Raw genomic sequence first — 41041 nt, 5'->3', positions numbered from 1 at the left:
GGCATCGCACGAGTGATCCGTGCGATGCCGGCCAGGCCGGTCTGTCAGGGCGCGACCCGCGAAAGGCGGGACGTCCTCAGGCTGCGAAGGGCAGCTTCAGCGCCTCGGCGAGGTTGCCGCCCATCACTCGGGCGATGTCCTCCTTGGGCAGGCCCTCGAGCTCGTTCACGTAGGAGACCGGGTCGGACATCCCCTCGGCGTGCGGGTAGTCGGATCCGAAGACGACCCGGTCGACGCCCAGGAGATCGATGAGGCCGCGCGGGTTCTCCTCGTGGAACGGGTGGATCCAGACGTTGCGCTTGAGCACCTTCAGCGGGTCCTCGTCGTACAGCTTCGGGCTGTGCGCGTACGAGGTGCCGACGGCCTCGACGAAGGGACGCACCCATCCGGAGCCGTTCTCGACGGGCAGGATCCGCAGGCTCGGGAACCGCGTGAGGAGTCCGTGCCCGATCAGCGAGGCGACGGTGTCGAAGATGCCCCGGCCCTGGAGGTGCATGATGTCGAGGAAGGCGGACGGCGAGGCGAACGGGAGGTGCTCACCGTCCTGCCGGCCCTCCCACATGTTGTAGTAGCGGGTCAGGCCGTCGTCCGAGGAATGCAGGCCGACGGTGATGTCCGCCTCGACGACCTTCTGCCAGAACGGGTCGAACTCGGGCAGCGCGAACGACCGGAAACCCTCGTAGCCGGGCACGGGAGCCGGCCGGATGAGGATGATCTTCGCCCCGCGCTCGAGAATCCACTCGAGTTCCTTGATGGCCTCGCTCACGATCGGCAGCGTGATGACCGGCGTGGCGAAGATGCGGTCCTCGTAGTTGAAGCTCCAGTGCTCGTGCATCCACTGGTTCAGCGCGTGGACGACCACGTGCGTGGCCTTCGGGTCCATGCGGAGCCGGTCCTCGAGCAGGCTCGCCAGCGTCGGCCACATGAGTGCCCGGTCGATGTTCAGCTCGTCCATCAGGGCGAGGCGGGGCTCCGGGGAGAAGAAGGCCTCCGGGGAGCGGATCGGCTTGCCCATCAGCTCCCGGGTCGACTTCCCGTCCGGGTTGCCGTTCTTGAAGTAGTCCTCCCAGGCGCCCGGCCGCGCGACGACACTGAAGGTCGGGTTCGGGATGTACTCGGAGATCACACCCCTGACCGCGATCTTGTCACGCCCGTTGACCTGCACATACTTGATCAGGCCGGCGTATTCCTCGGGGAGGAACTTCGTGAATGCGTCGGGTGTCTCGTACATGTGGTTGTCGGCGTCGAAGACGGGAAAGTCGACTTTGGTCGCGGGCACGTATTCCTCCGTACTGGCTGGCCGAACCACTCCAGCCGAATGCCACGAGACAGCCGCGCGACTCCCCGACACAGCACAGGGCCGGGACGCACGACCACCCCTTTTGTCATCACTGACCTGGGAGAAAATTACCACTTATTGATATCGACGTCAATATTGCCTCGGCAGGGTCTCCCGGTCAGACCCGATGGTCCGGGCGCGAGGAGATCCGGGACCGGGAGCAGGAGTCGGAGAAGATCAGGAGCCACCCGGGGCCTGACCCCGGGCGCTCCGGAGATGCGTGGCGGGTGAGCGAGTCGTGGATGACACCCAACCGCCACACTTCCGAACCGCCCGAACCCACAACCCGAACCGGACCCGAAGCCCACAGACCAGGCCTGGAGCCCCGGACGGACAAGAAGTCCTAGCGCCGGGAAGCGGTGGGACGCGCTGTCGCGGTCAGGAGTCGCCCGGGTTCGGTGGGCTCGGTGGGTTCGGTGGGCTCGGTGGGCTCGGTGGGTTCGGTGGGCTCGGTGGGCTCGGCTGGTCGGCGCCCTGGAGCAGATGGGCCGGGAAGCCGCCGCGACTGACCGGACTCCAGCCGTCGACGCGCAGCCGCAGCAGCACCTTGCCCTGCCGGACCATCGCCTGGCGGTACTCGTCCCAGTCGGGATGCTCGCCGCTGACGCTGCGGTAGTAGTCGACGAGCTCCTCGACGGCCGCCGGCTGGTCGACGACGGTGATCGTGCCGTCCACCTGCGCCCACTCCCCGTTGAACTCGTCCGACAGCACGAGGAGGGAGGCGCGCTCGTCACGGCGGGCGTTGCGGACCTTGGCCCGCTCCGGATAGGTCGCGATCACGACGTCGCCGGAGCCGGACACGCCCATCGTCACCGGTGACGCCTGCGGTCTGCCGTCCCGGCGGGTGGTCATGAGGATGCCGCGGTGCCGGGGACGGATGAAGTCCAACAGGGCGGCACGGTCGACGACGACGTCTCGCGCGGCGGTCGGACTCACCCGGCCATCGTAAGACCCGGGGGCGGTCCGGGCCGCTGGAGAAGCGCTCGGCCTCATCGCTGCCGCGCGTTCGGAGCGCGGTGCCTGCTCGCTTTTTCCAGGCGCCTCCGGGCGGTGTGACCAGGCGTCCAAGCCGTACGGCCACGAGGCCCAAGCGGCACGGCGGCGGCGTCCAAGTGGCACGGCGGCGGGGCGCAAGCTGGCGGCGGCGAACGACAAGTGGGGTCCAAGCGGCAGACCGCACGCTCATCTCGTCCCGTTCGACACCGCTCGACCAGACGGAGCCGTCATGTCCTTCACGCCCGACTCCTCGTCCCTGCAGCTGCCGCTGGCCGACCTCGCCGGCAAGATCATCGGCGATGTCCTGCTGCCCGGCACCGCCGCCTACGCCGCGGCCGCCACCCCGTGGAACGTCGCCGTCGCCGTCTCCCCGGTGGCCGTGGTCGCGGTCGCCGACGCGACCGACGTCGTCACCGCCGTCCGCTTCGCCGACGCCCACGACCTGGACGTCATCGTCCAGTCCACCGGCCACGGCGCCCTCGCCCACACCCGGCCGAGCCTGCTCGTCCACACCGGTCGCCTCGACGAGGTCACCATCGACCCGGCCGCCCGCCGGGCCCGGGTCGGCGCCGGGGTGCGCTGGCAGCGGGTGCTCGACGCCGCCGCCGAGCACGGACTCGGCGCGCTCGCCGGATCCTCGCCGCACGTCGGCGTCGTCGGGTACCTGACCGGCGGCGGCCTGTCGCCGGTCGCGCGGACCTTCGGCTTCGGAAGCGATCTCGTCACCGCCTTCGACGTCGTCACCGGGGACGGCGAGCTGCGCCGGGCCACCGCCACGGAGAACGCGGCGCTGTTCTGGGCGCTGCGCGGCGGGAAGGGCGCGCTCGGCGTGGTCACCGCCGTCGAGTTCGAACTGCTGGACGTCGACCGGATCTACGGCGGCTGCCTCTACTTCGACGGCGCGGACGCCGACCGGGTCCTGTCGGCGTGGAAGACGTGGTCGGCGGGGCTGCCGGAGCAGGCGTCGACGTCCATCGCGATCATGCGGCTGCCGGCGATGCCGGCGGTGCCCCCGCCGCTGGCGGGCCGGTGCACCGTCGCGGTCCGCTACGCCTGGGTCGGGGACCCGGCCGACGGCGAGCGGGCGATCGACCCGATCCGCGGCCTCGCGCCAGCGATCTTCGGCGGGCTCTGCGTCATGCCGTTCAACGCGCTCGGGATGATCCACGCCGACCCGGTCGACCCGATGCCCGTCCACGAGCGGTCGGTGCTGCTGCGGGAGCTGCCGGACGCCGCGGTGCGCACCCTGCTCGCGCTGATCGGGCCGGCCGCCGACTGCCCGCAGGTGTTCGTCGAGCTGCGGCTGCTCGGCGGCGCGCTGGCCCGCGAGCCCCGGGAGTCGAGCGCCGTCTGCCACCGGGAAGCGGCTTACTCCCTGCTGACCATCGGCATCGCCGCCCCGCCGATCGTCGAGGCCACAGCCGGGCACGCCGCCGCGGTGATGGACGCGGTGCAGCCGTGGTCCGGTGGAATCTCCGCGCCGAACTTCGGCTCGACCACGGACCCGGTGCTCGTCGCGCTCAAGTACGACATGGCCGCGCTGGCCCGCCTCGCCACGCTCACCGCCAGCTACGACCCGCGCGCGCGGATGGCCGCCTCACACCCGGTGCGGGCCGCCGCCGGTCTGGTGCAGTCGCGGGCGCGGTCCTGATCCCGCATCCCGCGAGCCAGTGCCGCGAAGACGGCATCATGAGGGGCGTGCCGTACTACCGCCTGTTCGGGCCGATCGAGGTCGTCCGGGACGGCCGGCCGGTCCAGCTCGGCGGCCCCAAGCAGCGGGCGGTACTGGCCGCCCTGCTGCTGGACGCCGGCCGGGTGGTCTCCGTCGACCGCCTGGCCGGCGCCGTGTGGGGCGACGAGCATCCGCCGAGCATGCTCTCCAGTCTGCACGCGCACATCTCCAACCTGCGGCGGCTGCTGCGCGACGACGAGCGGGCCACCTCACCGATCGTCCGCCGCACCCCGGGCTATCTGGCGGACGTCCCCCCGGACGACCTGGACCTGCGGCTGTTCGAGCGGGAGTGCGACCGGGCCCAGGCCGCTGCCGACACCGGGGACTGGCCGGACGCGGTGGCGGCCGCCGACCGGGCGGCGGCGCTGCGCCGGGGCCCGCTGCTCGCCGAGTTCGGCGACGAGTCGTGGGTGCGCGGCGTGGCGAACGCGGTCGACGAGCGGTGGGCGCAGTGCGAGCGGAGCGCGGTCGTCGGCCTGCTCGGCTCCGGGCGGATCACCGCCGCGGTGCTGCGCTCCCGCCAGCTGGTGCACGACGCCCCGCTAGCGGAACACGCCTGCCACCTGCACATGATCGCGCTCTACCGGGCGGGGCGCGCGGCCGAGGCCCTCGACGCCTTCCGCGACCACGCCCGGAGGCTGGCCGACGAGCTCGGCCTGGAGGCCAGCCCGGCGCTGCGCGACCTGCAGGGCGCCATCCTGCGCCAGGACCCGGCGCTGGATTCCTGGCCGGCCTCCCCCCGCACCGCCGACCGAGCCACTCCCACCGACCCGGCCAACGCCTCCACTCGCCCAACCAACGCTTCCATCGGCCCAGCCACCAGCGCCGCCGCGGCCCACGCCGGCAACCCGATCGCCGCCAACCCGATCGCCGCCGACGCGGCCCGCACCGCCGCCCCGACCACCATGGCCGGCAGCGGGACGTCCGAAGGCGAGGGAACGCCGGGAGTCCGGTACGGGGAGCTCGTCGGCCGGGTGCGCGAGATCGCCGTGCTCGACTCGGTGCTGTCCGAGGCGATGGCCGGGCCCGTCCGCTGGGTGGTTCTCACCGGCCCCGCGGGCATCGGTAAGAGCCGGCTCGCCGAGGAGGCCGCCGCCGGCTGGCACCGGGCCGGCGGGGCGGTCTCACGGACGGGGTGCCCCGACGACGACGCCGTACCGCCCTGGTGGCCGGTGCGCCAACTGCTGCGTGACCTCGGCGCCGACCCCGACGACCTGCTGACCCCGCCGAGTGGCGCCGACGCGGACGCGGCCCGGTTCGTCGTCTACGGCCGGGTGCTCGACGCACTCTCCGAGGCCGCGCGGACCCGTCCGCTGCTGGTGGTGGCCGAGGACGTCCACTGGGCGGACACCGCGAGCCTGCGGCTACTCACCCACCTCGCCGACGCCGGGGCGTGCCCCGGGCTGGCCCTCGTCGTGACCGCCAGGGACGTCACCGGCCGCCCCGAGCTCGACCGGCTGCTCGCCGCCGCGGCCCGCCGGCACGGATCACGGCGGTTGGCCGTCCCACCGCTGACCGAGGGTGAGGTGTCGGAGCTGGTCAACCGGATCAGCGGCCAGGCCATCGACGACGCCGAGGCCGCTGAGCTGGCCGACCGGACCAGCGGGAACCCGTTCTTCGTCTGCGAGTACGCCCGCCTGCCCGCCGAGGACCGCGCCGGCGGAAAGGTACCCGTCGCCGTGCGCTCGGTGCTCGGGCAGCGGCTCGCCATCCTCGATCCGGCGGTGCTCCAGGTGCTGCGCGCCGCCGCCGTCATCGGCGACGTCCTGGACATCGACCTGCTCGGCAAGGTGACCCGGCTCGACCGCGACGAGCTCGCCGACCTGCTGGACGAGGCCTCGGACGAACATGTGATCGTCCAGGCCGCCGGCACCGGGCGGTACATGTTCGCGCACGCGCTGCTGCGCGACGAGGTCGTCGCCGGGATCTCCAGCCTGCGCCGCCAGCGGCTGCACCTGCGGGTGGCCGAGGCCCTCGGCCCGGTGGACGGTTGCCCAGTCAACGGAGGCTCCGGCGGGGGCGAGGCGCTCTCCCGCCGGGCCGCGCATCTCGCCGCCGCCTGGCCGCTGGCCGAGTCCGCCGACGTGTTCGACGCCTGCCGCGCCGCCGCCCTCGACGCGGAGCGCCGCTGGCAGTCGGAAGCCGCCGCGCGCTGGTGGGGCCAGGCGCTGGACGTCCTCGACCGGAGCGCCGGTGATCTCGACATCGACCGGGACGAGGTGCTCATCGCGCGGGTCAGCGCGCTCGCCCGCGCCGGGCGCGGCCAGACGGTGCTCGACGTCGTCGACGCCGGCTTGCTCGACGCGGTGCGCCGCGGGCGGCTCGACTCGGCCGGCCGGCTGGCCGCCACGCTGCTGCGGACCAGCGGATCCTGGCCCTGGGCCGTCTACGGCGACGACCCGGCGCCGCTGCTCGCACGCCTCGCCGGCCTGGAGACCCTCGTCGCCGCCGACCCCGCCGCGCACGTCCGGGTGCTGGCGGCGCTCGCCGTCGGCAGCGCCTACGACCCGGACGGCTCCGTCCCCGACCTGCTCAGCCGCCGGGCGATCGAGCTGGCCGAACGCATCGGTGACGACGAGGCGTTGGCCGACGCGCTGCTCGCCCGGGCCGTGGCGTTCTCCGGGATCGCCGAACGGGCCGCCGAGTCCGTCGAGCTGCTCAACCGGCTGGCCACCGTCCCGCACGCCAGCGCGCAGATCGACGAGGTGATCGCGCACGGGCTGCTCTACCTGGCGAAGACGGAGCTGGGCGACCCGGGGTCCGCCGAGCACGTCCGGCTCGGCGCGCTCGGCAGCGACCTGCTGCGGCTGCCGGCCAGCCGGGTGCAGTTCCGCTGGGCGCAGGGCTCACTGGCGCTGTGGCGGGACGACGACCTCTCCACGGCGGAGGAGATCTACCACCACGCCTTCGCCCTGCACCGGGAGACCGAGCTCTACGAGAGTGGCGCGTACCACCTCGCGCTGCTCGCCCTGTGGTGGGAGCAGGGTCGGCTGGACAATCCCGTCGAGCCCGACGAGCCGGTGCCGGTCAGCCCGTTCGTCCCGTGGGCGCCGACGCTGATCGCGGTCGCCCGCGGCGAGCCTGATGCCGACAAGCTGCTGATCGCGGAGATCGCGCAGGTCGAGCCGGTCACCTGGACCACCCACTCGCGGCTGACGATGCTCGCCCACGCGGTCGCCGACCTCGGCCTGCGCTCACAGGTCGCCACGTTGACCGCACGGCTGACGCCGGTCGCGCACTGCGTCGCGAACGTCGGCCAGTGCGGCTACGTCGGCACGGTCGCGCTGGCCCTCGCCCGGCTGGCCGCACTGGACGGCGACCTCCCAGGCGCGCGCGAGCACCTGCGGACCGCCGTGGAGGTCTCCACCCGCGCGCAGGGCGTCGGCGCTCTGCTGCGCTGCCGCCTGTTCGCCGCGGAGCTCGCCGCGCTCGCCGGCGACCCCGTGGACCTCGACGACCTGCGCGATGTCGCCGACCGCGCCGCACGCCGCGGCATGATCGGCGTAGCCCGCGACGCCCGCGCACTCCTCACCCGTCACATCGACCCGACCTGACCGCGGCCGGGAGGCCGGCTCGTCCGGGAGTGGAGCCCTCGTAAGGACAGGATGTTCACCAGCGCCCATGTCCGCATCGCCTGGGAGGCGTTGCGCGACCGGGGCTGGTCCGAGGCGGCCCGACCGGCACCGTAGGTTAACCTGCCCCGTTATCCCTGACCTTGCCGACGGGAATACCACGACCCGCGTTCGCGGGGGGTCGATTTCCGTCAGGCGGTGGCAGGTCCGGTCATGTCGACGCGGAGGCGGGTCAGCGTCGAGGAGGCGATCCGCCAGGAGCCGTCAATCTTCGCGTAGGTCTCGTGGTAGTGACCGAAACCGGTCATCGCGTGGCCGTTCGCGAACCAGATCCGGTCCTCCATGGCCCAGATGCCGGTGGCTTCCGACGGCGAGGTCAGTGTGATCTCCGGGGTGTGGCCGTGGTGGACGGTGACCGCGTCGGAAAGATGCGAGCTGACGAAACCGACGAACGCGTCGCCACCGACGATCACCCCGCCGCCCGACCCGGTGGTGTCGACCACCAGGTCGTCGGTGAAGAGCCCGCGCATGCCGTCCCAGTCCTTCGTGTCGAGCAGCCGGAAGTAACGGGCCTTCAACTGCTTGATGGCCTCGACGTCCTTGCTCACCTCGAAGCTCACCGCGAAGTCGTCCACGGGCGTTCCTCCACTTCCCGGCGTTTCCCCGACCTGCCAGTCGTCCACGAGGCGGGCCCGTCAGGCCCGGTGCAGCAGGCCGTACAGGCGGTTCACCTCAAGCCGCATGACCATGCGGCTTGCCTCGAGCATCTGGTGGTCGAACGCCGGCCGCTCCGCCGCCCCGTTGAAGACCGAGTGCACGGCGTACAGCTCGTCCGTCGCCTCGTCGCCCGGCGCGCTCGGGACGGCCAGCGTGACCTCGCCCTCCGCGACGGCGAAGTTGAAGAAGTCGCCGCCGGGCACGTGCAGCACGGCTCTGGGGTCGCGGAGCAGGTTGCGGCCCTTGGCCCGGACGCCCGTCGTCGAGACACGGACCAGCCGGCGCTCGGCGTCGGCAACGTAGTAGACATTCGAGAGGTGGGGCAGCCCGGTCTCGCCGATCGTGGCAAGAATGCCCTCGTTGCGGCTGGTGACGGCCTCCCAGAGCGCGTCCTGGCTGGGCGGTCTCACCACGACCGCCCCGACCGGCGTGACCGTTCCACCAATGATCCCCCAGACGATCGCCGCGGCGTCCGCTCACCGTGGCGGCACGCCGCCCCTCGGCCACGGACGGGCATCGCAAGCACGGCTTCACGGCGCTGCTTCTCCCTGGTCGAGTATCGACCAGGGAGCGGACCAGGCGCATCTGTCTGGAGGCCGGCGGCGATCACCCGCCGGCGTGGCCTCGTGGCGAGGTGCCCCTCCACCCGCCGCGATACCTACTTCTTGTACGCGGCGACGAATTCCGAGTCGGCATTGATCTTGCCGACCTCAGCGGCACCGCCCGGCTCGCCGAGCGGCTCGTCCCGGCCGGGCAGGACCTCGGAGAAGAACAGTTCCTCGCTCTTGATGAAATCCTGCTCCTCGTCCGGGACCATCTCGTCGATCATCGCCGCCCCGACCGGGCAGGCGACCGCACACGCCCCGCACTCGGTGCATTCGTCGGGGTTTATGTACATCTTGCGGTTTCCCTCGTAGATGCAGTCGGCCGGGCATCCGCCACCCAGGCACGCGCCGTCCTTGACATCGATGCACGCGGAGGTGATCACGAATGGCATGATGATATCCTCTCCAATCAGCCGAACAGGACGGCGGCCGCCGACCGCGGTGCACCCGCGCCCGACAGCCCGCTTTTCTCGGCCGCGCGCCGACCGGAGTAGGCCGAATTCCGGCGAACCCGCATAGATTATTGGCGGGCGCATGTCACAGCGACGCTTCACCCGGTAAACGACAGGTAACGAAGAAAACTTTCCGTTTACCGAAAAAGAAATTGAGCAAATGCGCCACGCCGAAACATCGCGGGATCTTCCCGAGGATAACGCTTTCATAAGCGGTATCCCGCGACGCCCGCACGGGGCAGCCCACACGCAGGGCAGCCATGTGGAGGGCAGCCACGCGCGGGACAGCCGCGCGGCACCGCCGCCACCGGCACGGGCCAGACCATCGGCCCGGGAGCGAGCCGGGCACTCCCCGCACCAGCGCCTCACGGCCCGCCCGTGTGCCGGCGCGTCCGCGTGCCGGCCCGCCCGCGTTGTCACCCGGCGGCCCCGCCTCCAGCTTATCGAAAACGATAACGGTTATGATGCCGCTCTGATGCGGCACCGCCGCCACGACCTCGGAGACAGTCACCATGAAGATCGCCTTTGTCGGTAAGGGCGGGAGCGGAAAGACCACGCTCTCGGCCCTGCTGTGCCGCCACCTCGCCGCGCGAGGTCATCCCGTCCTGGCCATCGACGCCGACATCAACCAGCACCTCGGTGCGGCGCTCGGCGGAGCGGGCGGCGAGGAGGCCACGGCGCCGCCGATGGGCGAACACCTCGACGTGATCAAGGACTACCTGCGCGGCAGCAACCCGCGCATCCCGTCGGCCGGGATGATGGTCAAGACGACACCGCCCGGCCCCGGGTCGCGGCTGCTGCGGACGGGTGACGACAACCCGCTGTGGAAGCGTTTCGGCGTGGACGTCGACGGTGTCCGGCTACTCGCGACCGGCGCGTTCACCGAGGACGACCTCGGCGTCGCGTGCTTCCACTCGAAGCTCGGCGCGGTCGAGCTGCTGCTGAACCACCTGGTGGACGGCGCCGGCGAGTACGTCGTCGTCGACATGACGGCGGGGGCCGACGCGTTCGCGTCCGGGCTGTTCACCCGCTTCGACCACACTTTCCTGGTCTGCGAGCCGACCCGGAAGGCGGTCGCCGTCCACGACCAGTACCGGGAGTACGCGGCGGACTACGAGATCACCGTGTCGGCCGTGGGCAACAAGATCTCCGATGACTCGGATGTCGCGTTCCTGCGCGAGCACCTCGGCGCGGACCTGCGCGCCTGCTTCCGCCACTGCCCGCCCGTCCGCGCCCTGGAGCAGGGCCGGCCGTTCCACCTCGACGACCTCGACCCGGAGACCAGGTCATCCCTGGCCACGCTGCAGGGCCTGGTCGACCGGACCGTGCGCGACCCGGAACGGTTCGTGGCGCAGATGCACGAGATCCACCGCCGCAACGCCCGCGCCTGGGCGAACAGGTCCGCCGGCACCGACCTCACCACGCAGATCGACCCCGCCTACCGCCCCCCGTACCCGCCGGTGCCCGAGCCGCGCACGGCCTCGACCCGAATCCCAGGCCGGTTCCCCACTCGCTAGCCCCACCCCACCCGGAGTTGCGTGGCGGGTTGATGACTCCTTCCCGGGCCCCGCCCCCCGGGGTGGTGGCTCCGGGTGGCGGCTCCGGGTGGTGGCGTGCGCTCCGGTCAGTCCGGGGGGCCGGTTCCGTTCCCGACCGTTGCCTCGGCTTCGGTGGGGGAGGGCGTCCAGCGCTCGTGGTGGACGACGGCGTCCAGGGGGCGACGGTGGGCCCAGCCGTGGCGCTCAAGGTCGGGGGTGGACTCCAGGTGGGTCACCGGTCCGAGGCAGAGCCAGGCCACCGGGCGCAGGCCCGCCGGCAGGCCGAGCAGCTCGCGGACGAAAGCCTCCTGGTAGAAGGACACCCATCCGACGCCGAGCCCTTCCGCCGTCGCCGCCAACCAGAGGTTCTCGATCGCCAGGCACACCGAGTACAGGCCGGCGTCGGCGATGGCGTGCCGGCCGAGGACGGCCGGGGCGCCGCGGGACGCGTCGTAGGTGACGGCCAGCGAGAGCGTCGACTCCAGCACGCCGTCGATCTTGATCTCCGCGAACCGCTCGGCCCGCTCGCCGCTGAGCGTGGCGGCGAACACCTGCCGCTCGTGCTGGACGTGGGCGTGCAGCGCCGCCTTCGTCGCGGCGTTCGCCACGACGATGAAGTCCCACGGCTGGCTGAGGCCGACGCTGGGCGCCGCGTGCGCCGCGGCCAGCACACGGCGCAGCACGCCGGGCCCGAGCGGCTCCCCGGTGAACTGCCCGCGGACGTCCCGACGCTGCCGGATGGTCCGGTAGAGCGCCTCGGCGACGGGATTCACTCCGGCGGATCGGGGTCGGGGATCCTCCGGGAGCGGCTGGTCAGTCAGCGACGAGTTCCACGATCGCGGCGTTGGCGGTGCCGCCGCCCTCGCACATGGTCTGCAGCCCGTACCGGATGCCGTTGTCGCGCATGTGGTGGGCGAGGCGGGTCATCAGGATCGCGCCCGAGGCACCCAGGGGATGCCCGACCGCGATGGCGCCGCCCAGCGGGTTGAGGACCTTCGGGTCGGCGCCGGTGTCCGCCAGCCAGGCCAGCGGGACGGAGGCGAACGCCTCGTTGACCTCGAACGCGCCGATGTCACCGATGGAGAGCCCGGCCCGGGCGAGGACCTTCTCCGTCGCCGGGATCGGCCCGCTCAGGACGAGCAACGGGTCGGAGCCGACGACCGCGCCGCTGTGGTAGCGCACGATCGGTCGCAGGCCCAGCTCGCGCGCCTTCTCGGGCGTGGTCACGAGCAGCGCGGCGGCGCCGTCGGAGATCTGGGAGGAGCTTCCGGCGTGCAGCAGGCCGTCCTCGCCGGTGACGGGCTTGAGCCCGGCGAGCTTCTCCGGCGTCGTGCCGCGCCGCAGGCCCTCGTCGACGGTGAACGGGCCGGACTCGGTCGGCACGGCGACGATCTGCTGCTCGAAGGCGCCGGCGTCGATCGCCGCCGCCGCGCGCTCGTGGCTCAGCGAGGAGAACTCGTCCAGCTGCTGGCGGGAGAAGCCCCAGCGGCGCGCGATCCGCTCGGCGCCGACGATCTGGTTGAAGTCGGTGCCGTCGTAGCGTGCCTTGGCGCTCGGCCCGTAGGGCTCGCCCATCTGCCGGGTGGCACCCATCGGGATGCGGCTCATCGACTCGACACCGCCGGCCACGACGAGGTCCTGCTGGCCGGACATGACGGCGAACGCGGCGTGGTCGAGCGCCTGCTGGCTCGATCCGCACGCCCGGTTCACGGTGACCCCGGGGACGCTCTCGGGCCAGCCAGCGGCGAGGACGGTGTACCGGCCGACGTTGCTCGACTGGTCACCGAGCTGGGTCACGCACCCCCACTGGACGTCGTCGACGAGCGCGGGATCGATCCCGGTCCGGTTGACGAGCTCGTTGAGCACCAGGGCGCCCAGCTCCACCGGGTGCACGCCCGCCAGGGAGCCGTTGCGCTTCCCGATCGGCGTGCGCACCGCCTCCACGATCACTGCTTCTCGCACGGCAGTCCCTCTTCTCTCGTCCCTGTGCCCAACCGTGCCACAGTTCGTGCCTTGACGTCCCTGCCGCCCGACTCGTTCCGGGGCCCACCGTGACGAGTGGCACACGAGCACGCGCCGGGGCTGCGCCGTGCGCGTCGGCGGCACCGTCGTAGACGTCGACGACACCGCGCGGGCCGTTCTCCTGTTCGTCCCGACCCGCGCGTCGATCGGGCTCGGTGATCCCGACCACCGTTCGGGCACCCTCGTTGGTGTCGAGATTCGCCGGGTGCCGCACGTTGATTCGGGACCGCCACGAAGACGCGGCGGCTGGCTACGCACAGACGTCGTCGCGCTCCAGGCAGGCCAAGTAGCACGCACGCGAACAACTCCGGCCGAATAATTGACGCTCCGGCGTGCGTGAGCAGTGTGGCCGATGGGCGACCGTCCGCCACCTTCGAGCCTTCGTAGCAGAGAAAACCCGAGAGCCCGACACTCACGTCACTGTAATGACGTGGTTGCGCTCACGGCACGGTGAACCGTTACGTGAGAGGCACGCAATCATGGCCCGTAAAGCACCACGAGCCAGGGCCCACAGCGGAGGTATGTACGATGACGGCCGATTGACGGCAAGCACTTCGTGTTCCTCGAGGGTGGGATACATCAATGGGGGCGGATTCACCAGCGAGGCCGCGGCCGAGCGGAGCAGAGACGAGAACTCTCCGCTTCCGGCTCGTCACCGCGACTGGACCGGTGTGCTCGCTCGCCGGTGTGATCGCCGCACTCGCGTCGTTCCGTCCCTGGACCCACGCGACCCTCGCCGACCGGGGCGCCGATCTCCTCGTCGTGAACCAGACGGGTTGGGAGCTCGCGCCGGCGGGGCAGCTTGTCTTCGCGGTCGGGGTGGTCGTTACTCTGCTCGTCCTGATCCCACCGGCCGAGGAGAACATCTGGCTGCGCCGACTGATCCCGGTCGCAGGCCTGGTGATGGTCATCATTCCGCTCACCGCGCTGCAGACCGCTGAACCGGTGGCCCGCAAGCTCGAACGGCTCCGAATCGGAACCTTCCAGACCGAGAATCCGGCGGCGACCCACGGAACCGCGTTCGGTCTCTGGGTCATTCTGGCGGCCGGAGCCGTCATCCTGGTCGCGGGATGCGTACGGCTGGTGTTAGAGCGAAGCACACGACCCGGCGGCGACGTATCCCGGCCCACAGACGCCGCTTCCCCTCCGGCGGGCCGCGCACCCGACCACGAGCTCAGCCCCGAGCGTGAAGGCGACCCCGACCGCAGCCTCGACCGCGACACATCCTGACCTGACCGCGGAGTCCCGCGCCGAATTCCACAGGTTCACCCAGGATCCGTTCGGCACCATCTCCGCGACGACCGTTTGGGACAGCAGTGGCATACGACTACGCGACCTTCTCGACGCTCGCCGGGCCGTTGACGCGCCCGGCCGAAGGTGCGGTGCACCATGTCGAGTACCGGCGTCTCATGGCGGGTCGTGTGCTCTGGCAGGTCATGCCGCTGCTCATCGCGACGCTGGGCCTGTCGTCATTGTTCTTCGTCTGGCTTCTCCAGCCGGCCCACTATCCGAACACGAAATACCTCCCGACGTCCGTGGCGATCGGGAACCACATCATGTTCTGGCTGATCGTGGTCACCGAGGGTATTCGGCTGCTGAGCTCCATCATCCTGTGCTGGTCCTCGATGATCATGCGCGACCCGGTGCCGGTGCTGCCGCCCCCGGGGCTTCGAGTGGCGTTCACCACGACGATCGTGCCGTCCAAGGAACCGGTCGACATCGTCCGGGACACCCTGATCGCCGCCCGCAACATCCAGTACAGCGAGCAGATCGACGTCTGGCTGCTCGACGAGGGCAACGACCCGGCGGTGAAGGCGATGTGCCGGGAGACCGGTGTGCACCACTTCTCCCGCAAGGGCGTGGACAAGTGGAACACGCCGAAAGGACGGTTCCGGGCCAAGACCAAGCACGGCAACCACAACTCGTGGCTTGACGCGCACGGCCACAAGTACGACGTCGTGCTCTCCGTCGACCCGGATCACATCCCGCTGCCGAACTTCGCCGACCGGATGCTCGGGTACTTCCGCGACCCGAATGTGGCCTTCGTGGTCGGCCCGCAGGTCTACGGGAACTTCCGGCACTACCTGACCCGGGGCGCCGAGGCCCAGAACTACATGTTCCACTCGGTGATCCAGCGGGCCGCGAACCGTTTCGCAGCCGGCATGTTCGTCGGCACCAACCACGCCTACCGGGTGGCCACCTGGGAGCAGATCGGCGGATTCCAGGACTCCATCACCGAGGACCTGGCGACGTCCTTCGCCGTGCACGGCGCCCACAACAAGGTCACCGGCCACCGCTGGACGTCCGTCTACACCCCGGACGTGGTCGCCGTCGGCGAGGGCCCGGCGAACTGGACGGACTTCTTCAGCCAGCAGTTGCGGTGGGCCCGGGGCGCCAACGAGGTGATGGTCACCGAGGCGCCGCGGCGGCTCAAGGCGCTGAGCTGGGGCCCGCGCCTGCACTACCTGACGCTGATGGTGCACTACCCCACCGTCGCGATCACCTGGATCATCGGCAACCTGCTCACCGTGTTGTACATGGCGCTCGGCTCGACCGGCGTCGTCGTGCACGTCTCGGCCTGGCTGGCGCTCTACGTCGACGTGTTCGTGGCCCGGATGCTGCTCTACTTCTGGCTGCGGCGGTTCAACATCAGCCCGCACGAGGAGAAGGGCAGCGCGGGCATGAGCGGGATCTTCGTGTCCGTGCTGTGCACGCCGTTCTACTCGACGGCGCTCGTCGGCGCGCTGACCCGCCGCAAGCTCGGCTTCGTCGTCACCCCCAAGGGGAACGCGGCCAGCCCGGACCGCCTGGTGACCTTCCGCAAGCACCTGTTCTGGGCGGCGGTTTCCGGCGGGTCCGTGGCCGGCGCCGCCGTCTTCGGTCATCTGTACCCGGCGAACATGGTCTGGGCCTCACTGTCGATCATCACCTGCCTGATTCCCATCGGGCTGTGGCTGATCGAGCCGATCCTGGCCCCGCGGCGGGCGGTGGCTCCCAATCCGCTGCCGGCCGCCCACATCCCGCCGCAGCGCACCGGCGACCGCGGGCCCGTCGACCCGGCCACGATCGAGACGTCCACCCTCGACCCGAGCGCGGCGGACACGACCGTCATGGGGGCGATCGGCGGCGGCGGTGCCGGTGGGAGAGGGCCCGGCGGAACGGGATCCGGTGGGAAGGGCTTCGGGACCAGGCCGGCCGACGTCGACCCGGCGACCGTCGGCACGCCGCTCCCGGAGGCGCCCGGCACCGAGCGGACGGTTCCCCCCGTCCCCCCGCCGGCGCCGCCACTCACCCAGCCACACCCGATCCGGCCGGCGCGCCCGAACCAGCCCCGGCCCGCCCAGCCACGCCGGGCGCAGCCGGGACGTCCCGCCGCGCCCGGACGGCGGCGGCCCAGGCCGGCGCACTTCCCCGAGCACGCGGGCACCGGTCGGGCGGAGTGGGAACGCGACGATCCGACGCTGACCGGCCTCGAGTCCGTCGGTGCCCGCGACGCCGCGGGGGACCGCGGGGATGCCGAGCAGCCACCGGCCCCGGGCCGGTTCAGCGACGACACCGTGCGCACGGCGAAGCCGAGGATCGCGGCCATCGTCGCCGCCGACGACGCGAACAGCCCCGGTGCCGGTGCCGGCACGGGCGCTCCTGAGGACACGGTCCGAACCTCCCGGCCGGTCGTCGGCGCCGTTCTGGCCGCCGCCGGGCTGCGGCGCGACTCGGCGAACCCCGACGATGTCGATCAGGACACGATCGTGACTCTCCGTTCCCGGCAGGGGTCGCCGGAGGAGGTCCTCGCCGCCCGGCGGGCCGCGCTCGCCCGGGAGGGCCGCTCCCCCGCCGGCGTTCCGCACTACACCGAGGACGTCACGATGACCCTGCATCCCCGCCGCCGGCGGGTGTCACTCGACGGCCTGTTGGAAGAGATCGGCTGATGGCCATGACGAGAATCTGATGGGACGATGAAAATAATCAGCGGGCCGCGTCGATGGCGAGTGGTCCAGGTCTGCTGCCTAGCCATTGTCATCGTGGCCGGGAACGGCCCGTTCCTCAGCGCCTGGGCGACCGACAAGTACGACACCTGGCGCTCGCACCAGCCGGACTACATGCGTCAGTACGGCCGCTGGGACATCGTCGCCGACCCCGGTTCACGCTCCATCCACGCGGCGATGCTGCGCACCGGGAAGATTCTGCTGCTGGCCGGTTCGGGAAACAATCAGGCCAACTTCGACGCGAAGCGCTTCGAGACCATCCTGTGGGACCCGGTCGCCAACACCTTCAAGCAGATCTACACCCCGTGGGACGTCTTCTGCGCCGGCCAGGCGTTTCTCCCGAGCGGTGACCTGCTCATCGCCGGCGGTACGAAGAAGTACGAGGTCCTCGCCCAGGACTCGCCGGACGGCAAGAAGCAGGAGTACCAGGGGCTCAAGGACAGCTACACGTTCAATCCGCAGACGGAGCGGTACGAGAAGACCGGCGACCTGAACTTCGCCAGGTGGTACCCGACGCTGGTCACTCTGGCCAGTGGCCAGGTGGTCGCGGTCTCCGGCCTGAACGACAAGGGCGACATCGACCCGGGCAACACGGAGTGGTTCGACCAGGCGAACCGCACATGGATCCACAACGAGGGGCTGGTCAAGGAGTTCCCGACGTACCCGTCGCTGCTGCTCGCCGGGGACGGGCGGTTGTTCTTCTCCGGCGCGAACGCCGGTTACGGGCCGGCCTCACTGGAAGCCCGCCAGCCCGGATTCTGGAGCCTCACCGACGGTACGTTCCAGGCGGTTCCGGGTCTGCCCCAGCCGGAGATCAACGAGACCGCGGGAACGGTGCTGCTGCCGCCGGCCCAGGAACAGCGGGTGATGTTCGTCGCCGGCGGCGGCGTGGGTGACACCCAGGTGGCCACCGCCCGCACCGCCATCGTCGACCTGGACGACCCGAACCCGCACTACGTGCAGGGGCCGAACACCACCGTCGCGAAGCGGTACCCGGGTGTCGTCGTCCTGCCGGACGACACCGTGCTCGTCTCCGGCGGCTCCACCGCCTACCGGCAGAAGGACACCCAGACGGCGGAGCTCTACCACCCGGACACGAACACCTTCACCCCGGCCGCCGATCCGCTCGTCGGCCGGGACTACCACTCGAGCTATCTACTGATGCCCGACGGCCGGGTGGCGGTTTTCGGTTCGAATCCGCTGAGCGACGACAACTTCTTCGAGACCCGGATCGAGATCTACAGTCCGCCGTACATGTATCAGGGTGAGCGGCCGGTCATCAAAACCGCGCCGACCTCGGTGACCCGTGGCACCACAATCGATCTGGGTGTCTCGCAGGATGTTTCCAAGGTCCGCCTGATCCGGCCGGGCGCCTACACGCACGTGACCGACACCGAGCAGCGCTCGGTGGCCCTCCCCGTGGTCAGCCAGGCGAACGGCAAGGTAACGGTGAGTGTTCCCGACAACGCCAACCTGCTCCCGCCGGACTGGTACATGCTCTTCGTCGACAACGGCAAGAACATTCCGTCCGTCGCCACCTGGGTGCAGGTCCAGTGAGCCCACACCCCCACCATTCGGGCCAGCCGGACGGTCAGTACTAGCCTGGGACGGGTTCAATCGGCGCAGCACAGGCGTCTGGCCCGGCCGGCTGGATCACGGAAGCCTGGATCGCGGGAGCAAGGGGGATGCCGGGTGACCGTCCGGGCGGAAGACGGCAACGGACCGAAGCCGCGATGGCGCGAGCTTCGGGACCGGCCGGGTCGGCCAGGCCGCGCCCGCCTGCGGCGCCGGGCCTGTGCCGCCGGGGCGACGGCGGCCGCGGTGCTCGCCCTCGCCGCCTGCGGCGGGGGCTCGAACCCCACCCCGGTAACACCCTCTGTGGCCGTAGCCACACCGGACGTCCCCACCGGTCCACTGACAGCGGTCGGACCGAACTGTCCGGCCGGCGACCCGGCCGGCGCCCAGCGGCCGGCCGAGTCCGCCTCCTCCCCCGATCCGGCTCCGGCGGCACCCTTCCTCCTCGACCGCAACAGCCAGGCGGCCGAGGAGGCGAACCGCGACCCGGCCCGTGCCCAGACCATCGCGCCGCTGGTCAACACCCCCACCGCGTTCCCGGTCGGCGACTGGCTGCGGGACGTGTCCGGCGAGGTCCGCACGCGCGTCTCCGCCAGCCGCGACACCGGCACGACCGCGATCTTCATGATCTACGCGATCCCGCACCGCGACGCGGGTGCCGGACACTCCGCCGGCGGCCTGCCCAACGCCGACGCCTACCGGACGTTCACCCGCCAGGTCGCCGGCGCGATCAGTGACGCCCGCGCGGTCGTCGTCCTCGAGCCGGACTCGCTCGGCCAGATGGACAGCCTGCCCGCCGACCAGCAGGCCGAGCGCTACGCGCTGCTCAACGACGCGGTCGGCGTCTACGGCGCGCTGCCCAACACCAGCGTCTACCTGGACGGCGCGAACTGCGGCTGGACGGCCGCCCCGGTGATCGCCGACCGGCTCCTACGGGCCGGGATCAAGGGCGCCCGTGGCTTCGCGGTCAACGTCTCGAACTACTACCGGACCGAGGACGAGACCGCCCGCGGCGAGGTCGTCTCGGCCCTGACCGGCGGCACCCACTTCGTGGTGGACACCTCCCGCAACGGCCAGGGCCCCGCCGACGGCATCCAGGACCCGTGGTGCAACCCGCCGGGACGCGGCCTGGGGATCGCCCCGACGATCGAGACAGGCTCACCGCATGCCGACGCGTTCCTCTGGATCAAGACCCCGGGTGCCAGCGACGGCGAATGCGGACGCGGCGACCCCGAGGCCGGCGCCTGGTGGCAGCAGCAGGCGGAGGAGTTGGTCCGCCTTGCGGCCTGAGCGGCCTGAGCGGTCTGCGCCGCCCGAGGGGTCTGAACCGCCAGGCCCGCCAGGCCCGCCGCGCCCGGAGCCTCGACGGGACCGGCAGGACCGACAGCGCGGGCGGCGCGGGCGGACGTCCACCGGCCTGGCGTGCGCCGCGACGGCGGCCGTGCTGCTGTTCACCGGGGCGGCCTGCGGCTCCGGGGGCGACGGCTCGTCCGGCCCGGCCGTGGTCGATCTCAGCGAGGCCAGCGGGGCGGCCGGGGTGCGCGGTGTGTCTCTCGGTACCCCCGTCGCGAAGCCCACCACGACGCTGGTCGACACCGCCGGGGCGCCGTTCGACCTGCGGACGGACCAGGCGACCGCCGGCCGGGTCACGCTGGTGTTCTTCGGGTTCACGAACTGCCCCGACATCTGCCCGACCACCATGGCCGACCTCGACGCGGCACTGGAGAGCCTCTCCGCGGCCGACCGCGACCGGATCCGGGTCGTGTTCGTCTCGACCGACCCGGACCGCGACACCGGGCCGGTCATCCGCCGCTGGCTGGACCAGTTCGACGCGTCCTTCATCGGCCTGACCGGCACCTGGCCGCACATCAAGGAGTTCGCCGACGCACTGGACGTCGCGATCGAGCCGGCGGTGCGCGAGGCCGACGGCACCGTGAACGTGACGCACAGCGCGCAGGTGACCGCGTTCAGCCCGGACGGCACCGCCCGGGTCGCCTACCTGACGGGCACCTCGGTCGCCGACTACGCCCACGACCTGCCGTTGCTGGTCCGCGGCAAGACCTGACCCGCGCCTGCCGGCGCGGCCGCCCGTCGGGCGCGACAGGACGGCGTCCTGTCCGGTGCGGCCGGCCGCCCGGGCCGGCCGCCCGCCGTGACGGCCAGGCGACTGTGCGGCCCGAAGTCCCGACCCGCGTACTAGCGTCGCCCCGTGACTGATCACGGTGAAGGCGGCCAGAACGCCTATGTGCTGACCCTCGATTCGAGTGAGCTGGCTCGCTACCAGTTCATGGCGGCGGTGGCGAAACAGGACGAGTCCGCCGAATGGACCGCGGCCGGGATCGTCCCCGGCGCGCGGGTCGCGGACGTCGGCTGCGGACCGGCCGCGCTCGCCCTCGCCCTGGCCTCCGTGGTCGGACCGACCGGGAAGGTCGACGCCGTGGACCGGGACCCCGACGCGCGGGCGCTGGCCGGGCAGGTCGTCGCGGCCGGGAAGGCCGACAACATCTCGATCACCGAGGGGTCCGCGGATGCCAGCGGACTCCCGGCGGCCAGCTACGACACGGTGATGATGCGCCATGTGCTCGCCCACAACGGCGGTCGCGAGCAGGCGATCGTCGACCACCTCGCGACGCTGGTGAAGCCGGGCGGCTGGGTGTATCTCCTCGACATCGACGCGTCGGCGCTCCGGATCGTCGGCGGCCCGCCGGCAGTCACCGACATCCTCGCGCTCAACGAGCGATACCACTGTTTCCACGCGGCCCTCGGCAATGACCTGTCCGTCGGGCTGCGGCTCGGCTCCCTACTGCGCACGGCCGGGCTCGTCGACGTCCATCACCGGGGCTGGTACAACGTCAACGAGCCGCCACCGGGGATACGGCCACCGTCCTGGGCCGCCGTACCGGCGATGACGGCCGCCGGGCACGCCCACAGCGACGATGTCGGACGCTGGGAGAAGGCGTTCGCCGAAGTGGACGCCGCCACCGACCGCCCGACCTATTTCGTCCCGGTGTTCTCGGCCCGCGCCCGCCGACCGGTCGCCGGGTAGCCCGCCTCCTCCGCGAGCCAGCGGCTCGGCGGCACCCCGGCCAGTGCGCGGAACTCGCGTGCCAGGTGTGCCTGATCGAAGAATCCGCAACCGGCCGCCAGGTCCGCCAAGGTGAGCTCCCCCGTGTCCCCGGCCACGGCGCACCGGGCGAGCAGACGGCGGGCGTGGTCGAACCGGATGACCCGGGACGCCGCCTTCGGCGTCAGGCCGATCTCGGTCCTGAACCGGCTCCGCAGGTGACGTGCGCTCCATCCGACCTCGGCCGCCAGGTCCACCACCGAGACGGAGCCTCGGGCACGCTCCAACATCGCCCATGCCTCGGCGATCTCCGGCGCGACCGCCGACGTCCGGCACTCGGCCCGCCGGCACAGGATGTCGTCCAGCACCGCGAACAGTTCCACCCAGCCGGAGGCGGCCCGCATCCGCTCCCCCGCCTCCGCACACACGTCGCCGAGGACCGCATCCGCCGGAAGGTCCTGGTCGGCGAGTTCACCCGCGGGCAGGCCGAGGAGCGCCCTCGCCCCGAGCGGCCGCAGCGCGACCTGCACTCCCGACTGGGCGCCGTCGTGTGAGATCAACGCCGGCGAGGTGTGCAGTCCGCCGAGCAGCGTGTCGTAGCCGCCCGGCGCCTGATGCGGATCAGGGTGGCCGACAACGATCAGCGGCTCGTCCAGGGTGAAGATCAGAGTGAGGTACGGCGAGGGCAGGCCGCGGTGCAGGGCAGGTGCGACCCCACGCTGGCGGTAGCCGCTGTACCAGGCGATGTACGGGCGCAACGCGGGCACCGGCGCCGCGCGGACGTACTCGTCCACCACGGCGAACGTGTCGGCTGGCGTGGTCATCGCTCCAGTGTGCGGCCCGATGCCCGCCATCCGGCGGCGACCAGGAACAGGCCCGCCACCAGCGCGATCACACCGGTGACGACGCCGCGGAAGACGACGGCGTGCAGCCCGTTCGACGCCTGCGCCAGGCCGACGACAGCGCCGACTCCCGCCGCCAGGGCCACCACCGCCGGAAGAACCGCCGCCTCCGCCGAGTACCGCCGTGGCCGCCGCGGTCCCCGTGGCAGCGCCCGCAGGTGGACGACGACCGCCGCCGCGACAACGACCAGCCCGGCCGCGCCCATGCCGTACTGAAGCCACTTGTAGCCGGGCAGGGCTCCGTGGTCGGCGCTCAGCCAGGCCACATGACGGACACCCCACCGGTCTTCGTGCGTGAAGGCGTCCCACCCGGTGTGCGTCAGGCCTCCGACGACCGCGGCCACCGGGGCCAGCAGCCACTGACGTCCCGTGGGCCGTGCCCGGGGAGGCAGCCGCAGCCTGACCGGATCCGGAGCCAGATCGAGCAGGGCATCGCGAGCCAGGCAGAACCAGAGGACCAACGCGACCAGCGACAGCAGCGGAACGAAGGTCACGACACCGAGCAGACTGTGGCTGAGGTGGTACATCGCCGACCACCCGAGGAACACGGGCACATCAGGAACCATCGACCCGGCCACCATCGCACTCATCGGCAGCCCGAGCCGCCGCAACGGCAGCACCGCGACGGGATGACTCAACGTGAAAGGCACAGTCTCCTCCCACGGTCCCGCGCGGGTCAGGTCACTCCCCGCCGTCCGGCCCATACACCCCTGACACAACTCGTTTCAGGGCGAACCGTGACCAGTGCACCACAAGCACCGGTTGCCCTTCGGAGGTGGCTCACCGGGGAGTTCCGAAACGTCCAAGCCGGGGGCCCTGGGTTCGGCGGATCGTTGGACGGGCCGGACCCGTCCCGGGTCCGCTGACCATCGGCCGCGGAGAGTCGGCCGTGGAGAGGACGCGAACCAGTCATGAGCGATGACAAGGCACCGCCGCCCCAGGTCTGGCCGACGCTGCGAGCCCGCGACGCGCGGGCGCTGATCGCCTTCCTCACCGAGGCGTTCGGCTTCGAGGAGGTCGTCTCGTACGGCCCCGCCGACCACGGCGAAGCCGGTGACCGGGTGGACCACGCCGAGCTCGCGTGGCCGGAGGGCGGTGGTGTCATGCTCGGCTCGACCCGTGACAACCCCGACGATCCGTGGGCCTTCCAGCCGGGCGGCTTCGGCGCCTACGTGGTGACAGCCGAGCCGGACGCCCTGTGCTCCCGCGCCCGGGCCGCGGGAGCGGAGATCACCGTGGAACTGCACGACACCGACTACGGATCACGGGACTTCGCCGCCCGTGACCCCGAGGGAAACAGCTGGTCGTTCGGGACCTACCGGGGCGCGCCCCGCCCGACCTGACGGAGGCCGCTCGGGCCCGGGACACTCCGCCGACCTGGCATCGATCCACCCGCCTGGGTCGGTCCGTCGAGCGGACCGACCCGTCGAACCAGATGATCATGACGAGATTCGGTCCGACGGATCGGGATCAATCGGTCCATGGATTACCTCGATGAAACATTGGGTGCGAGAAGTGTCCGAGTTCGACATAATCGCGGCAAGTGCCCTCCACACATCGTGCCAACACCAGCACGGTGCGCGGTCTCCGGTACCGGCTCTGGTGGGGTTCGCCCGGACAGCTCCCGACCGGCGCGCTCATCGACGAGCGGGTTCCGGACGTCCCGCCCCCCGCCGACCGGTCCTGAAGCGGCTGATCGCGGGCGGTCCGCGGAGAGTACCCCCCTGGGCGACGGCGGCCAGGGGTGACTGCGACAGCCCGGAGGCGGGGATGGACGAGCCCACGCGCGCTGCGGTGAAATGGCCGGCGCACCGGAGTGCCCCCCAGGTCGAGCTGCGCACCGACGTCCCACATTCCGCCCGGATGTACGACTACTTCCTCGGCGGCAAGGACAACTTCCCCGCCGACCGCGAAGCGGCCGAAGACCTGATGGCCGTCTACCCGGCCACCAGGACGACGGCGTTACAGGGCCGGTCGTTCATGACGAGGGCGATCCGCCACCTGGCCCGCGACGCCGGGATACGCCAGTTCCTCGACATCGGGACGGGCATCCCGACCAGCCCCAACCTGCACGAGACGGCACAGGCGGCCGCCCCCGCGGCTCGGGTCCTGTACGTCGACAACGACCCGATCGTGCTGTCGCATGCTCGCGCCCTGCTGACGAGCACCCCGCGGGGCCGGACGGCCTACCTGGACGCGGACCTGCTCGATCCCAGCAGGATCATCCGTTCCGCCGAGCTGCGCGACACCTTCGACCTCGACCAGCCCGTCGCGTTGTCCCTGTTCTCGATCCTGCACTTCGTGCCGGACGACCGGGACCCGGCGGGCATCGTCCAGGAGCTGCTCGGGGCCCTCGCTCCGGGTAGCTACCTGGCTATCGCCCACGCGACCGGGGATTTCGTGGCCCCGGAGGTCGCCGAGCTCGGCACCACGATCTACCAGGACCGCGGGATCCCCTTCCAGCCCCGGTCCCGCGCCGAGATCACCGCGTTGCTCGGCGGCCTCGAGCTGGTGGCGCCCGGGTTGGTCCCGGCCCACCGCTGGCAGCCGGAGGACGGGTCGGCGGAGCTCGCGGACGCCGAGGTCAGCAGCTACGGGGCGATCGCACGCAAACCCGTGAATCGCCCAGACGGCAACAATCACCGGGGCACGGGTCAGCCCCAGAGGTCGCAGTGGTGCGCCACGGCGTAGCCGGGCCGCGCGAGCAGCACGCCCGGCTCGAGGGCCAGCCGGTCCGGAACGGTCGAGTTCCATTCCCCCGGCCAGAGCGGCCAGCCCGGCAGCACCCGCTCCCCGGATCCCACACCTACGGCTCCGGCGGGAGGCGTGTTCGGATCATCGGTGGCGGCGAACCGTGTCCAGTAGTCGACCATCGCCGCGGACAGCGCGCGCTCGCTGGCGGTCGCCCCCACGTACGGCGTGTCCGAGGCGGCGGAGCGGAACAGGTACGGCAGTTCCCCGGCGTGGGTGGCTCCCGTGGCCACGCCGTCGGTCACCGGGCCGAGACCCGGGACGTCGAACTCGTACAGGAACGCCCGCCCAGGCACGACAGCCCCCGACCCGGGCTGGCCGCGGGGCTGGCTGAACAGGTCAGCGGAGTGCGCGGTCGGGCAGGCGAAGACCCGGTCGGTGATCACCTGCGCGAGCCGCTCGCGGGCGGGGACGGCCCCCGGCGGGTAGACCGCGAGGACAGCGTCCGCCCGGTCGGGGATCTCCGCCCGGACGATCTGCGCGAACCGTTCGGCGGTGAGCTCCCCACCGGAGTCATAGCTGGAGGTGAAGGCCCGCCCCTCGTCGCGCACCGTCCCGAGGAGGACCGGTACCCCCGCCGCCGAGCCGGCGGCGACGGCATCCACCGGGAAGCGGGGCAGCGTCCGGCTGCCGACCACCGGCGCCCAGATCGGAGCGGTCAGGATGTCCGTCTGCCCGGAGCCGGCGACGATCTGCTCCACCGGCCGCGCCCGCAGGCAGTCGAGCACCCCGGCGGGGTCCGTGCAGCCCATTCGGGCGGCGAACTGCTGGCCCGTGCCCTCGGCCGTGGCCATGGTCGGCAGCGACCACTGGCACGGCCCGCTCTGCATGACCGCCCGCTGGAACAGCCCGCGCGCGGACGGCGCTGCCAGCAGCCCGCAGACGTTCACCGAACCGGCGGACTCTCCGAAGATCGTCACGTTCCCCTGGTCCCCGCCGAAGGCGGCGGCGTTCGCCCGGACCCAGCGCAGCGCAGCGATGATGTCCGCCAGGGAGTACGAGCCCGCGTCGCCGCCCGACTCGGTGTTCAGCGCCGGCAGCGCGAGCTGGCCGAGCGCGCCGAGCCGGTAGTCGACGCCCACGAGCACGGCGGGCCCGCCGGCCGCGAACGCGGACATGTCCACATCGTTGGCCGATCCGGTGACAAAGCCGCCGCCGTGGATCCACACCAGCACCGGCAGCCCCGCACCGCTGACGCCAGTGGTGCCGGTGCCAGCGCCGGTGCCAGCGCCGGTGGCGCCACCAGTACCGCCGCCGCCCGCGGCCGGCGGCGGCGTCCCGGTGGCCCGGGGCGCGTCGGCCGGCATGGTGACGTTCACGAACAGGCAGTCCTCGCTGGCGCCGGCTGCCAGCGGCCCCTCCTGCGGGCATGGATGGCCGCGCGCCGAGCCGTCCCGCACGCCGCTCCACGGGGCCGCCGGGGCGGGCGCCCTCCAGCGCAGCGCACCGACCGGCGGCGCCGCGTAAGGAAGCCCGTAGAAGGAGACCACCGGACCCTCGGCCACCCCGCGGACCTCGCCGCCGGTGGTCGCCACGACCGGCACGGCCGTCGCCGTCACCCCGCCGGGGCCCGCCGTGCCGGTGCCTCCCGCCGCGCCGGTGCCCGCTCCCGATGCTCCGGGACGTCCCCCAGCCCCGCTGCCGCAGGCCGGACACAGGGCCACCAGCAGTACCACGGTGAGAAAGGCCAGGAGGGCACCCGGTATTCGGGCCCGCGGACCACGTCGACCCACGGCCCGGCCGCCGGCTGTTCCCACCATGCGAACAGCCTCACGGGCGCCGCCGAACCACGCAAGATCGCGCATGGCCCCAAGCTCCCACGCGGCATGACGAACGCCGCCCCGAGCCGACAACGAACGAAACCGACGGACAGCATGGGTGCCGCCCGTCGGTTTCGACACATGAACCACCACCGCCCTCCCGGAGCGGTGGAGAGTTCAGGCATATGGGACGTCCGCTCAGCGGGCGGGTCCGGCCGTCGGGTTGTTCGCCCGGCCGGGCAGCCGCCGAACGCCTGGTCTTACCAGGACGCCGCCATCAGCGCCGGTTCGGCGCAGTTATCAGATGTCACTTCCGATGCTCGGAACTCCCTTCAGCAGGGCACGCACCTCCGCCTCGCGGTACCGGCGGTGACCGCCCAGAGTCCGGATCGAGGTCAGCTTTCCGGCCTTGGCCCACCGGGTCACGGTCTTCGGGTCCACCCGAAACATCGTGGCTACCTCGGCGGGCGTCAGCAGCGGCTCGGCATCCGGCGTTCTCGTCGTCATTACGTTGGCCTCCCGTCACAGAGCGTCGCTCCGTCCCATACAGATCGTGCATCCTTCGGGGGCATTTCGGACATGGCACGTCAGGACCATCTGCTGACTAGTCACAGCTCGTCCGAAGCGGAGGGCAACGCTGCGCTAACAGGCGGCGCCGATCAACTGGCAGATTCCCGTGACTGCAGGGGTCTCCACCTGATCAGCACTCGTTCGTACGCCTCGACCGCAAGGTCTGTTCGCCCACGGCGTAACGCGCTGACCGCCTCGACGATGTCCTCGACGGATGTGTCCCGCCGAAGCATGTCGTCGTCCAGCAGGTCAACTAGCCCGTCGTAGTCCAGTTCGACCCTGCTCTGCGGATGGAAGGACCCCAGCCAACGGGCCAGCTCGGCGACGCCCTCGATAGCGGGGGCGTCGGTGTTCGCCGCCCGGAGGGTCTCCATCGCCTCCACCGCGCGGCCGACCCGGCGGCGGGCGAGGCTCATCGTGGTCCGGTAGACCATGGAACGGTCGGCGCTGTCACCGGTGACCAACGCCCGCTCCGCTGGGTCGAACAGTACGAACCAGGTCGGCGGCACCATCCAGGTGCAGGTCTGGACATGGACCTTGATCTCGGGCCGGCGCGCCTTCCACCGGTCGAGCTCTGTCTCCGCCGGGTCCACCAGCCGGCGCGGGAGGAAGGCCTCGGCGACGCGCTCCGGCATCAGCCCGCGGAACTCCATCGCCGCCTGCCACACCCGCAGCTGCGTCGACCACGGGCAGACGAACATCAGGCCGTCCGCCCACTGGACGAAGGCGGACTCGTCGGCGACGTCCAGCGACGGCCGGACGGCCGCCACCAGCGCCACGACCCGCTCCCGCCGGGCGCCCGCACGCCGCGAGGGCGGCCCCGAGGCCGCGTACCGCTGCCAACGGACGCGATCCGCGGGCGGGAAGGCGGCCAATGGCTCGTAGACCCGCAGGTAGGCAGCGGGTGAGACGACAGCCACGCTAGACACCGGCCTCGACGGCGGCGTCACCCGCGATGCCCGCCGGCAGCGGGATCGCCACGGACGCCGACCCCCCGTGGAGGACCGGAACAGGTGCGGACATGCCCCTGGATCCTGGCATGCCTCCGATCCTGGCACGGCCACGGGCGCGGCGGGCCCGGCGGCGATGAGAGGTCGGGCAACCCGCGCGATCGCCCCGGTGAGACCCGATAGCGCCAGCCGCACCGCAACCCCGCCGGACCCCCTCCCGGGCCGGCTCCGCGCCCGTCAGGGCCGCCCGGACGGCGGCCACGCCCCGTCGGGCGGCGCCGGCGTCACGGCCGAGCCTCGCGGTCACGGCCGAGCCTCGCGACGGGCGTGTGACCTCCGGCACCGCCGTGACGGCGGCCGTGACGGCGGCGGCCGCACGACAGGAGCCGCGCGGGCCGGGCCCGTAATGTTCGCCGCAGCGGCCGGCGGGAGCCCGCCGCGCACAGGGCTCACGGGCCGCCGGCTCACGGGCCGCCGGCTCGCGGAGCCGTCCGGAGGGAGGCTCGGTCATGTCAGCGGTGGTCGGCACGTCCACGGGAGTCTCGTCGGTGTTCGAGGCCGGCGCGGAGCACGAGCAGGTGGTGTTCTGCTCCGATCGAGCCAGTGGCCTGCGCGCCGTGATCGCCATCTACTCGACCGCGCTGGGGCCGGCGTTGGGAGGCACCCGGTTCCACGCCTATCCGGACGAGGCGTCCGCACTGGCCGACGCCCTCGCGCTCTCCCGCGCGATGGCCTACAAGGCCGCCTGCGCGGGCCTGGACCTCGGCGGCGGCAAGGCCGTCATCCTGGGCGACCCCGCCCACGACAAGACCGAGGCGCTGCTGCGCGCCTACGGGCGCTTCATCGCCTCGCTGGGCGGCCGCTACGTGACGGCCTGCGACGTCGGGACGTACGTCGAGGACATGGACACCGTCGCCAGGGAGACCCGTTGGGTCACCGGCCGCTCGCCGGCGCACGGCGGCTCGGGCGACTCCGGCGTCCTGACCGCGTACGGCGTCTTCGAGGGGATGCGCGCCTGCGCCCGGCACCGATGGGGGACACCCTCGCTCGCCGGGCGCCGGGTCGCCGTCAGCGGGGTCGGCAAGGTCGGCCTGCGCCTCGTGGGGCACCTGGTGGAAGAGGGGGCGACCGTTCTGGCCGGGGATACCGATCCGGGCGCCCTGCGGCGGCTGGGAGCCCGCCATCCCGAGGTCCAGCTGGTGACCGACCCCGACGAGCTCCTCCGGGCCGAGGTCGACATCTACGCGCCCTGCGCGCTGGGCGGGGTGCTCACCGACGAGGTCGTGCCCGCGCTGCGGGCGGAGATCGTCTGCGGCGGGGCGAACAACCAGCTGGCCCACCCGGGCATGGACAAGATCCTGGCCGACGCGGGCGTGTTGTACGCGCCCGACTTCGTGGTCAACGCCGGCGGACTGATCCAGGTGGCGGACGAGATCGAGGGGTACTCCCCGGAACGGGCCAGGGCCCGGGCCGCCCGGATCTTCGACACGGCGCTGGACATCTTCCGGCTCGCCGAGGCGGAGGGCACCACCCCGGCGGTGGCGGCGGGACGCTTCGCCGAGCGCCGGATGACCGACATCGGCCGGCTGCGGGGCATCCTGCTGCCCTGACCATCACCGGCGGGCACGCCCGGAACCCGTGTGCCAGCACGCCTTTCCCACCCCCCGGAAGTCGTGACGCTGGGCACATCGGGCACCGGCGCGCGGGCGTCGCGGCGGGCCCACGCGCCCGCTGTCAGGGGAGTCCCGGGACCATCCGTGGGGGTCAGATGATCTACGCCGTGTTGTCCGACGACAGGTAACTGTCGGGTTGGCGTGCCGAGTAGGCTGCGATCCCTGTAGTCTCGGGAAGCACGAGACAGTGAGAGCACCGGGGCGGGTCCCCGTCGTCATGTTCGAGGGGGTCGAGCCATGGGGCGCGGCCGAGCGAAGGCCAAGCAGACGAAAGTCGCCCGCGAGCTCAAGTACAACTCGCCCACTATGGATCTCGACCGGTTGAAGGCGGATCTGGGCGCGGGTACTACGCGGGAGACCGAGAGCGACGAACCGTACTCGGATGACGACTACGGTTACGACGCCTACCTGGACGATGAGGACGAGCACCGCTCGTCCCGTTGAACCCGGGGCTGCCCCGGCCGACGCCGGGCCTCCGGGAAATCCGGGGGGACCGGCTGCGACCACCTGGCGACAGGTGGTCGTCCATGTCGGCAGCAGATCGAGTCCGGTACGCCCGCCTCGCGCGGGCACACCGGGCGCCGAACCGAGCTGGGCGGAACTGTCGGTGTTCCGTCCTAGAGTCTCAGAGGTCAGGATCTTCCCGACCGAGGAGCCTCCCATGTCAGTGATGGCCGGCCGCCCACGTGGATGTCCCGCGGGCAGGTGTTCGGGCTGGTCCGCACGCGGCCCCCGACGAGCCGGCTCGTGACCAGCCGCCCCTTTGCCCGGGCGGCCGTGGCGGGGCGAGCCGCACCAGGGCCGCCCGTGGCCGGGCCGCCGGCCGCGTCAGGGGTGGGCGCCCACGAGGCGCGCCACGCCGTCCTCTCCAGCTCCACCGGGCAGCGGCTCGACCCGCCCCGCGATCCAGGCAGCGACGCCGCGGTCAGCCAGCGTCCGCACCACGGCCTCGGCCTCGGCGGGAGCGACGACCGCGACCATTCCGACCCCCTGGTTGAACGTGGCCTCCATGTCGGCCTCGCTCACCCCGCCGCGCTCGGCGAGCAGGCCGAACACGGCCGGCGGAGCCCAGGTCGATCTCTCCACGACGGCAGCCGTCCCCGGCGGGATCACGCGGGCCAGGTTCGCCGCGAGACCGCCGCCGGTGATGTGGGCGAAGGCGTGCACCTCGGTCGTCTCGATGACGGCCAGGCAGTCCCGGGCGTAGATGCGGGTGGGCGTGAGCAACGCCTGCCCGAGCGTCGTCCCCAGGGCCTCTTCATGCCTCGCCAGTGCCTCCCGACCCGCCACGGAGACGCCTCCGGGCTGGTCAGGCTCGACCGGACCGAACAGGATGTGTCTTACCAGCGAGAAACCGTTGGAGTGGAGACCGGATGACCCCATCGCGACCACCACGTCCCCCGGCCGGACCAGCTCCGGCCCGAGCACGGCGTCGGCCTCGACGACCCCGACCCCCGTCGCGGCCAGGTCGTAGTCGTCGATTCCCATGAGGCCGGGGTGCTCCGCGGTCTCGCCACCCACCAGGGCGCACCCGGCCTGCTCGCAGCCGGCGGCGATCCCGGCGACGATCGAGGCGATCCGCGCCGGCTCGAGGGAGCCACAGGCGATGTAGTCGAGCAGGAACAGCGGCTCCGCGCCGCAGACAACGAGATCGTCGACCACCATGGCGACCAGGTCGATGCCCACCGTGTCATGGACGTCCATCGCCCTGGCCAGGGCGATCTTCGTGCCCACGCCGTCGGTGGACGAGGCGAGCAGCGGGCGCCGGTAACGGGCCACGTCCAGCGCGAACAGGCCCGCGAAGCCGCCGAGTGACCCGACGACCTCGGGCCGGGTGGCGCGGGCGACGTGCTGGCGCATGAGCTGCACGGCCCGGTCGCCGGCCTCGACGTCGACCCCGGCGTCCCGGTAGGAGACCGAGCGCCCCTCGGTGGTGCTCTCCTGGCCGCCGGCCTCTGAGCCCTGGCCGGATCCGTTGGCGTGCCTCACCACCGCGCGCTGCCCAGCGGTGCGCCGTCCACTGCCACTCCGTCCACTGTCATCCCGTTCACCGTGGCCCCGTTCGTGGCGGCTCCGTTCGCTGCCACGCCGTTCGTGGCCACCCCATTGGCTGCCACGCCGTTCGTGATGGCTCCGTTCGTGGCCAACCCGTCGGCCGGTGCGCCGTCGACCGCCACGGCGTCGGCCCTCGTCCCGTCGGGCCGTGCCCCGTTCGCGCGCGCGGCGCCGACGTCCTGGGCGGGCTCGAGCGGGACGGGTTCGAGGTCGAGATCGTGATTGTCGGGGGACGGGTCCGCGCCGTTCATGCCCAGGGTCACCCGGTCCCGGAGGGCCTGCGCGATGACCTCCTCCGTGGTCTGCGGCCCGAAGGGCTCCAGCCGGTACTTGCCCAGCTTGTCCGAGTCGGCGAGCGGAACGGGGTAGATGCCGTCGAAGCAGGCCCGGCACAGCGCGTCCGCCGGCTGCTCGGAGGCCTCCACCAGCTCGTCGAGGGAGACGTAGGCGAGCGAGTCGGCGCCCAGCGAGCGCCGGATCTCCTCCACGCCACAGCCGCTGGCGATCAGCTCGGCGCGGGTGGCGAAGTCGATGCCGTAGAAACAGGGCCACCGCACCGGGGGCGACGAGATCCGCACGTGCACCTCGGTCGCCCCGGCCTCGCGCAGCATCCGCACCAGGGCCCGCTGGGTGTTGCCGCGCACGATCGAGTCGTCCACGACGACGAGCCGGCGGCCCTCGATGACGTCGCGCAACGGGTTCAGCTTGAGCCGGATGCCCCGCTGGCGGATGGTCTGCGACGGCTGGATGAACGTCCGCCCGACGTAGGAGTTCTTGACCAGGCCCTCACCGAACGGGATGCCGGACGCCTCGGCGAAGCCGACCGCGGCCGGCACACCGGACTGCGGGACCGGGATCACCAGGTCGGCCTCGACCGGTGCCTCCCGGGCGAGCCGCCGGCCCACCTCGACCCGGGTGGCGTGCACCGACCGGCCACCGATCGTCGTGTCCGGGCGGGCGAGGTAGACGTACTCGAACAGGCAGACGTGCCGGTCGGCCTGGGCGAACGTGAGCGAGCGCGGGCCGTCCGCGTCGATGACGACCAGCTCACCGGGCTCGATCTCGCGGACGAAGCGGGCGCCCACGATGTCGAGCGCCGCGGTCTCGCTGGCGACGATCCACGCGCCCTCCGGCCGGTCGTCGAGCCGGCCGAGCACCAGCGGATGGATGCCGTGCGGGTCCCGCGCCGCGTACAGGGTCGACGCGTCCGCGAACGCCAGCGAGAAGGCGCCCGCCAGCCGGGGCAGGACGTCCAGCGCGGCGTCGACCAGGGTCGGGCCGGGATGCGCGGCGAGCATCGCGGTGATCAGGTCGGAGTCGGTGGTGGCGCCCTGGCCGCCCTCACTGTCGCCGAGCGACCCGGCCAACTCGATGATGTTCGTCAGGTTGCCGTTGTGGCCGAGCGCGATCGGCCCGCCGAAACCCGCCGTCCGGTAGGACGGCTGGGCGTTCTCCCAGGTGGACGAGCCTGTGGTCGAGTACCGGGTGTGCCCGACGGCCACGTGCCCTGACAGGCTGGAGAGGGTGATCTCGTCGAAGACCTGAGCGACCAGACCCAGCTCCTTGAACACGACGACGGTGCGGCCGTCGCCGACCGCCATCCCGGCGGCCTCCTGGCCGCGGTGCTGGAGGGCGTAGAGGCCGTAGTAGGTGAGGTTCGCCACGTCCTCCCCGGGCGCCCAGACACCGAAGACGCCACAGGCGTCGCGCGGGCCGGGATCGTCGTCGAGAGGATCACCGCCGAGAGGATCACCGTTGCGCGGGGCACCGTGGAGAAGGCCGTCGCGACGGCGGCCGTCGCGAGACTGCGGCGGGCGGCGGACGGACGTCGACTCCCGGCGAGATGCGGGGTCGTCGCTGTGGGCGACGTGTGGCACCAGGTCTCCTAGAGAGGTCAGGGTGACCGAGATGTCGGGAGGAACGGGGCGGGTTCAAGGCGATGTCGTGACACTCCCGGACACGACGACACTCACATCAACCGACAGCCACGGGAAGCACCCCGGGACCATCCGACGTTCACGCCCGCCCTCGACTCCCCACATAACCAACGCTAGCAGCGGGGACGCCGATCGGCCGGTCGAGCGCGATCTCCCCCGTCACGCGACACAGAGGTCACGGAGAAAACACGACAAACACGCACACCGGCCCGCCCGGTTGCGACCAGGCGAACATCCAGGCGCCGTCAGGCGGACGGCGGGTGCCGTCGAGCGGGCGGCGGATGCCCTCAGGGCAGGCCGGCCCGGTGCCGTCCGGCAGGCGGGCCGGATGCGGTCAGGCGAGCAGCGGCAGCAGGAACCGTAGATCGGCACGCTCGCCGCTGGCGCGGATCCGGCCGTCGGCGAGCGCCGCCTCCCAGGCCAGCCGGCCCGTCGCGATCAGGACGAACGCGGCCGGGTCGGCCTCGACGACGTTCGGCGGTGTACCGCGGGTGTGCCGAGGCCCCTCGACGATCTGCACGGCGGAGAAGGGGGGCACCCGCAGCTCCACCGCGTGCCCCGGAGCGCGCTCGGCGAGCATCGACGTGAACAGCCGCACGGCGGTCTTCAGCGCGGGGCGCGCCGGGGGCACACCCAGGTCCAGGCCGTGGACGACCGCTTCCACCGCTCGGGTGAGCAAAAACTCACCCAGCCGCATGCGCCCACCCGGGATGATCACCAACCGGTCGGCGATCTCGTCCGGTGGGAGGCGAGCCAGGTCCGCCGCGGCGCCCGTGACGGCGTCCCGGAAGGCCTCGCGCACCGCCTCCGGAGCCTGGCCGGCGGCGAGATCCCGGGCCGTGGCCGCGATCGCCTCGGCCCGGGCTCCGGTGCCGGCCAGGTAGTCGGCCGCGGTCACGAGCGGCGCACCGCCGGTCCGGGCCAGGTTCGACTCCGCTCCCGAGCCGCCCACCGGTCCTCCGCCCGAGCCGCCCGCTGATCCCCCGGCCAGGCCGGGCGCCGGGTCCCCGCGCAGCGCGGCGCTGAGGGCGAGTGCCGAGCGCGCGGTGTGCAGCACGAGCTCGGCGGTAGTCCAGCCGGGCAGTGCGCTCGGGCCCGCGAACGCCTCGTCGGGGAGCCCGCCGACGTGGCCGGAGATCGCCTTCCACTGCTCCTCCAGGGCCCCTGGCAGCGCCGGCGCGAATCCCGCCGCGCCGCCGCGCCCCCCGCGCCGCGCCGAGCCCCCCCGCCCCGCGCGACCCCGCGCAGTACCTTCCCGGGCCGCGCCGCCGCGCGCATCGCCGTCCTGCGCATCGCCCCGTGCCACCGGACTCGTCTCCCCTCTCGTGCGTGCCGCCGTCCCACCGCTGTCCCACCGGCGTCCACACGGCGCTCGCGCACAGCGGTCCCGCGCGGCGGCGGCGGCTCTCGGGACGCCGGTCGCGGCACCCCTCGCCGCTCGGCCGTCCCGCCACGGGCGAGGATGAGGCCGTGGATGCCACCCCGTTCGACACCGCGGCGCTTCGGGCACGTGTCATCGAGGCGTGGGCCGCCTCCGCGAGCCGCTTCCGGGAGGACGCGAACGCCGAGGAGGACGCCGCTCTCGGCGCCTACCGAGACCGCCTGCTCGTCGAGCTCCTCCAGAACGCGGTCGACGCGGCGGCGGCCGCCGGTGTGCCGGCAAAGGTACACATCAGGCTCACGTCGGGGCAGCACCCGCACGGCGGGCCGGGTGGGCTGCTCGAGGTGGCGAACACCGGCGCCCCGCTGACCGCCGCCGGCGTCGAGGCCCTGTCGACGCTGCGCGCGTCCGCGAAGCGCGACGTGCAGGCAGTCGGCCGCTTCGGCGCCGGCTTCGCCGCGGTCCTCGCGGTGACGGACACGCCGTCGATCGTCTCCCGGGCACCCTCGGGCCCCGGCGACGCGGCGGACTGGCGTGACGCCGACCAGCACAGTACGGACCTGCGCGGGGTGGAGCGGCACGGCGTGGCGTGGCGCGGGGTGGAGTGGTCGCGCCGACGCACCGCCGACCTGGTTGTCGCGACGGGCGCGGACGCACTGCGCCGCGAGCTCGACCGCCGCGCCGGCGCCGTGCCCGTCCTGCGCCTGCCCTTCGACCTCGGCGACCCGGCGTCCGGGCCCGGCGACGGGTTCGACACCGTCGTCCGGCTGCCGCTGCGGGACACGGCGGCGGCGGCCACGGCACGCGAGCTCATCGCCGCGTTCGACCCCACGCTGCCTCTCGTCCTGCCCGGCCTTGAGGAGATCGTCGTCGAGGTGGACGGCGACGTCCGAACCCACCGGTGCGTCTGGGAGCCGGTGCTCCCCGGGCCGGACGGAACCGACCTCGAAATCGCCACCGTCGACGGCACGCGGTGGCGCGGCTGTGTCCACCGCGGCTCGATCCCGTCCGAGCTGCTCGCCGACCGCCCGGTCGAGGAACGTGACAGGACCACCTACAACGCCCGGGTGATGATCCCGGACGGCGACTGGCCCGCCGAGGTGGCGCAGGTGGTGCGCGCGCCGCAGCCGACCGACGAGGCCGTCGGCCTGCCCGCGCTGATCAGCGTCGACCTGCCGCTCGATCCGTCCCGGCGGCACACCGTGCCCGGGCCCCTGCGGGACTGGCTCACCGACCGGCTCGCCGACACGGTCGTCGCGCTCGCCGCTCACCTGGCCACCGCCCGACCGGACAGCGCCGAGAGCGGTGACCACCGCGCGGACGGGGGGCGCCACGCGGCTCCCGATCCCCTCACCGTCCTGGACCTCGTGCCGACCGGGCTGCCCCGCAGCGAGGTGGACGGCCGGCTGCGCGACCGCCTGCTCGCGCTGCTGCCGGACGCCCCCGTCCTGCCGGGCGGCCGCCGCGGCCGGGACTGCCTCGTCCTGGACCTCGGCCCCGCCACGGACGCCGTCACCGACCTGCTGCGCGCGGGCGCCGAGACGGGCTCCGGCACCGACCTCACCACGGACCTGGACCTGGCGGACTTCGCCGCGGCGGGGAAGGCCGACGATGCCGTGCTCGACGGGCTGCTGCCGGCCGAGTTCGCCACCCGGCGCCGCCGGCCCGCCCTCGACCTCCTGGGCGTCCGCCGCCTGGACACCGGGGCCGTCGTCGAGGTCCTGCGCGGCATGCGACGGACGCCGTCCTGGTGGGCCGGGCTGTACCCGCTGTTGCTGACCGCACCCGACCGGGACGCCCTGGGCGCGCTGCCGGTTCCGGTCGTGGTCGTGCCCGACGGCGACGACCTCGGCTCCACGCCGGCCTTCGCCCATGCTGATCCGTCCACCGGGACCGGACCGGACGGGGGTGGAGCCGACCCGGCGACACCACCCAGCCGGATGGTCACCGGACCGCGCGGGGCCCTGCTACCCACCCCCGATCTGGACGTGGTGGCCCTGGCCCGATCGGGGCTGCCGCTGCGCGTCGTCCATCCCGACGCGTGCGCGGGTACGGCCCGCGACGTGCTGCGGACCCTGGGCGCCTCGGAGGGCACGCCGGCCGGGGTGCTGCGGGACCCGGCGGTACGCGAGGCCGTCACCCAGGCCGACCCCGACGACGACCCCGGCGAGCTGGACACCCTCGCCGCCGCCGTACTCGCGCTGGTGCGCGCGATCGTCCCGGATGGACACACCGCTCATCCGGACGAGCACGCCACCAGTTCAGACGGGCGCACCGTCCATTCGGACGAGCACACCGCACATTTGGACGGGCACGGCCGCGATGACGGGCTGGACGGCGGCGGCTTCCCGTCCGACACCGTGGGTGATCCGCACCCGGAGCAGGGGGCGTCCGCGATGCCGTCGTGGCTGGGTGGGCTGCTGCTTCCCGAACAGGGCGGCGGCTTCGCGCCCGCGTCCGAGCTGGTGATCGCCGACGGGCCGCTCGACCGCCTGCTGGCCGAGGAGGCGCCGTTCGGCGCCCTGGACCCACGGCTGAGCACCGCCTGGCCGGACCATGTCCTCGAAGCCGTCGGCGTCCTGCGGACCTTCGGCGTCCTCTACGCGTCGGACGTGACCCTCGACCCGGACGAGCCCGTCCTGCTCGAGCTTGACGACAGCGACACCTGGGCGGACGACGTCCACGATGCCGCCGACCGGGCGGGGGAACGGGGCACCGCGGCTTCCGGTGACGGGCGAGGCTCCGGCCACGGTGTGCCAGGGGCGCCGCGGGTTGTCCGGCATTTCGCGGCCGTCCGCGACCTTGAGCTCGTCGACCCCGACACATGGCCGGAGGCGCTTGCGGAGCTCGCCCGTCCGCCCCTGCGCCGGGTGGTTCTCGGCGCCGAACCCTCGTACACCCGCTGGTGGCTGGCCCGGCACGCGCTGCTGCCGGTGGATGGCGACCCGGATACCCGGCTCCCCCCGGGCGAGCTCGTCCTGCCCGGCGCCGATCCGTTGCTGACCGGGCTGTTCGCGCCGGGCGCGCCGCTGCCGGGCGTCGACCCGGAGCTGCTGCGCCGGCTCGGCTGCCGGCTCACCCTCGACGACGTGCTCACCGACCCGGACGCGGTGGTCGACCTGCTGGACCGGCTCGGCGACGCCGACCGCGAGATCGGCTGGCCGGCGGCCCGGACGCTCTACATGGCCGCGGTGAGCGCGGCCGGCCTGCTCGGGGCCGACCCCTCCGGCACGACCGGCCCAAGGCTGGATCCGCCGCTGACCGTACGAACCCCGACCGGGGTGTTCCGCTCCGCCGACGTGGTGGTCGTGGACGCACCGGACCTGCTCGAAGTGATCGGCGCCGACCATCCCGCGCTGCGCCTGCCACTGGATCGCGCCGCCGAGGCCGCGCACATCCTCGGGCTGCGTCTCGCCTCGGAGCTGGCCGACTTCGCCGTACTGGACGAATCCACTGGACTGAGCGAATCCGCTGGATTCGGTGGATCCGCTGTTCTGATCGACAGCACCGTTCAGGCCGGCGGTTCCATCGCTGGCAGCGCTGCCTCGGCCGGAGCCGGTACCGGTGGCGGTGGTACCGGTGGCGGTGGCGTCAGCGGCGTCCGCGGTGCGGTTCCGGGCAGGGCCGTGACGAGGACCGTCATGGTGGCCGGCAACGCGGTCGTCGTCGGGAGCGCGACCCTGGTCGAGGCCGCGGACACCCCGGATTCGCTCGACGGGGTCGACCTGGGCGCGGTGCCGGGCGCCGCGCGTCCCCTCGTCGCGCGGTACCAGGTCCATCCCGAGCTGTGGATCTCAAGCCTGGGCGGGGGACGGGTCCGGGTGCCGTGGCGGGTCGTCGGCGGCATCGGCGGTGAGATCCACGTCGACGCCGAGGCCGGCACGGACGCGCTCGCCCGGGCTCTGGCCTGGCGGGCCGGCCAGTGGGAGCGCCGGCACGGACTGGCCGCCGCGCTGCGGGACCCCGACGGCGCCGGCCGCCGTCAGGCCGAGGACGACCTCGACGATCTTTGATTCCTGGTGCTCAGTCGGGCTCGGCGGCGGTCGTGCGCAGCCGATTCCGGCGTCGCACGACGACCCACAGCCCCATGAGCCCGAGCACGAAGCCGACCGCCGCCGTCGCGATCCACCAGAGCCGGCCATCCGCCCGCAGATCGTCGGCGAACGGGATCATGACCAGTAGGGCGATCAGCCACATGACGGTGCCGACCGCGACGGAGCGGACACCGTCGTAGGGCAGCGGACGCAGTTCCACCACGTCCGGCTCGGCCTTGTCACCCGCTTGTGTGCTCATCCGGGCCGACGCTACCGTCTTCAGGCCGCGCGTCCACCTCCTACAGGTCAGCCGTCGGCGGGCCGGTGGGCGCGGGTCAGCGGCCGGCGGTCAGGGGGAGGTCGCCGCGGTCGAGCCACTCCGCGAAGGAGGATCCCGTCAGCTGGCCGAGTAGGGCGATGTCGTCCCGGAACCGGTCGAGGACCTGTTCGCGCAGGCCGGGCGGTGGCGGCGGACCCGGCCTGAGGCTGCGCCGCAGCTCGGCCAGCACGGCGTCCATCGGATCGACGGCCGCCGGGACCGCCTCCCTGACAACGCGCGTCGTGCCGGGATCGATTGCCGCCGGCGCGAAAATCCGGCTGTCGCACCCGAAACCGGCCGCCGGGTCGACCGCCCCGACGAATCCGCAGACGCGACGCAGCACGGCCGCGGGTTCGAGGACCAGGTCCCGGTAACGCACCAGCAGCACCTGGCTCGGCGGAAACAGGGTGTACAACCGCCGCAGCTGGACGCCGTACCTCCCGAGCTCGGCGTACCGCCACCTGCGACCCCAGCCGGCCGCGCGCCGTTCCTCCTCGGCGTCGAGCGCCTCGATCAGGGTCGGCAGCGGTTCCAGCCCGGCCCTTCGGTGCGCGAGCCAGTTCGCGTAGGCGCGCTCCACCGGGTCACGCAGGACGGCGATCATCCGCAGGTAGGGCAGGAGCTCGTGCATCCGCCGCTGGGCGGAGAACTCGGCTAGGTAGTAAGGAGTGCTCTCACCGCGCGGACGACGCCCGTCACCACCCCGGAACAACGTCTCATAGTCCGAAAGGCACCAAATGTAGTTCTCGCTGGTTAAGCCAGCACCGCCCGCGGCCCGAGCTCCCCCGGGGCCGGCGGAGCTGGCACCGCCGCCGTGGCCGGGGGGGCTGGCCTCGTCCCGGGGACGTCCGGAGGTCAGGAAGTAGCCCGGTTCCGCCACGGGGGACATCGCCAGGCCCAGGTGGCGGGTGAGTGCGGCGTGCAGGCTCGACGTCCCGGCTTCAGGAGCCCCGATGACGACGAAATCAGGCAGCGCCATGCCGGCCCTCCTCCCGGGCGGAAAAACACGCGCACACCAAGAGTATAGCCCATATTCTCTACCAATTAAGTAGACAATATGACCGCGCGTAGCGAAAGTGTGGCGACTGAGTGAGTCCATGGACTCACTCAG

Annotated in this window: 31 protein-coding genes; 14 read left to right on the top strand and 17 right to left on the bottom strand. The window is 72.5% G+C overall.

The genetic code is table 11. The annotated features are described in order from the left end of the window. Positions 1-76: 76 nt before the first annotated feature. Together MXD62_RS28365 and MXD62_RS39420 are read right to left on the bottom strand one after the other, a co-directional pair. Positions 77-1279 carry an amidohydrolase family protein gene (locus MXD62_RS28365; protein ID WP_071064907.1) on the bottom strand — a complete coding sequence of 401 codons (1203 nt, stop codon included), beginning with the start codon at positions 1277-1279 and terminating at the stop codon, positions 77-79. 438 nt (positions 1280-1717) lie between these two features. After that, positions 1718-2275, bottom strand: coding sequence for a PPOX class F420-dependent oxidoreductase (locus tag MXD62_RS39420; protein WP_308301342.1), 558 nt, complete (start codon positions 2273-2275; stop codon positions 1718-1720). A 289-nt stretch (positions 2276-2564) separates the two neighbouring features. On the opposite strand from MXD62_RS39420, the gene MXD62_RS28350 reads away from it, so the two are divergent. Then, positions 2565-3986 (top strand): FAD-binding protein, encoded by a 1422-nt coding sequence (locus MXD62_RS28350; protein ID WP_248832449.1) that lies wholly within the window; start codon positions 2565-2567, stop codon positions 3984-3986. A gap of 38 nt (positions 3987-4024) precedes the next feature. Continuing rightward, positions 4025-7621 (top strand): BTAD domain-containing putative transcriptional regulator, encoded by a 3597-nt coding sequence (locus tag MXD62_RS28345; RefSeq protein ID WP_248832448.1) that lies wholly within the window; start codon positions 4025-4027, stop codon positions 7619-7621. Positions 7622-7830: 209 nt separating this feature from the next. On the opposite strand, the gene MXD62_RS28340 is transcribed toward MXD62_RS28345, so the two are convergent. The 3 genes from MXD62_RS28340 to MXD62_RS28330 form a co-directional block, all read right to left on the bottom strand. Then, positions 7831-8274: a nuclear transport factor 2 family protein gene (locus MXD62_RS28340; protein ID WP_248832447.1), complete on the bottom strand. Its 444-nt coding sequence runs from the start codon at positions 8272-8274 to the stop codon at positions 7831-7833. Positions 8275-8334: 60 nt separating this feature from the next. Then, on the bottom strand, positions 8335-8766 hold the full coding sequence (locus MXD62_RS28335) for a TIGR03618 family F420-dependent PPOX class oxidoreductase (RefSeq protein ID WP_248832446.1): 432 nt from the start codon (positions 8764-8766) through the stop codon (positions 8335-8337). Between the two features lie 248 nt (positions 8767-9014). Next, positions 9015-9353 carry a 4Fe-4S binding protein gene (locus MXD62_RS28330; RefSeq protein ID WP_020464569.1) on the bottom strand — a complete coding sequence of 113 codons (339 nt, stop codon included), beginning with the start codon at positions 9351-9353 and terminating at the stop codon, positions 9015-9017. Positions 9354-9925: 572 nt separating this feature from the next. On the opposite strand from MXD62_RS28330, the gene MXD62_RS28325 reads away from it, so the two are divergent. Further along, positions 9926-10930: an AAA family ATPase gene (locus MXD62_RS28325; protein ID WP_248832445.1), complete on the top strand. Its 1005-nt coding sequence runs from the start codon at positions 9926-9928 to the stop codon at positions 10928-10930. A gap of 107 nt (positions 10931-11037) precedes the next feature. On the opposite strand, the gene bluB is transcribed toward MXD62_RS28325, so the two are convergent. Together bluB and MXD62_RS28315 are read right to left on the bottom strand one after the other, a co-directional pair. Next, entirely contained in the window at positions 11038-11724 is a 687-nt protein-coding gene (gene bluB, locus MXD62_RS28320; RefSeq protein WP_248832444.1) for a 5,6-dimethylbenzimidazole synthase, read from the bottom strand. Positions 11725-11764: 40 nt separating this feature from the next. After that, on the bottom strand, positions 11765-12913 hold the full coding sequence (locus tag MXD62_RS28315) for an acetyl-CoA C-acyltransferase (RefSeq protein WP_248832443.1): 1149 nt from the start codon (positions 12911-12913) through the stop codon (positions 11765-11767). A 729-nt stretch (positions 12914-13642) separates the two neighbouring features. Between MXD62_RS28315 and MXD62_RS28310 the strand changes: the two genes are divergently transcribed. From MXD62_RS28310 to MXD62_RS28285, 6 genes are all read left to right on the top strand, one after another. Continuing rightward, complete coding sequence (locus tag MXD62_RS28310; protein WP_248832442.1) at positions 13643-14203, top strand: Trp biosynthesis-associated membrane protein; 561 nt, start codon at positions 13643-13645, stop codon at positions 14201-14203. A gap of 86 nt (positions 14204-14289) precedes the next feature. Continuing rightward, positions 14290-16902: a glycosyltransferase family 2 protein gene (locus MXD62_RS28305; protein WP_248832441.1), complete on the top strand. Its 2613-nt coding sequence runs from the start codon at positions 14290-14292 to the stop codon at positions 16900-16902. Between the two features lie 27 nt (positions 16903-16929). Continuing rightward, positions 16930-18516 carry a galactose oxidase-like domain-containing protein gene (locus tag MXD62_RS28300; protein ID WP_251082442.1) on the top strand — a complete coding sequence of 529 codons (1587 nt, stop codon included), beginning with the start codon at positions 16930-16932 and terminating at the stop codon, positions 18514-18516. Between the two features lie 135 nt (positions 18517-18651). Continuing rightward, the gene (locus tag MXD62_RS28295; protein WP_248832439.1) at positions 18652-19824 is read left to right on the top strand and encodes a glycoside hydrolase family 6 protein; all 1173 of its coding nucleotides are present in this window, start codon (positions 18652-18654) and stop codon (positions 19822-19824) included. Between the two features lie 151 nt (positions 19825-19975). After that, entirely contained in the window at positions 19976-20599 is a 624-nt protein-coding gene (locus MXD62_RS28290) for an SCO family protein (RefSeq protein ID WP_248832438.1), read from the top strand. Positions 20600-20743: 144 nt separating this feature from the next. Further along, positions 20744-21580 carry a methyltransferase domain-containing protein gene (locus MXD62_RS28285; RefSeq protein WP_248832437.1) on the top strand — a complete coding sequence of 279 codons (837 nt, stop codon included), beginning with the start codon at positions 20744-20746 and terminating at the stop codon, positions 21578-21580. On the opposite strand, the gene MXD62_RS28280 is transcribed toward MXD62_RS28285, so the two are convergent. Both MXD62_RS28280 and MXD62_RS28275 read right to left on the bottom strand, forming a co-directional pair. After that, complete coding sequence (locus tag MXD62_RS28280) at positions 21529-22422, bottom strand: helix-turn-helix transcriptional regulator (RefSeq protein ID WP_248832436.1); 894 nt, start codon at positions 22420-22422, stop codon at positions 21529-21531. The genes MXD62_RS28285 and MXD62_RS28280 overlap by 52 nt on opposite strands. Further along, positions 22419-23150, bottom strand: a complete 732-nt coding sequence (locus tag MXD62_RS28275; protein ID WP_248832435.1) for a DUF4184 family protein — start codon at positions 23148-23150, stop codon at positions 22419-22421. Before MXD62_RS28275 ends, MXD62_RS28280 begins: the two co-directional genes overlap by 4 nt. A gap of 261 nt (positions 23151-23411) precedes the next feature. On the opposite strand from MXD62_RS28275, the gene MXD62_RS28270 reads away from it, so the two are divergent. Both MXD62_RS28270 and MXD62_RS28265 read left to right on the top strand, forming a co-directional pair. After that, on the top strand, positions 23412-23843 hold the full coding sequence (locus tag MXD62_RS28270) for a VOC family protein (RefSeq protein WP_248832434.1): 432 nt from the start codon (positions 23412-23414) through the stop codon (positions 23841-23843). Positions 23844-24270: 427 nt separating this feature from the next. Further along, complete coding sequence (locus MXD62_RS28265) at positions 24271-25191, top strand: SAM-dependent methyltransferase (protein ID WP_248832433.1); 921 nt, start codon at positions 24271-24273, stop codon at positions 25189-25191. On the opposite strand, the gene MXD62_RS28260 is transcribed toward MXD62_RS28265, so the two are convergent. From MXD62_RS28260 to MXD62_RS28250, 3 genes are all read right to left on the bottom strand, one after another. Further along, positions 25155-27056, bottom strand: a complete 1902-nt coding sequence (locus MXD62_RS28260; RefSeq protein ID WP_248832432.1) for a carboxylesterase/lipase family protein — start codon at positions 27054-27056, stop codon at positions 25155-25157. The two genes, MXD62_RS28265 and MXD62_RS28260, sit on opposite strands and share 37 nt — an antisense overlap. A gap of 255 nt (positions 27057-27311) precedes the next feature. Further along, complete coding sequence (gene bldC, locus MXD62_RS28255; protein ID WP_006540950.1) at positions 27312-27518, bottom strand: developmental transcriptional regulator BldC; 207 nt, start codon at positions 27516-27518, stop codon at positions 27312-27314. Between the two features lie 152 nt (positions 27519-27670). Further along, on the bottom strand, positions 27671-28501 hold the full coding sequence (locus MXD62_RS28250; protein ID WP_020464584.1) for a hypothetical protein: 831 nt from the start codon (positions 28499-28501) through the stop codon (positions 27671-27673). A gap of 539 nt (positions 28502-29040) precedes the next feature. Here MXD62_RS28250 and MXD62_RS28245 point away from each other — a divergent pair. Both MXD62_RS28245 and MXD62_RS28240 read left to right on the top strand, forming a co-directional pair. Next, positions 29041-30141 (top strand): Glu/Leu/Phe/Val dehydrogenase dimerization domain-containing protein, encoded by a 1101-nt coding sequence (locus MXD62_RS28245; RefSeq protein ID WP_248832431.1) that lies wholly within the window; start codon positions 29041-29043, stop codon positions 30139-30141. A 300-nt stretch (positions 30142-30441) separates the two neighbouring features. Next, on the top strand, positions 30442-30648 hold the full coding sequence (locus MXD62_RS28240) for a DUF3073 domain-containing protein (RefSeq protein ID WP_018503970.1): 207 nt from the start codon (positions 30442-30444) through the stop codon (positions 30646-30648). 384 nt (positions 30649-31032) lie between these two features. Here MXD62_RS28240 and purM read toward each other — a convergent pair whose 3' ends face one another. From purM to MXD62_RS28225, 3 genes are all read right to left on the bottom strand, one after another. Then, positions 31033-32196, bottom strand: coding sequence for a phosphoribosylformylglycinamidine cyclo-ligase (purM, locus tag MXD62_RS28235; RefSeq protein WP_248832430.1), 1164 nt, complete (start codon positions 32194-32196; stop codon positions 31033-31035). Continuing rightward, positions 32190-34136 (bottom strand): amidophosphoribosyltransferase, encoded by a 1947-nt coding sequence (gene purF / locus MXD62_RS28230; RefSeq protein WP_248832429.1) that lies wholly within the window; start codon positions 34134-34136, stop codon positions 32190-32192. The genes purM and purF overlap by 7 nt, the downstream gene beginning before the upstream one ends. 394 nt (positions 34137-34530) lie before the next feature. Beyond that, entirely contained in the window at positions 34531-35502 is a 972-nt protein-coding gene (locus MXD62_RS28225) for a sterol carrier family protein (RefSeq protein ID WP_248832428.1), read from the bottom strand. 164 nt (positions 35503-35666) lie between these two features. On the opposite strand from MXD62_RS28225, the gene MXD62_RS28220 reads away from it, so the two are divergent. Further along, a complete protein-coding gene (locus MXD62_RS28220; protein ID WP_248832427.1) occupies positions 35667-39590 on the top strand; it encodes a sacsin N-terminal ATP-binding-like domain-containing protein in 3924 nt (1307 codons plus the stop codon). A 10-nt stretch (positions 39591-39600) separates the two neighbouring features. Here the strand turns inward: MXD62_RS28220 and MXD62_RS28215 are convergent, their stop codons facing one another. Both MXD62_RS28215 and MXD62_RS28210 read right to left on the bottom strand, forming a co-directional pair. Further along, positions 39601-39870: a DUF2530 domain-containing protein gene (locus MXD62_RS28215; protein ID WP_248832426.1), complete on the bottom strand. Its 270-nt coding sequence runs from the start codon at positions 39868-39870 to the stop codon at positions 39601-39603. A 76-nt stretch (positions 39871-39946) separates the two neighbouring features. Continuing rightward, on the bottom strand, positions 39947-40909 hold the full coding sequence (locus MXD62_RS28210) for a sulfotransferase (protein ID WP_248832425.1): 963 nt from the start codon (positions 40907-40909) through the stop codon (positions 39947-39949). Between the last annotated feature and the right edge of the window lie 132 nt (positions 40910-41041).

Origin of the sequence: Frankia sp. Mgl5 (assembly GCF_023242985.1) — a bacterium.
Classification (GTDB): domain Bacteria; phylum Actinomycetota; class Actinomycetes; order Frankiales; family Frankiaceae; genus Parafrankia; species Parafrankia soli.
Note: the sequence above shows the minus strand (reverse complement) of the source record. Positions and strands in the feature narration are given on the sequence as shown.

Bases quoted from the DNA above. Each gene is read 5' to 3' on its own strand.
- MXD62_RS28350 (WP_248832449.1), top strand. From the start codon at position 2,565: ATGTCCTTCACGCCCGACTCCTCGTCCCTGCAGCTGCCGCTGGCCGAC.
- MXD62_RS28345 (WP_248832448.1), top strand. From the start codon at position 4,025: ATGAGGGGCGTGCCGTACTACCGCCTGTTCGGGCCGATCGAGGTCGTC.
- MXD62_RS28330 (WP_020464569.1), bottom strand. From the start codon at position 9,353: ATGCCATTCGTGATCACCTCCGCGTGCATCGATGTCAAGGACGGCGCG.
- MXD62_RS28325 (WP_248832445.1), top strand. From the start codon at position 9,926: ATGAAGATCGCCTTTGTCGGTAAGGGCGGGAGCGGAAAGACCACGCTC.
- MXD62_RS28300 (WP_251082442.1), top strand. From the start codon at position 16,930: ATGAAAATAATCAGCGGGCCGCGTCGATGGCGAGTGGTCCAGGTCTGC.
- MXD62_RS28280 (WP_248832436.1), bottom strand. From the start codon at position 22,422: ATGACCACGCCAGCCGACACGTTCGCCGTGGTGGACGAGTACGTCCGC.
- MXD62_RS28270 (WP_248832434.1), top strand. From the start codon at position 23,412: ATGAGCGATGACAAGGCACCGCCGCCCCAGGTCTGGCCGACGCTGCGA.
- MXD62_RS28265 (WP_248832433.1), top strand. From the start codon at position 24,271: ATGGACGAGCCCACGCGCGCTGCGGTGAAATGGCCGGCGCACCGGAGT.
- MXD62_RS28260 (WP_248832432.1), bottom strand. From the start codon at position 27,056: ATGCGCGATCTTGCGTGGTTCGGCGGCGCCCGTGAGGCTGTTCGCATG.
- bldC (WP_006540950.1), bottom strand. From the start codon at position 27,518: ATGACGACGAGAACGCCGGATGCCGAGCCGCTGCTGACGCCCGCCGAG.
- MXD62_RS28245 (WP_248832431.1), top strand. From the start codon at position 29,041: ATGTCAGCGGTGGTCGGCACGTCCACGGGAGTCTCGTCGGTGTTCGAG.
- MXD62_RS28240 (WP_018503970.1), top strand. From the start codon at position 30,442: ATGGGGCGCGGCCGAGCGAAGGCCAAGCAGACGAAAGTCGCCCGCGAG.
- MXD62_RS28215 (WP_248832426.1), bottom strand. From the start codon at position 39,870: ATGAGCACACAAGCGGGTGACAAGGCCGAGCCGGACGTGGTGGAACTG.
- MXD62_RS28210 (WP_248832425.1), bottom strand. From the start codon at position 40,909: ATGGCGCTGCCTGATTTCGTCGTCATCGGGGCTCCTGAAGCCGGGACG.